This window comes from Butyrivibrio hungatei NK4A153 (genome assembly GCF_000424465.1).
In the GTDB taxonomy this organism is placed as follows: Bacteria; Bacillota; Clostridia; order Lachnospirales; family Lachnospiraceae; genus Butyrivibrio; species Butyrivibrio hungatei_A.
The window spans coordinates 17,394-75,064 of the sequence record NZ_KE384197.1 but is presented as its reverse complement, the minus strand read 5'-3'; the positions used below and the strand labels follow the sequence as shown (position 1 = coordinate 75,064).

The following is a 57,671-nucleotide window of genomic DNA, read 5'->3' as shown; positions in this document are numbered from 1 at the left end:
CCGTTCGTGATTTTTGACGGAGCACTTTGGAAGCAGGTTGATGCGGTATATACATGCTTTTTGATGATCGCGATGTACAAGCTTTTAAAGCAGCAATACAGGGGCTCAATGATCTGGTATTCCGTTGCTTTTGCGTTTAAGCTTCAGGCGATACTTTTCCTTCCTCTTTACCTGATAATTTACATTACAGGCGGATTTAACGGTGCTGAGAATGAGGGAAAAGAGCTTTCTAAAAAGACGTCTTTCAGTATTCTTGAGTTTCTGTGGATTCCGTTTGTCTATCTTGTTGCCGGACTTCCGGAAGTTCTTGCAAAGCACGGACTAAGAGCAACTTATTTCGCTTATCTGGAACAGACGGGGGAGCTTGATTCGGAAGGATACGGAATGGTATCTTATTGCCCCAATATTTATAACTGGGGGTTCGACGATCATTACAAGCTTCTTTCGACGGCGGCTGTAATGGTACTTGCTGCTGTACTTGTTGTTATCGCGTTTTTTTGTTACAGATTCAGGGAAAAGATAGACAGAAATCTTGTTCTTTACCTTGCGATATGGACATCCTGGACTTGCGTGATCCTTCTTCCGGGAATGCATGAGAGATATGATTATGCGATGCTTATCCTTCTTACTCCTTTTGCGATGATGGTGAGAAAGAAGATAATGCCTTTTATGATAGTTGCAAATATATGCTCGTTGATAGTTTACGGAATTACACTGTTTGGGGCGGAAATAATTGATATTGCTTTCATTTCGGTATTTTATGTCGCTTCATATTTGTTTGTTACCGCTGATATCATTGGCCTTTTGAACGGAGGTAATGAGAAAAGTGAAGCTTAAAAAAGCCTTTAATATGGCAATTTGCGCATGTCTTCTTCTCGGTGCGGTGCTGATCCTTGGGTGCAGTTTTTTTACAACAATTTATTACAAGATGCATCAGGAGAATGATAAGCTGTACTTTAAAATGGAAAATATCCCGCTTCTTGTTATATCTGTCGGGCTTAGTCTGTTTATCTTTTACATTCTCAAGAAAAAAGAGATTTTTGCAAAGAACAAAAAGCTTGTGGTAATAGGGCTTGTGTTCTGCGTTTTGTATTGCCTGACGCTGATCTTTTCAATAAAGCCGATGCCGGTCAATGACTCAGATACGTTGGATGAACATATAAACAGCTTTGTAAGAGGTGATTATTCGCAGCTTACGGAAAAAGGCGGCTATCTTTATATCTGGCCTTTCCAGCTGGGATATGTCTTTTTCGGCGAGTTTATGACTAAGATTTTTGGCTCCGGAAATTATCTTGCGTGGGATATTGCGCAGCTGATATCGATTCTTTTTACAATGTATTTTCTGGATAAAATATGCATGGAGTGTTTTGAAGATGCGGAAATATGCGGCATTATGTCGCTTTTATCTATGGGAGCATTGTTTTTTTACAATTATGTGACTTATATTTACGGCGATATTCTCAGCATGGGACCGCAGACGTTGGCGCTGTATCTGATGATCAGGTACATGAAGACCGGAGAGCAGAGATACGGGCTTGGATCGGGCTTGGCCATTGCTATCGGTGTCATGTTGAAAACCAATTGTGAAATTACTGTAATTGCGCTTATAATGATACTGTTTATTAATGGTATCGGATCCAAAGACGATGATGTCAAAGTGAAGCTAAAAAACAGAGTGATCATAGCAATATGTATGCTGATTTTTGTGTTCGGCCAAAAGGCGTATATAAACAATCACTACACGAAGGTTACGGGACTTGAGGAAATACCCAAAGGTAATCCTTCCGTGGCACATATAGCAATGGGACTTCAGGAAGACGGAGGCCTGGAACCCGGGTGGTATAACGGTTATAATTATGCCGTTTTTGGAGAAAATAATTACGATACGGAACTTACGAAGAAAGCGGCTATCGCAAATATCAAAGAGAGGATTGATCTTTTTGCACATCATCCTTTTTATGCCGCAAGATTTTTTACAAGGAAATATATAACCCAGTGGGCCGATCCTGTTTGCATTTCAACGCAAAATCTTGATTATGTGAGCAGACATCATGAAATATCGGCGCTGGGAAATAGTATTGTATTTGGATTTGGAAGTACTGTTTTAGCTTGGATTATGAATGTTTTTATGACGCTCTGTTATTTGGGTGTAGTTGTATATCTTATAGAAGTTCTGAGGAAAAGGCATGTTTCGGATTACGAGATGCTGATGTTACTGTTAATCTTTGGTGGAATGGTTTTCCACGAATTTTGGGAAGGGTCCTCACGCTATGCAATGAGATATTACATTTATCAGCTTCCTTTTGCTGCGTGCGGATTAAAGGTGCTACTTGGACTTATTCATGAACATAAACTCAAAAAAATATGATACTCCGGATGAGAGGAGGGACGGGCTGCTTTCATTTGTCTGGTGCCTTATAACGGGTGCCGTGATAATGACAATATGCTCAAGATCTTCTTTCCTGTATGCTTTTAATATATGGGATGATTCGAACAGTTATTTTACAGTCGGAAAAAGTATGCTGAGCGGTATGGTGCCGTACAGGGATCTTTTCGATCAGAAGGGAATCTTTCAGTACAGCATATATATGTTGGCTTCTCTTATCTCTAGAACAACGTTTCTGGGTGTGTACATAATTGAGATATTGGCATGTACAATGGCTCTCAAAGCGGCATTTAGGATCATGCAGGTGTACTTAAGATCTGTTTCCATGCCATACATCCTAACGCCGGTTGTGGGAATGATCGTATATACATCAAGATGCTTTTACTGGGGCGGAAGTGCTGAGGAGTTTCTTTTCCCGTTTATTATGTGGGGAATGTATATTTCGATAAGGCACTTTAAAGAGAACTATCCGGAACCCATGAGATACAAAAGAGTTCTTGTTGGCGGAATTCTTGCGGGATGCGTTTTTCATATCAAGTTCAATTCACTGGGATTTTTCTTTGCATGGATGGCGATGGTATTCTTTGCGGATATCATAGGGGCTAAGGCTGTAAAAAAAGCTTTTGTCAGCTGCGTTGTATTTCTTGGCGGAATGGCGATCACATTTATACCGGGACTTGTATATTTCGGAATGAATAATGCAATCTTCGACTGGGGACGTGTGTACATCTACGAAAATGTTTTCGGGTATTCGAAAAAACTGTCTTTTGCCGAGAGAATGGCCGTTATCTACGATAAGATGACCGATCATATTTACGATAATAAATTAGTGTATTTGACTATTTTTATCGGTGCGTTATACTTTACTGTGGCTCTTGTATTTTCTTTTATTCCGGAAGACAAATACAAGCTTATAAAAAGAGATATAGTTGTAATTCCGGTCAAAGTTGCGGAATATGTCAACATAGCCATGCTTTTGGGATTCCTTACGCTGATCATTTTCATCGGGGGAGTCAGCATAACATATTACCCGTTTCCAATAAATGGATTTACGGTGTTTGGGGTTACCGCGATAGGATATTTACTTGAAGGGTTGTATCTTAAGCTAAATCGCGACGGCTTCAAAGACGAACTTACCGGGCTTACAAGTGCGGTTATGGTATTGATGCTGCTTGTAGCGGGAATTACTGCGTATAATATCTCACCAAATGTTTCGTATATGAAAATTGCGAAAAATGACCTTTGGCTCTATCATTTCCGTGATCGTGTGCTTTCAAGCGGAATAGAGAATCCGAAGATCATAAATGAGAACGGTTTTGATGCGGGACTCTACACGGTGACGGATACATTGCCCGTATGCTATTACTTCCAGACGCAGACCGTGAATGAAGAGCATATGCAGAAGGTTCTTGAGGAACAAAAAAGGTTCACTCATGAAAAGATTGTTGATTTTGTGATATCTGTCAATAAACCTGCGGAGGGTGTAGATGATTATGATCTTGTTCTGCAGGAAGACTTTATCGATCCATGGGATCCGAATCAGACCGCTACATACTATTTGTATCAGAAAAAAGCTGAGTGATCGGCTGAGTGGTAAGGAGATTTTTTAATGCCTATAAGAGTAAACAGTTTTATGGGAAAATTTGGCTGGTTTGCGAGAAAGCATTTTCCGATGCTTGCAAGTAACGCATACCTTAAATTACAGTTTTTTACAAGAAGTAAGTCTCAGAAGGCTTATTGTGATTACTTCCTTAATTCCAAGGAAGTTCCGATGCCCAATGTTGTAAATATCGAGACTATCAACAGATGTAATTCCACATGTGCGTTTTGCACAGCCAATGTTCATGCGGAGTGCAGACCTCTTGCAAAGATTGACGACGATGTTTATAAGAATATCATCGATCAGCTTGCAGACTGGGGATATAAGGGACATCTTACACTTTACGGAAATAATGAGCCCCTTTTGGATACCAAGATTGTTGAGAGGCACAAGTACGCGAGGGAGAAACTTCCGGACAGCTTTATTTTCATGTCTACCAACGGACTTATCCTTACTATCGATAAGGTAAAAGAGGTTGCACCATATATCAATCAGCTTATCATCAACAACTATTCGATGGAGATGAAGCTTCATAAGAATATTCAGGAACTCTATGATTATGTAAAGGCTCATCCCGATGAGTTTAAGGACCTTGATATCCAGATTCAGATGAGATATCTTCAGGAAGTTCTTACAAACAGAGCGGGAAGTGCGCCCAATAAGAAGGCAACCGAGAAGGTTATTAAGGAGACTTGTCTTCTTCCTTTCACAGATATGTGGATCATGCCAAACGGCAAGATGGGACTTTGCTGCTGCGATAACTTTGAGACTACCGATTTTGGCGATCTTACCAAGATGAGTCTTAAGGAAGCATGGGGAAGTCCTCAGTTCCAGGCAGTAAGAAAGAAGATTGCAGAGGGAAGACAGAACTATCCGTTCTGTAAGCACTGTGACTTTATTGATGCGGGCTTCCGTATGCAGATTGTCAATGCGATTTTAAGAGGTGACCAGGACGCTGCAAACAAGCTCGGCGGTCATGAGAGAATGAAGATCGGCAATAAGAATAACGAGGATGACAACATTAAATGATCGTCGGCGTTGAGGGGAATTTGACAAAATGAAACTCTTGAAAAGGCGTTTTGTTATATTTGCAGTTCTTTTGTTTATTCTGATTATTTCAGTATTTTATTGTGCCATTGGTGAGAACAGCTATATAGGGGTTCATGACAACATGGACCTCTTTATCGCTCAGTTTGCGATGCTGAGAAACACCGGCACTTTTTTTTCGCACGGAGTCAGCGCACCGTTTCTTGGCGGAGTGTCAAGAGATGTGCTTCCGGGTGAAGCTTCTTTGTATACAGTTCTGTATATGATCTTTTCACCTTTTACGGCTTATATAGTGGGATATGTATTAAAGCTTGGCATTGCTGTCTTTTCCTGCGTGCTGTTATTTGTTGATTGCACGATTCTTTCTGGTGAAAAAATAGATTCATTCTTTGAGCGTGCAAGATTTTGTCTGAAAGAAGAATATGCGCCGGAACTAAATCTGGCCGTGGGCGCGGGATTTCTGTACGGAGTCTTAAATCTTTTTCCGGCGTTTGGGATTTCTTTTGCATCAATCCCGCTTATAGTCTATCTTCTCAGAAGAATATACTTGACGGAGAAAAGTGACGATCCTAAGAGGGTTCGGAAGATGGCAGGGTATGTTGTGCTTATTTTCTGCTATCCTTTTGTTTCGTACTTTTCATACTTTGGTTTCTTTATTCTGGGATATCTTTTCATAGCAATAATTTGGATGTGGATTCGGGACAAAAGGCTGAGCTTCGGGCTTATCGCGGGGCTTGTGGCGCTTTCAGTGGGATTCGTGGTCTTCGAATACAGATTATTTGGAATGATGCTTTTTTCCGATGTTACTACTATAAGGGATACGATGGTTCAAAGCTATGTGCAGGTATCTGAAGTGCCTGCGCTTGTGGGAGATGTATTTGTAAACGGCATGATGCATGCGGAGGATTGTCACAAGTATTTCGTGATGCCTGTGTGTCTTTTGTATCTGATCTTTTTGAACGGAAGATATGTTTACAAAAAGAATTTCAGGGGAGTTTTTACGGATGCATATAATCTCTGTGCGTTGATCCTTGTGTTTAACGCGGTTGTTTACGGTATTTATTTTATCAGAGAAGTTGACGATGTTTTTGCGACAGTGGTTCCGCCTTTAAAAGGATTTCAGTTTAACAGAACGGTCTTTTTCAGCCCGTTTATCTGGTGCGCAATGCTGTTTATTATTGCATACAGAATGCGCAAGAAAGAAATTTTTAAGGGCGTTTTGTCATATGCGGTCATTGCGACGGCGGTGGTGTTCGTCATCATTACACCGACAAGATACAATGATCTTAGGGGCACGCTCTATCATATAGTAAAAGAAAATGTCATGGGGAATAAGCTCGACGACCTCAATTACAGAGAGTTTTATTCTGAGGAACTTTTTTCGGATGTGAAAAAAGAGATTGGTTACAAAGAAGGTGAATGGAGCGTTGCTTACGGAATGCATCCCGCCATTCTTGAATATAACGGGATTGCAACGCTTGACGGATATCTGGGCTTTTATCCTCAGAGCTATAAAGAAGAATTTAGAAAAGTAATTGCGCCGGCACTTTCCAAAAATCCGGCTTCGGCAGCCTATTTTGATGAGTGGGGAGCGAGGTGTTATCTCTATTCCGGGACCGATGCGACGATAGTAATGGCAACAAAGAGTATGTATGGCGTTACCGATAACAATATTTATATTGATGCGGGGGAACTTAAGAAACTTGGGTGCAAATATCTCTTTTCACGAATTGATATATCCAATGCGCTTGAAGTAGGTCTTTTTCAGGTCGGTGAGTACAGTGGGCATGGTTCTCCTTATAATATCTATGTTTACGGATTAGAATGAGAGAAGCATTTTCCCGGATAGTGGAAAAGTGGTATGATACAGAAATACACGTATTATTTTGAAAAAAGAGGTTTAAATCATGAACATAATTTTATTATCAGGTGGATCCGGAAAGCGTCTTTGGCCTTTGTCCAACGACATCAGAAGTAAGCAGTTTATCAGAATATTTAAGACTGAAGATGGCGAATATGAATCTATGCTTCAGCGTATGTATAGAGGAATCAGGGAAGTTGACGGTGATGCCAATGTCACCATAGCTACATCTAAGAGTCAGGCGTCAGCTATTAACAATCAGCTGGGTGAGGCGGTGGATCTTTCAATTGAGCCTTGCAGAAGAGATACTTTTCCTGCAATCGCGCTCGCGTGCAGTTTCCTTCATGATGTGAAGGGCGTTGGTGACGATGAGCCTGTTGTAGTGTGCCCTGTAGATCCTTATGTCGATGATACATATTTTAAGGCTCTTTCAGATTTGTCAGATATGGCGGCAAAGGGAGATTACAACCTTAATCTCATGGGAATAGAGCCGACATATCCAAGTGAGAAGTACGGATATATTATTCCGAAGGAAGCCGCTGATGTCAGCGAGGTTCTTGAATTTAAGGAAAAGCCCGATGCTGCTACGGCTAAGGAGTATATTGAAAAAGGTGCTCTTTGGAACGGCGGTGTTTTTGCATTTAAACTTGGATATGTGCTTAACAAGGCGCATGAGCTTATTGATTTTAAGGATTATCAGGACTTTTTTGACAGATATGATAACAGTAATAAGATTAGCTTTGACTATGCGGTTGTTGAAAAAGAGAATAGCATAGGAATGATGAAGTATGCGGGAAGCTGGAAGGATCTTGGAAGCTGGAATACTCTGACAGAGGCTATGCATGAGAATATTGTCGGAAATGCTGTTCTTAACGATAAGTGTGAGAATGTGCATGTATTAAACGATCTTGATGTTCCTATACTTTGCATGGGACTTAAGGATGTTGTGGTATCAGCATCTCCCGACGGAATACTTGTTTCCGACAAGGAACAGTCAAGTTACATCAAACCCTATGTTGAGGAATTTAATCAGCAGATTATGTTTGCCGAGAAGTCATGGGGAAAGTATCAGGTAATGGATGTTGAATCTGAGTCGATGACAATAAAAGTTGTTCTTAATCCAGGTCATTCCATGAACTATCACAGCCATAAGAACAGAGATGAAGTATGGGTTGTTCTCTCCGGTAAGGGCAGAACTGTGGTTGACGGAATGGAGCAGAATATCAAGGCCGGAGACGTTATTACCATGAGTGCAGGATGCAGACATACGGTTTTTGCAGAGACTGAGCTTAAGCTCATTGAGGTACAGCTTGGAAAAGATATTACTGTAGAGGATAAACAAAAATATAACCTTGAATAAATATGATTTAGATGTCAAAAGTCCAACTGTATATAATATGATGTCAAAACAAAAAGATGAGAGATGACACATTGAAGAATTTTCCTTTTATGTTAAAGCCTGCCGCGAAGGATTATCTCTGGGGCGGCCAGAGGCTTAACGATGATTTTGGTAAAAATATAGATATGGATCCCTTGGCGGAGACATGGGAATGCAGTACGCATCCTGACGGACCGAGCGTTGTTTCGGGAGGGGAGTTTGACGGAAAACTCCTTATTGATGTTTTAAAAGAGCGTCCCGAATTTCTTGGAAAGCATTGTGAGGAACTTGGAGAGCTTCCCATACTTATAAAGTTCATTGATGCGAAGTCGAATCTGTCTGTGCAGGTTCATCCAAGTGATGATTATGCAAGGGAGTTTGAGAATGGTCAGCTTGGTAAGACAGAGATGTGGTATGTTCTTGATGCTAGTGCAGGTTCCAAGCTGGTTTACGGACTTAAACATGATTGTAGTAAAGCTGCTATCAGGGAAGCTATAGAAAAGGGAGAACTTGAAAAGTATCTCCGTAATGTTCCGATTAAAAAGAATGATGTTTTCTTTATCGAAGCGGGAACGATACATGCCATAGGCGCGGGGGCGCTTATTGCCGAGATACAGGAAAACAGTAATCTCACTTACAGGCTGTACGATTACGACCGTGTGGATAAGACAGGTAAAAAGCGAGAGCTTCATGTGGATAAGGCACTTGAAGTTTCGAATTTAAAGAACATAGGTGAACCTAGGCAGGCAATGAGGGTGCTTAAGTATAGCCCGGGTGTTGCGAATGAGCTTCTTAGCAGATGTAAGTATTTTGAAGTATACAGGATGCTGATAAATACCGAGAGAAGGCAGAAGGTTACATACAGCTCCGATGAGCTTTCGTTCAGGGTTCTCTTATGCTATGACGGATGCGGAAATATCAGTTATTGCACGGAAGACGGAAGGAAAGAATACATAAATATATATAAGGGAGACTGCGTCTTCGTGCCTGCTGATTCCGTGGAGCTTGTGCTTAACGGAGTTATGGAACTATTGGATGTTAGGTGCTGAGATTTAGTTTTACCAAAAATGATTTAGATTAAATGGTTTTAAATTATAAAGTTCGGAAGGAAATCAATTATATTTTGATTTCCTTCCGAACTTTGCTTATAATATAAATATAATCGATGATTAGTGAACGAAGGGTAATATGATGAAATCATGCAAAGAAATGGCATTAATATGGGGCATATCAGAGCGAAGGGTGACCGAATTTTGCAAAGATGGAAAGATTCCTGGGGCTGAAAAAGTCAGCAAACAGTGGCAAATACCCGATAATGCTCAAAGGCCTACAGATAATCGTATTGTTAGCGGCAGATATGTTAAAAGTGAATCTGCAAAGGAGAAAAAGCCGCTTCCGATAGGTATATCTGATTATATTAGGGCGCAATCTGACTACTATTATGTTGATAAGACGTTGCTTATTAAGGAGTTTTTGGATTGTAAGGCATTAGTTTCTTTATTTACACGCCCAAGGCGTTTTGGCAAGACGTTAAATATGGATATGCTCCGCGTTTTCTTTGAGATATCTTCTGAGGATACAAGTAGATTTTTTGCAGATAAAGCGATATGGAGGTGTGGACCTGAATATAGAGCGCATCAGGGGAAATATCCGGTGATTTTTTTGACGTTTAAGGATGTAAAGTTTGATTCATGGGATGCGACTTTTTCTAAAATTGCAGAGCTTCTTCAAGATGAATTTGGTAGACATTCCGAGCTAAAAAACAGCAATAAGCTTGAAAAATATGAGAAAGATTATTATGAGAAGGTATTGAACGGACAGGCAAGCGAAGTGGAGCTGTCATCTGCTCTTTTGAAACTTTCAAAAATGCTTTCTGAGCATTACGATAAGGCGCCCATTATTATTATTGATGAATATGATACTCCTATACAGGAAGGATATTCCAAAGAGTTTTATGATGAAATTATTGGATTTATGAGGAATTTCTTTTCCGGAGCGTTTAAAGATAACAGGAATTTGTCATATGGTTTCCTGACAGGAATTTTAAGAATATCGCAGGAAAGTATATTCAGTGGTTTAAACAATCTTATGGTTAATTCTGTAATGGATGATGAGTATGACGAATTTTTTGGTTTTACTGAATCTGAAGTTAAGGATATGCTTGAATACTATGGCGTTTCAGACAAGGAAAAAGAATTAAGAGATTGGTATGATGGATATCTTTTTGGAAGTATGGAGATATATAATCCTTGGTCAGTTATAAACTACATTTCCAAAGGCTGCTTACCTCAGGCATATTGGGTTAATACTGGGAAAAATGAAATACTGGATGATGTATTAAGAACTGCTACAGAGGAGGTAATTGAGAAGCTTAATTTGCTACTTATGGGAGAAAAAGTAATCGCGAAGATTGATCAGAGCGTGGTATACAGGTCGCTTACGGAAGATCCTGCAAATATCTATAGTCTGCTGTTGGTTGCGGGTTATTTGAAAGTATTTGGTAAGAAGCTTCAAGGGGATGGAACGTGGCTTTGTGAAGTGGCGATACCGAATCGGGAGATATCAGCGGTATATAAGAGCGAGGTTATGACGCATCTAATGCAGATTGGTGCTATTGGTAGAGCAACAGCCAATAAGATTGCAGAGAGCTTGTATTCTATGGATTTAAAGAAGCTGCAAGAGGGCATAGGCGAGTATATGAAGAAAAGTATTAGCTTTTATGATGCTGGAGCAGAGGGCTTTTATCATGGTATGGTGCTTGGACTTGTTGCTTTGATGGATGATCAGTACAATATAAGATCAAACAGAGAATCAGGTGACGGAAGATATGATATTTGTATGATTCCGAGAACGGATAAATATCCGGGTATAATCATGGAATTAAAATGGGGAAAGGATCTAAGCGATAAGGCACTTAATCAGTTGTCAGAGGAAGCGCTTTGCCAAATAGAGGAAAATGGCTATGCTACAGAAATGTACGAGGAAGGAATTAAGGATATAATAATACTTGGAATAGCATTCTCGGGGAAAAAATGTGTAATTGTCAATAAAAAAGATGTTTATTGAATTCCAGCTGGTTATACACGTGATATTACGAGATAATCAGCTGGAATTGATATAGAAGTATGTTTAGCAGCTGATTATGGACATTTTCCTTCGCTTTAAAATTTCCCCCATCTATGGTATCATTTTTCCTAGTAATTAACTGAAAATACTTATGTTGGGGAGGCATTGATGGCAAGCGTAAGTCTTAAAACTATTATTGATAAAATGAAGCTCACAAACCTGACACCGGAGCTTGATATCAAGAAGATCCGCATTATTCAGCCTGATATTAACAGGCCGGCGTTGCAGCTTGCAGGGTATTATGAACACTTCGAGGCAACCAGACTTCAGGTTATAGGTTTCGTAGAATATACATACATGGAATCTTTTTCTGATAAGGAAAAAGAGAAGATGTACAGAGAACTGCTTTCCTTTGATATACCGGGAGTTGTTTTCTGCAGGGACCTGGCTCCCGATCCTATCTTTTTGAAAATTGCGGTTGAGGAGAAAGTGCCGGTCCTTATGACCAAGAAGTCCACCTCTGTTTTCATGGCGGAGATCATCAGGTGGCTTAATGTTAAACTTGCTCCTTGCATTTCAATCCACGGCGTACTTGTCGATGTTTACGGCGTAGGCGTTTTGATAACGGGTGAGAGCGGAATCGGTAAATCCGAGACAGCGATCGAGCTTATTAAAAGAGGACATCGTCTTGTATCGGATGACGCGGTTGAGCTTAGGCGTGTAAGTGAGGAGACTCTCATAGGAACATCGCCTGATATTACAAGGCATTTTATTGAGATGAGAGGTGTCGGAATCATAGACGTTAAAACGCTTTACGGTGTATCCAGCGTAAGAGAGACACAGACTATCGACCTTGTTATCAAGCTTGAAGAGTGGGACAAGGACAGAGAGTACGACAGATTCGGACTTGAGGAAGAGTACACTGAGTACCTTGGAAACAAGATAGTTTGTCACAGGATTCCAATAAGACCGGGCCGAAATCTTGCGGTAATCTGCGAGTCGGCAGCAGTTAACCACAGACAGAAACAGATGGGCTACAATGCTGCGCAGGAGCTCTACAACAGGGTTCAGAATTCACTTGCAAGAAGACGTTCGGACGACGATGATGACGACGAGGAATAATTGAAGAGGAATAATACAAAAGGAGACTATTAGAGGTAATGGGAAAATATGTATTTGGCGTAGATATCGGAGGAACAACTGCTAAGATCGGACTTCTTACAGAGGAAGGCGAGAAAGTTGAGCTTTGGGAGATACCTACCAGAAAAGAGAACAACGGAAGCAGCATTTTAAGTGATGTTGCAGAGTCTGTTAAGGCTAAGATTGCTGAGAAAAATCTTGCATCCGACGATATAATCGGGATCGGACTTGGTGTTCCCGGTGCTGTAGATGCAGATGGCATGTGTCTTCAGGCCGTAAATCTTGGATGGTCCAAGCTCAATGTGGTAAAAGAGCTCGAATCACTCACGGGATTTAAGGTAAAAGCAGGAAACGACGCCAACGTTGCAGCTCTCGGTGAGCAGTGGAGAGGCGGCGGACAGGGACATCAGAACATGCTCCTTGTTACACTCGGAACAGGTGTAGGCGGCGGAATCATAAACGAAGGCAAGATCTTAACAGGAGCAACAGGTTCAGGCGGAGAGATCGGACACATCCATCTTGTTGATGATGAGCCTGAAGCATGCGGATGCGGCAATCACGGTTGCTTTGAGCAGTATGCAAGTGCTACCGGAGCAGTGAGAGTGTCTAAGAGAATTCTTGCCGAGACAACAGAAGACAGCGTTCTTCGCGGCAAAGATTTCGAGTGCAAGGACGTATTCGACGCAGCCAAGAAAGGTGACAAGGTTGCCGTTAAATGCGCTGAGAAGTACGGTTATTACCTCGGAAAAGGAATCGCGAGTGTTGCTACGGTTGTAAATCCTGAGATAATAGTTATCGGCGGCGGAGTTTCAAAAGCGGGAGAAATGCTCTTTGACCTCTTGATGCCTTCATTTAAAAAGTATGTATTTTCCGGTTGCAGCACAGCACAGTTTGCACTTGCAAAGCTTGGAAATGATGCGGGAGTCTTCGGCGCAGCAAGAATGCTTCTGTATTAAAAGGAGATTTTTTTGAATAACGATTTAGTAAATGCTCTGAGAGAAATTGTCTCAGAAGAAAATATCATATTAAATGAAAACATGAGCAGGCACACTACGTTTAGAACAGGTGGGCCTGCGAGCTTATTTATAAGCCCGAAAGACACTGAGCAGTTATTGAAAGTTGTGGAGCAGCTCAGAGAATCTAATGAAGAGTATTTTATTCTCGGAAACGGAAGCAATCTTCTTGTATCAGATGACGGATATGACGGAGCTGTCGTTTCACTTAAGAACTTTACGGATGTATCGGCAGAAAGTGACACGAGTATCAGGGCAGAGGCCGGCGCGCTTAATTCAGCCATAGCTTCTTTTGCAAGAGACAGGGAACTTGCAGGCTTTGAGTTCGCTGCGGGAATTCCCGGAACTATCGGCGGCGCGATGGTCATGAACGCAGGCGCCTATGACGGCGAGATGAAACAGGTCGTAAAGGAAGTCAAGGCCATATCACCTGAAGGTGAGCTTGTGACGCTTTCATGCGACGACATGGAATTTGGTTACAGGACCAGTTTTATTAAAGGAAAAAAATATATCGTTCTGTCCGTGCTTATTGAACTTACTAAGGGACAGAAGGAAGCAATTATAGAAAAGATGTCCGATCTTGCACAGAGAAGACGTGACAAACAGCCGCTTGAGTATCCCAGTGCCGGATCGACATTTAAGAGACCTGAAGGAAATTTTGCGGGTAAACTTATCCAGGATGCCGGACTTAGGGGCTATACCGTGGGCGGTGCATGTGTATCGGAGAAACATTGCGGATTTGTGATAAATAAAGATTCTGCAACTTCGGCCGATATATACAAAGTAATTGATGACGTAAGGAAGAAGGTATACGAGTCCTATGGAGTGATGCTGGAGCCCGAAGTTATTATGCTTGGAAAATTTTGAGAGGTTTAAACCATGAGATTCGTAGTTGTTACGGGAATGAGCGGCGGTGGTAAATCGACCGCTATACATATGCTTGAGGATGCAGGTTTTTATTGCGTAGACAATCTTCCTGTATTTCTGATAGAGAAGTTTGCTGAGCTTGTCGCAGTGCCGGATAATGGGATCAGCAAAGTCGTACTTGGAATTGACGCAAGAGCGGGCCAGAAGTTTGAAGAGGTTGCGGGAATCATCGACACTCTGAAAGAAAGAGGACTTCCCATTGAAGTTCTTTATATGGACGCAAGCGATGAAGTTCTTATAAAGAGATATAAAGAGACAAGACGTGTTCATCCGATGAATGTCAATGATATCGGAAATCGTATAGAGGACGGAATTGCCAAAGAGAGAGCGGTTCTTACGGAGGTAAAAAAGAGAGCGGATTATGTGATCGATTCTTCCAAGCTCCTCACAAGAGAACTCCGCGAAGAACTTGACCGTATCTTTGTAAGAAACGAAGAGTACAATTCTCTTATGGTGACGGTGCTTTCATTTGGTTTTAAATATGGAATTCCGTCGGACGCAGACCTTGTGTTTGATGTTAGGTTCCTGCCGAACCCTTTTTATATAGATGATCTCAAACATCAGACGGGAAATGACAAGCCGGTTCAGGACTATGTAAAAAGTTTTCCGGAATGTGGGCAGTTCCTGGATAAGCTGACGGATATGCTTGAATTCCTGATTCCCGGATATATCAAAGAAGGTAAGTATCAGCTTGTTGTTGCTATCGGATGTACCGGTGGCCAGCACAGAAGTGTAACAATCGCCAACGAACTGTATAACAGGTTGAAAGCCGGAGACGGTAAGTTTGGAATCAAGCTCTTACACAGAGATGTGAAGCAGGCAAGGTGAGATATGTCTTTTTCATCCGACGTAAAAGAAGAACTTGCAAAACGCATAGGTGCGTCGAGGCATTGCAGGCTTGCGGAGATAGCAGCCATTGTTAACAGCACGGGCTATATTGAGCTGAAAAACGGTAAGCCGATAATGCTTTATTTGCAGCCGGATAATGAGGCTGTAATTAGAAAGTTCTTTACATTAATAAAAAAAGCATTTAATATAGGAACTAGCTTTTTGGAAGAATCCCCCGATATCAAGGTAAATGGGCGTGTTTACAGGCCTGTACTGGGAGAAGGGGAACTTCTTGAATCGTGTCTTAAGGCAATCAGGGTGATTGACGGTGATGGGAACCTCAGACCTTTCGGGGAAGGGGTGAGCCCGCTTATCACAGGAAAATCATGTTGTAAGAGAGCCTTTATTCGCGATTCTTTCTTGTGCATCGGTTCCATAAGCGATCCAAACAAGGGATATCATTTGGAATTTGTCTGTGACTATGAGAATCAGGCACTTAGGTTGCAGGAGATAATAGAGAGCTTTGATATTGAGGCAAGGATAGTCAGACGAAAGAAATATTTTGTTTTATATGTGAAGGAAGGCTCCGGTATTGTTGATCTTCTGAATATAATGGAAGCTCCGATCAGTCTTATGAATCTGGAGAATCTCAGGATTGTAAAAGAGATGAGAAATTCCATCAACAGGAGAGTCAATTGTGAAGTCGCCAATATAACAAAGACTGTTAATGCCGCGACTAAGCAAATAGAGGACATTACATATATCAGAGACTTTTATGGTTTTAATCGCTTGCAGGAGAGCTTGCGGGAGATGGCAGAGGTCAGGCTTGAACACCCTGATGCGACGCTTCTTGAATTGGGCAAGTATCTTGATCCGCCTGTAGGTAAGTCAGGAGTTAATCATCGGCTTAGGAAACTGAGCGAGCTTGCGGATAAGCTGAGATGAGGAGGGAATTATTATGTTGACAAAATCTATCGAGATTAAGTTGCCCAGAGGACTGGAGGCAAGACCTGTTGCTGAGCTTGTTCAGCTCGCAAGTAAGTACGAGAGTACTGTTCATATCGAGGCTCAGTCCAAGAAAGTTAATGCAAAGAGCATTATGGGAATGATGACACTTAGTCTGAACACAGGAGAAGAAGTAACAGTTATCGCAGAAGGAAGCGATGAAGAGTCGGCAGTTGCTGACATGGAGATGTTTCTTCACGGAAACAAGAAGAAATAAAACTCATTAATTAAAAAAAGCCCTTTTTTAAAGGGAGGATGCCGGGTAAGCTTCTCTTACCCGGCACATTATGAAAAAGTTTAATTGGTATTGTCTGTCTCAACTCATCTGACAATATTATAATAACAAGCAGGTATGTCCAAAAGATGATTTGAAGTAACCATTCTTTTAATGAATTGTAAACAAATTATGAACGCTCGCATTTATCGTAATGTGGGCGTTTTATGTATTATAATTATTCTCGGAGGAAAAGTTTGTGCTGAAGAAGGTTGCGTTTGTAATAGATGAAAAAAATCTGAAAAGCAGTGAGGTAACTGAAAGCTTAGAATCCGCAAGAGAATATATAAATCAATGTGGCATCGAAGCGGAGGTGTTCGGGGCACAGGATTTTTTCAAAGATAATAAGACTGATAAAGAAATGCTTGTCGTTGCCGACAGGAAAGAAAATACCGTAAAAGCGACGGAGCTTGGATTCTACGTGGTCGGAGTGGAGCATCCATTAAATAAGAACGAAGAATTTCCGGGAGTGAAATATATTTTTTCCGACATTGACGAAGTCGACTTGGATTCATTCGTGAAGGCTTATCAGAGATACGCGGGTGAGCCCTGGGAAGTGCTCACGACTTCAAGGCTCCTTGTGAGGGAAACGACGCTTGATGATGTGGACGAGTTCTATAAACTGTATAAAGATCCCGAGATGACCAGATATATGGAAGGCCTTTTTGAGAATCCCGAAGATGAAAAGAGATACCAGAAAGATTATATTGAGAAAGTATATGGCCTTATGGGCTTTGGCGTATGGACACTTGTAAGGCGTAAGGATAGCAGGGTTATAGGAAGAGTCGGATACTCCGTAAGGAACGGGTTTGATGATATTGAACTTGGATTTCTTGTCGGAAAAGAGTTCCAGAGGCAGGGCTATGCTTATGAGGCGTGCAAGGCGGTTCTTGACTACGGCAGGGATATCCTTTTGTTTGATAAGGTTCAGACCCTTGTAAAAGCCGAGAATGAGATTTCCATTAATCTGTGCAAGAAACTGGGATTTAAGGTTTTGGATACGGTGTCTGTCGAGGAAGATATATACGGAAGAGAGTATGTCGGCGAGAAGATCGAGCCGGTCGGCGGACCCACCTATGGAGAATACGTGCGGCTGATGCTGAGATTTGGTGCTTAAATTTATTTGTGGCTTTTTTTGACGGCATCCTATACAATAGATTTGTAACAATAGAGATAAAAAATGGATAGGTACGAAGGGTAGAGAGCCCTTAACGAAGAGTGCCTATGGAGGTGAAATGAAAGAATTTTTAGACAGTTTTAAAATGGTGGCAGGGCTAATCGGAGGCCTTGCAATGTTTTTGTATGGGATGAACGTTATGAGCGGAGGTCTTACCAAGGCCGCAGGCGGAAGACTTGAGAGCGTGCTTGCCAAAGTCACCAAACATCCTATTATCGCGTATTTATTCGGTGTCGGTGTAACCGCAATGGTTCAATCATCATCTGCATCTACCGTAATGGTAGTTGGTCTTGTTAATTCAGGAATCGTAACTCTTAAACAGGCAGTAAACGTTATTCTCGGTGCTAACCTTGGTACGACATTTACGGCATGGATTCTTACACTTAATAATCTGAACAGCACAAAGTATTTGTGGCTGGAACTCTTAAAGCCCAGGTCATTCACACCTTTCTTGGCTCTTATAGGTATCGGGCTATATATGTTTTCCAAAAGTGAGAAAAAGAAAAATATCGGAACAATCCTTCTCGGATTTTCTGTTTTGATGTTCGGAATGAGCAGTATGTCTGATGCTGTCGCTCCGCTAAAGGATAATGAAGGATTTAAGAGCCTTCTTATGAAGTTCAGCAATCCTCTTATCGGATTCATGGTCGGAATCTTTTTTACCATGCTCATTCAGAGTTCAGCCGGAACAATCGGTGTGCTTCAGGCGATATCGGGAAGTATACCTGTCTATTTCAACATAGCAATACCTGTTGTTGTAGGCGCTGAGGTTGGTACATGTATCACAGCGATTCTTTCATCGTTTGGCGCAAACAAGAACGGTAAGAGAACAGCTCTTATGCACTTGTATTTCAACTTCATAAAAGCATTACTGTTTATGATAATTTTTTATTCTTTGAATGCTGTGATGAATTTCTCATTTATGCACCGGGAAGTCGGACTTGCGGGAATTCCGGGGATACATACACTTATTAATCTTATTGCAACTCCCCTTATGCTTCCTTTCTCAGGGGTGCTTGTAAATCTCGCACTCAGCTCTATTCCTATAGATGATAAGGAGAAAAAAGAGCAGGAAGAGCAGCAGGGAATCAGAACTTTGGATCCTCTTTTTCTTGCGAACCCTCCTTTTGCGCTTGAACAGGCCAGACTTGCTGCGGTCGAGATGGCAAATATGTCAAAAGATGCCCTTGATAAGGCAGTTTCACTTATTACGGATTACAAAGATGAAGTGGCGCAGGATGTCGATTATCTTGAACGCAAAGTCGATCAGTACGAGGACCAGCTTGGAACTTATCTTATGAAGATAAACAACCATCATCTTGCTCCCGAAGACAGCCATACACTCACAATGCTTCTTCATTGCATCACCGACTATGAGAGAATAAGCGATCATGCTCTCAACATCATGCAGAAAGCTCAGGGTATGGCGGAGAATAAGAGAGAGTTTACCCAGAAGGGTCAGATAGAGATGGATATATTCGCATCAGCGGTAAAAGAGATCGTGGATATGTCTATAAAAGCGTTTGAAACACGTGATGTCGAGATAGCAAAGTCTATAGAGCCTCTCGAGGAAGCGATTGACGGCATTCAGAAAGAGATAAAAAGGCGTCATGTGAGAAGGCTTCGCAAGGGCAAGTGTACCATTGAGCAGGGCTTTGACCTTAGTGATATCGGAACAGATTATGAGCGTATCGCAGATCACTGCAGCAACATCGCCGTAGGCGTTATTGAGGTGCATGATGATGCGTACGATGCACACGAGTATTTGGAAACGCTCAAAGCGGATAAAAGAGAAGGCTTTGAGCAGGCAGTTGATTTCTACGAGAGAAAATATCAGCTTCCTTCTGTTAAGTTTTAATGCAGGAGTGATTATTTATGGAATTTCAGTACTTAGAGAAAAAGGAGCAGGGCGAGTTCATTACCCGCTACGACCTTCATTACAAAACTGTTGATAACAAGGATAAGACATACGAGATAATCAGCAGAAATCCCGATCTCAAGGGATATGACGATATTCACAACAACAAGATCGATGCAGTTGTGCTTATCATGCACGATGAGACTGGGGAAAAGATACTTATAAACAAAGAGTTCAGACTTGCACCGGGCGCATGGGTATACAACTTCCCTGCAGGTCTTATCGATCCCGGTGAAGTACCGGAGGAGAGCGCAAGAAGAGAACTCAAGGAAGAAACAGGACTTGATATAATCAGTATTGACGAGTGGATTGGCGAAAGTTACAGTGCAGTCGGTTTCTCAAATGAAAAGAACCTTTGCTGCGTCGGAAAGGCGGCGGGAACTTTTTCAAAAAGCAGCTCGACATTGGAAGAGATAGTACCCGGCTGGTATACCAAAAAAGAAGTAAGAGAACTGCTTAAGACTCAGCCTTTTGCTGCAAGGACGCAGGCGTATTGCTACTTATGGTCGAAGGAGTAATGAGAGTCGGTATTTGTTTATGAATGATAAGAAAGAGATACAAAAAGGAATATATCAGGGCCGGAGCCAGGCAGAAGAGCTAAAAAGAGGAATCATAGGGCTCAATATCTGTGAGGAGTGCGGTGGACTATGCACTGCGAGTGTCCCTATTATCGAGGGACTTCCTGTAAATGCGCAGGTAAGCCTTATGGAGCATTCTGTTCATGAGACTCTCAAGAAGAACAGTTATCTTTTCAGAGAAGGCGAACCCGTTGATTCCATATGCATAATACGAAAAGGAAGAGTTAAGCTTTGCAGATACGATTCTCTCGGAAGAGAGCAGATCATAACGATTCTTGCAGATCATGACATCATTTGGGAAGGCATGTTTTTGGATGGCAGTATTTATCCTTATTCTGCGGTTTGCCTTACAAATGCTTCTATTTGCCAGATACACAGGGATGATTTCATTAAAGTTGTGGACGATCCTTCGGCTGCTATGAATATCATCATTCTTTTGAGCAAAAAACTCCACGATGCCAATGAGAGAAACATGCTTCTTTCCACAAAAGACCCGATGGCCAGACTGGCGGGCTTTTTGATGTACAGAGTTGACAGGAGTGTGGGCGATGACATAGTATTAAAACTCGATGACATTGCCGCAAGTGTAAATCTTCGAACAGAGACTGTCAGCAGGAAACTCAGGGAGATGGAAAAGAGCGGGCTTATTGAGCGAGTCGGACATGCCAAGATCAGGGTGCTCGACAGAGATGCCCTTAGAGAAATATACATTTATCAGTAAATTTATCTTTTTAAGATATTTTATGAAACGGAGTAATAATGGTTAAAGGTGCAATTCATTCAATAGAAACATTCGGTTCCGTAGATGGACCGGGAATCAGATTTATTGTGTTCCTTAAGGGATGCAAATTAAGATGTAAATACTGTCACAATGCCGATACATGGGATCCAAATTCGGAAGATATGCGTACTCCCGATGAACTTCTTGATTTTGCTGAGAGATACAGAAGTTACTGGGGAGAGGAAGGCGGAATAACTGTAAGTGGCGGAGAGCCGCTTCTTCAGATAGACTTTTTGATCGAACTGTTTAAGAAGGCCAAAGAGCGCGGAATAAACACGTGTATAGATACGGCACTTCAGCCTTTTACGCGTGAGGAGCCTTTCTTTTCCAAATTTGAGGAACTGATGAAGTATACGGATCTTCTGCTTGTTGATATCAAGCACATCGACAGGGATGAGCATATAGAGCTCACGGGGCTTCCGAATGATAATATATTCGATGGATTTAGGTATCTGTCGGATATTTCCAAGCCCATATGGATCCGCCACGTACTCGTGCCCGGAATAACCGATGATGATGAATATCTCAAGAAGACAAGAGAGTTTATAGAGACACTTTCCAATGTGAAAAAAATCGAGGTTCTTCCCTATCATTCAATGGGACAGCATAAGTTTGAGACGCTTGGAATACCGTATAAGCTTGACGGTGTCAAATCTCCTTCAAAAGAGAGAGTTGATAACGCAATGAAAATTTTAAATGGGAAATAATTTCAGGAGAGCAGTTGCAGACAGCGACTGCTCTTTCGGCTTATTTTAATATTAATTTTAATAAAAATGTGAAATTTGATTACAATCAATGTTTGGACATGTAACAGGTGATATCATCAAACTCGAACAATACATATGATAATATTTTAACGAGGAGTACGTAAAATGAACGAAGCATGGCGCGGGTTTAAGGGAACCCATTGGTTGGATGACGTTAACGTAAGAGATTTCATCCAGAACAACTACACACCTTATGATGGAGATGAGAGCTTTTTGGCTGACCCTACAGAAGCTACAGATAAGCTTTGGGGCAAGCTTCAGGAGCTCCAGAAACAGGAACGTGAAAAGGGCGGCGTTCTTGAGTGTGAGACAGAGGTTGTTTCTAGTCTTACAGCATATGGCCCCGGATATATCGATGAGTCTATGAAGGACCTTGAGCAGGTTGTTGGTCTTCAGACAGACAAGCCTCTTAAGAGAGCATTCATGCCTTTCGGCGGAATCAAGATGGCTGAAGAAGCTGCTGAGACATACGGATACAAGGTAAATGAGAAGTTCCACAAGATCTTCACAGAGTATCACAAGACTCACAACCAGGCAGTATTTGATGCTTACACACCTGAGATGAGAGCAGCAAGACACAGCCACATCGTAACAGGTCTTCCTGATACATACGGCCGTGGACGTATCGTAGGCGACTACAGAAGAGTAGCTCTTTACGGTATTGACTACCTCATCAAGAAGAAGATGGATGATTACAACAACTGTGGTGACGGAACAATGCTCGACCACATCATCCGTCAGAGAGAAGAAATCTCTGAGCAGGTTAGAGCTCTTAAGGGAATGAAGGAAATGGCAGCCGTTTACGGATTTGATATTTCTGCTCCCGCTAAGAACGCTAAGGAAGCTGTTCAGTGGCTTTACTTCGGATACCTTGCAGCTATCAAGACTCAGAACGGTGCTGCAATGTCAGTTGGACGTGTTTCAACATTCCTTGATATTTATATTGAAAGAGATATTAAAGAGGGAACTCTTACAGAGAAAGAGGCACAGGAACTTATCGACCACATGACAATGAAGTTCAGAATGGTTAAGTTCGCTCGTATTCCTTCATACAACAACCTCTTCTCAGGTGATCCTGTATGGGCTACACTTGAGGTTGGTGGACTTGGAATGGACGGTCGTCACATGGTTACAAAGAACGACTTCCGTTTCCTTCATACTCTTGAGAACATGGGACCTTCACCTGAGCCTAACCTTACAGTGCTCTACACATCTAAGCTCCCTGAGACATTCAAGAAGTATGCTGCAAAGATTTCAGTTACAACATCTTCAATCCAGTACGAGAACGATGATGTTATGCGTCCTATCTGGGGCGATGACTACAGCATCTGCTGCTGCGTATCTGCTACACAGACAGGTAAAGAGATGCAGTTCTTCGGAGCAAGAGCTAACCTTGCTAAGTGCCTTCTTTACGCTATCAACGGTGGTAAGGATGAGAAGTTCCTTACAAAGGACGGCAAGCACATGCAGGTAGGTCCTGAGATGGCTCCTATCACAGCTGACGTACTTGATTATGATGAAGTTATGCACAAATATGACATCATGATGGATTGGCTTGCAGGACTCTATGTAAACATCCTCAACCTTATCCAGTACATGCATGATAAGTACTACTACGAAGCAGCTGAGATGGCTCTTATCGATACAGATGTAAGACGTACATTCGCTACAGGTATCGCCGGATTCTCACACGTTGTAGATTCACTTTCAGCTATCAAGTATGCTAAGGTTACAACTGTTCGTGATGAGTCAGGTCTTGTTGTTGATTACAAGGTAGAGGGAGACTTCCCCAGATACGGTAACGATGATGAGAGAGCAGACGAGATCGCTGTATGGCTCCTTAAGACATTCATGAAGAAGATCGAGAAGCACCACACATATCGTGATTCTGAGCCTACAACATCTATCCTTACAATCACATCTAACGTTGTTTATGGTAAGGCTACAGGTGCTACACCTGACGGAAGACCTGCATTCGCTTCATTCGCACCTGGAGCATCACCTTCATACGGTGCTGAGAAGACAGGACTTCTTGCTTCACTTAACTCTGTTGCTAAGATTCCTTACGAGTACGCTCTTGACGGAATTTCTAACACACAGACAATGAATCCTAACGCTCTTGGTCACGACGATGAGGAGAGATCAAACAAGCTTGTTAGCGTTCTTGACGGATACTTTGACCAGGGTGCACACCACCTTAACGTTAACGTATTTGGTAAGGAGAAGCTCATCGATGCTATGGAGCATCCTGAGAAGCCTGAGTATGCTAACTTCACTATCCGTGTATCAGGATATGCTGTTAAGTTCATCAACCTTACTAAGGAGCAGCAGCTCGACGTTATCGCACGTACATGCCACGAGGCACTTTGATCTTAGATCGTACGTAATATAACATGTAAATAAATAGGGACGGCTCGAGATAATCGAGTCGTCCTTTTTATATTAATAAAAAAGATCTGAAAGCAATTAAGCTTTCAGGTCTTTTAATTTCTTTTCATCTATCTTGCCTTCTGCAATTGTATTTTTTACCCATAACCTAAGGGCTTCAACAGTCATATCTATATTGTCCAGCTGACGCTGTATTTCGGCGAAATCTTTGAGTTCGTCATCTGTTATGCGCCCATCTGCCGTTATGTCTATTAAACGAGCTTTCTGGTTGTCCAGAGAATTAAGTGCGGATAACATTCCAAGTACAATCTCCGATAATGATGAAATCTTAACCTCGGGAACATTGCCTTTTCCGATCCGGCACTCGTGAGTGCAGTAGTAGTTGCATAACTCAGGCTTCTTATAAGCGACAGCCATATCTGCAACGTCTTCCGGCTGAACGGATGTCTTATCTGTTTCTATTTTTTCAAGGCGGCTGTCACTTATTGTTCCGATAAGTTCGCTTGCCTGAGCTCTGGTCAGGCCGGCCTCTTCACGTGATGTGAAATAGATGTTCTTATTCTCTTTTACTGATTTCTTACCCATATCTCCTCCGGGGCGATGTTTACTGTGATGTCATATTACTATGCCAATAATGCGGTTGCAATGTTCAAGAAAACAAGCAGTGACAATGCATCAACTATTGTGGTAATGAACGGACTTGCCATAACTGCCGGGTCAAAGCCGAAGCGTGATGCAAGCATGGGAAGGAAACAACCTACGAGTTTTGCAATGAGCACAACAACAAAAAGTGTCAGGCAGACAACAAGTGATGTTGCGATCGGAACGCCGTGAGCAAAGACAAGAAGTCTTATAAAGTTAGCAACGGCAAGGGTAAAACCGCAAAGAACCGCAACTCTTATTTCTTTCCATACTATCTTAAATAAGTCTTTGAACTCAATTTCTTTCAGTGACAATCCGCGGATAATTGAAACGCTTGCCTGTGAACCTGCATTTCCGCCTGTATCCATAAGCATCGGGATGTATGCGGTCAGTGCAAATGCTGTCAAAGCTGCTTCATAGTGTGCTATGATTCCGCCTGTAAATGTGGCGCTGACCATAAGGAACAACAGCCATGGAATTCTGTTTCTGTAGGTTTCCAATATGCCTACCTTGGGATAAGGCTTATCGGACGGCACGATAGCAGCCATCTTCTCGATATCCTCGGTAGCCTCTTCTTCCATGATGTCCACAACGTCATCGATGGTGATGATACCGACCATACGTGACTCGTTGTCTACAACGGGCATTGCCGTGAAGCCGTACTTCTGGAAGATTCTTGCTGCTTCTTCCTGGTCGGTCATTGTGTTGATACTGATGACATTGGTGTTCATTATGTCGCCGATGATCTCATCGGGCTTTGTTATAAGAAGGTATCTGAGCGCAACGGTTCCGACAAGTATTTTCTGTCTCGATACAACATAACAGATGTTGATAGTTTCGGAATCTACGCCTTTTTTCCTGATTCTTTCGATAGCGTCGTTGACCGTCATATCTTCACGGAGGTCTACATACTCCACGGTCATAATACTTCCGGCTGAGTCTTCGGGATATCTGAGCAGGTGATTGATATCAGCTCTTGTCTCGGGGCTCGCATTGGCCAGAATACGCTTTACTACACTGGCGGGCATCTCTTCCAAAAGGTCGGTGGCATCATCCGCCATTAAGTTGTCAATAATGTTGGAAGCTTCTCGGTCTGACAGTGAACGAATGATATACTGCTGATCATCCAGTTCCAAGTCGGCAAATACATCCGCAGCCATATCCTTGGGGAGGATTCTGAACATTTTAAGTGAATCCTCATCCTCCATCTCACCCATTGCGGCAGCTATATCAACTGTGTTCATTTCTGAGATGGTCTGGCGGAGCATGGTGTACTGCCTTGCTTCAAGAAGCTCTTTTAGAATCTCAACGATTGTTTTCTCTTCTTGTAATTCCATGATAATCTCCTTTTGCGTATGTGGTTTTTATGGTACTTCGACCAGGAGCAGGATCACTGCCGCATCGATGTGAATCTGACTTCATAAAAACCACCACCTTTCCTTCGGGGATTATCCACTTACGTGAATCGAAACGCTCAAGATAATGAGCATAATTGTTAAAAAATTGCAGTCTGAATGACTGTGAACTATAACGCAAATTAACTTTAACACAAATTGGTTGACTTGTGTATAGAAAGATTTTTGGGAAAAATCGGGTTGTCATGATTGCAAGAATGAGTTATCTTAATAGTGTCAAAAAAGAAGAGGAAGAGTTACTGTTGTGGGGGCGTATATGTAGATTTTGTGGGGGTAAAATGAAAAAGGATTTAATAGGTAAGAAACGTGTGGTTACTGCAATTTTAATGTTTGTCTTTTTTATGGGAATATGTAAGACAGATGTTTATGCGGCAGAAAATAAGGTTCGCGTAGAAGATGGAAATACTGCGGTAAATATGGTGCTTCCCGAATACGGAACATGTTTTATGGGTGGCAAGACTATCTATTCCGATGGAACCGGACGCCTTACGAATGCTTCTGAAGTTTCAAGACTTATGGCCGGAAGTGGATATGACCTTTGGATTTCTGCAAATGAAGGCGAAATGTCGGTAACCGTCGAGAATTTTGATACTAAGGGCAAGGATCTATACAACATGCCTGATGAAGCAATCAAAAAATTTTTTGGAAATCTCGAAGACCAGATCCGTAATTCAATGAAGAATCAGGGAGTAAAGGTAAGTGAGATAAGTACCGACATCGTCAAGAGCAATAAAAGTAAGTACCTTCGTGTAAAAACAGTTGCTGAGCCACCTTATGCCGAGGTGTATCAGTTTTGCACTCTCAAACAGAACAAGATGATAACCATCAAACTTGTTTGTTATAACAAAGTCAGAGACATTAATTCATTCGCGCTTAATCCCAATAGTATAGTACAGAATACGACAATTGAAAAAGTTGTAAAGTAAATATATCTTTTTGCCGATATACATTATATAATTAATGTATAGAAGATCGGAGGTGGTCTTATGGGCAAAAAATGTCTTATTGTAACTATTGTTATGGGCATGTTGCTTATTGTTTTCGGATATGGGAAAACAGAAGATGCCTGCCCCGGATCCGATGCGTCGGATGAAATTGGAATAGACCGAAAACCGGTGATTTATCTTTATCCGGAGGAGGACGCTACAGAGGTTTCTGTAACGCTGGATTATGACGGCAATCTCACCGAGCTTGATCCTATCTTCAACATAGAAAACGGCTGGAAAGTAACAGCCGACAGAGACGGAACGATCACCTATGAAGGAGAAAAGTACGACTATCTCTATTGGGAAGGAGATCCCAATAGCAATTATAACTTTTTCTCAGGTTTTTGCGTAAAGGGAGAAGATACGGAAGCCTTTCTTGAAGATAAGCTTACCGAGATCGGACTTAATGAGGCTGAGAAATCGGAATTTATCGAATACTGGTTGCCTCAGATGGTTGATAATAAGTACAACGTTATCAGTTTCCAGGGAAGTTCCTATACTAAGGGGGCGAAGCTTGATATTGAGCCTAAACCTGATACTTTGATCCGTGTATTTATGGCTTGGTATCCTTCGGATAGATATGTGGGCCTTAATCCTCAGTATCTGGATGAATTCAACAGAGAAGGCTTTACTGTTGTTGAGTGGGGCGGAAACAGAGTAAAATAAGGTTTCTCGTTTTTGCTTGCAACTATTACAATGTTGGTCTAAAATGTTGTGCGTGGTATTGGATAAAATCCGTGCCACGCACAACTTTATTAATGCAGATTTATAATACAGAAATGGAGTAACACTAATGATGCAATCACGTACACATAACTGCGGTGAACTTCGTATCGATAATGTCGGCGAGAGCGTAACTCTTGTCGGATGGCTTGAGAATATGAGAGAAGTCGGAAGCGGACTTGGATTCGTAGTTCTTCGCGACTTCTACGGCACAACACAGATTGTCCTTGAGACTGAGGAAATGGTTAAGACAGCCAAGGCAATCAACAAGGAATCAACAATTTCCGTAAAGGGAGTTGTAAGGGAGAGAAGTTCCAAGAATCCCAAGCAGGAAACCGGAGATATCGAGGTTGTTCCCGAATCAATCGAGATTTTGGGACGCTGCCGTTATAACGAGCTTCCTTTTGAGATCAATCATTCAAGAGAGGCTGACGAGACTGCACGTCTTAAATATCGTTACCTCGACCTTAGAAATCCCGAGGTTAAAAAGAATATTATCTTAAGATGCAATGTAGTTGCAGCGCTCAGAAGCGCTATGACAGAGCACGGCTTCCTTGAGATCACAACACCTATACTTACCGCATCTTCACCTGAGGGTGCAAGAGACTACCTTGTTCCCGCAAGAAAACATCCGGGCAAGTTCTATGCTCTTCCCCAGGCGCCTCAGCAGTTCAAACAGCTCCTTATGACAGCAGGATTTGACCGCTATTTCCAGATCGCACCTTGCTTCCGTGATGAGGATGCAAGAGGAGACAGAAGTCCCGGAGAATTCTATCAGCTTGACATGGAGATGGCATTTGCTTCACAGGAAGATGTATTTGCGGTTATCGAGGATGTACTTCCTCCTATATTTGCTAAATACGGTAATTATGACCGTGCTTCAGGAGCTCCGTTCATGAGAATTCCTTATCTTGAGGCAATGGAGAAATACGGAACAGATAAGCCGGATCTCAGGATCGACCTTACTGTTCAGGATGCTACGGAAGTTCTTGCAGATTGCGGATTCGGACCTTTTGCAACTAAGGCAGAAGATGGCTCTGCAACAGATGTAAGGATCAAGGCTGTAGTTATTTCTGATTTCAAAGAGAGCAGAAAGTTCATCGATAAGACAATCGGAGATGTTGAGGTTCAGTCAGGAAATAAGGCATACTGGTTCAGAATGGATGAAAACAATGAACTTGTCGGCGGAATCGCTAAGTTCGTTGCACCTATCAAGGATAACGTGATTTCGGCGCTCGGAATTAAGCCCGGTGATCTTGTTGTTCTTTCGAGCGGCAAGCTTGGAGCAGCTCAGAAGACAGCAGGTGTTGTTGTTAAGATATTTGGCGCCGCTGTTCCCGGACACATGGACAAAGAGCAGTATACATTCTGCTGGATTGTAGATTTCCCTATGTACGAGATCGGTGAAGAGTCAGGAGAGCTTGAGTTCTGCCACAATCCTTTCTCTATGCCAAGCGGAGGTCTTGAGACACTTCTTAAGGCTGAGAAAGGCGAGATCGATCCTCTTACTATCACGGCGGATCAGTACGATCTTGTATGTAACGGCGTAGAGCTTTCATCGGGAGCTGTTCGTAACCACGATCCCGAGATTATGATAAAAGCATTTGAGATGGTAAGACTTGGCGAAGAAGACGTTAAGGCTAAGTTCCCTGCCATGTACAACGCATTCTGCTACGGAGCACCTCCGCACGCAGGAATTGCACCCGGTGTAGACCGTATGGTAATGCTTCTTGCAGGAGAGGATTCTATCAGAGAAATCATTCCTTTCCCTATGAACAAGAATGCAGCGGACGTTATGATGGGAGCACCCGGATACGTAACAGACAAGCAGCTTGAAGAGCTTCACATCAAGACAACTGCTGTCGAAGAAGAACAGTAAAGAATTCAATATTTTATGAAAAATTAAAGGCAATGTCGCTTAAAAACAGATTATATTATCTGTATTTTAGGCGGCATTTTTTAAATGTTGCGACACTTATATGCGTAAAACAGTAGCTTTTCTAATTTTGGCATAAACCTTGCAAAAGTAGCTTATTGACAGGGATTGGTTGAGAAATGAACGTAAATAGAGTATCATATAAATTAGGTTTGTTTCGACTTTTATAAGAAAAGGAGTGTAGTCAGAATTCAGATGCAAATGAAGCGAATGTCTGAAATACTTGGTCAATTTGCTATGGTCGGTCAGCTGGGGCTTTCTTTGATAATGCCTCTTTTGATGTGTCTGGGGTGCTGCTATCTGTTATGCTCTAAGCTTTCGATAGGGGAGTGGGTCTATATACCAGGTTTTATCATGGGGCTTGGAGGTTCTATTACAACTGCGTACAAGGTGTATCTGCAAGTAATCAATAAAGAAGAAAAAAAGAAGAAAAACAACAACGAAGTGTCTTTCAACAGGCATCATTGATATTTACGGATGGAAAGAGGACAGCGCATGAAATTACAGAAGGCTGTAAAAAAAGAAACAGGAATAATTGCCGCATCGGTAGCGGTAGGCATTATTGTAATGTATCTTGTATTTTTCTGTTTGCACATGGTAGTTCCCGATTGGGCGCCATTTGACATAAAAGTTATCATAGGCGGAATAGGCGGTTATCTGATCGCTGTAGGTAATTTCTTTTGGATGGCGGTATCTGTGCAAAAGGTAGCATCTATTGAGGATGAAGACAGAGCTAGGAAGACTATGGGAGTGAGCTATAGGTATAGAACGATGATCCAGTTTCTCTGGGTTATTCTTTCTATAGTTTTACCGTTCATCAATCCGGTGGCGGGTATAGCGCCCTTATTCGTTCCCAGCATTGTGATTAAATTACGCGGGATTATATCTGCGGGGAAAGGAGGTTGAAGGCGAAGATATGAGTAAAGAATTCTCGGTCGTAGGCCCCAAGGTATACGCGACTATCCGTACGGGTATTCCCGTTCTCGGAGATCTGAAGATTACAGAGACACTTGTAGTCACATGGATCGTAATGCTGATAATTACAGGTTTGTGTATATTCCTTACCAGGGATCTAAGGATGGAGAACATTTCAAAGAGACAGGCATTTGCGGAAATGCTAGTTGAAATGGGTAATAACTTTGTTCGTAATAACACCGGAAGCACAAAATTTGATAAGTTGATTCCATTCGTTTCGGCTCTGTTTGTTACTAGTGTGGTTTCAAACCTTATCAGCCTTACAGGACTGCGAAGTCCGACAGCAGACTTATCTACAGAAGCCGCCTGGGCACTTGTGGTATTTACAATGATTACCGCAACTAAGATCAAGACTAATGGATTTGGCGGATATTTAAAGGGATTTACGACACCTATTGCGGTTATGACCCCGTTCAATATTCTTTCAGAGCTTGCTACGCCGGTTAGTATGGCGTGCCGTCACTTTGGAAATATTCTCTCGGGTGTAGTTATCGATGGTCTTATCTACTGGGCATTGGGATTGGCATCGGCCGCATTACTCGGACTTATTCCGGGAGCGGTAGGAGACTTCCTCTCAAAGATACCGATCTTGGGAGTCGGATTACCGGCTATCACAGGCGTATACTTTGACTGGTTCTCAGGATGTATGCAGGCATTTATTTTCTGTATGCTGACAGTTATGTACATCGCAAATGCAGCAGAAGAAGGCTGACAAAAAAGTAAAAAATACTAAAGAACAAAAAACAATTAAATTGCGTTTTTAGGAGGCAAAAAAATTATGGGTGATTTTCAGGTATTAGCTAAAGGTATAGCACTTGCAGGTTGTGGAATCGGTGCAGGATGTGCACTTATCGCAGGTATCGGACCCGGTATTGGTGAAGGAACTGCGGTTTCTAAGGCTCTTGAAGCAATCGGACGTCAGCCCGAGTGTAAGAGTGATGTAACAAGCACAATGCTTCTTGGTTGTGCCGTTGCAGAGACAACAGGTATTTATGGTTTCGTTACAGGTCTTCTTCTTATTTTCGTAGCACCTGGAATGTTCATGAACTACCTTAATTGATGAAACGAGCTTTCGTAACGAAGGAGAAACAATATGGGAATAAAGGCTCTTTTGGCAGTGACTGCAGAAAACCAGGCACTTGTCACAGTGAACTTCTGGACCCTTATTCTTCAGATCTGTAACCTCTTTATACAGGTATTTTTGATAAAGAAATTTCTTTTTAAACCAATCAACAATATCCTTGAGAAGAGACAGAATCTTGCGGATAAGGCAATAAAAGAAGCCAGAGAAGCCAAGGAAGAAGCAGATTCTCTTAAAGACCAATATGAGAGCAGCCTTACAAAAGCTCATTCCGAAGCTGCACAGATCGTATCTGATGCGCAGAAAGAGGCTCAGACCAAGGCAGATGCTTTGGTGCAGGATGCACAGAAGGAAGCGGCTGATATCAAGGCAAGAGCTGCTGCTGATATTGAGCAGGAGAAGAAGAAAGCTATCAACGAGGCTAAAGATGAAATCGGCGGACTTGCAATGGATATTGCAGGTAAGGTCGTTGAAAAAGAAATAAACGAGAACGATCACAAGAAGCTCATCGAAGACTTTATTAGTAAAGTCGGAGCTTGATCCAAGAAAAGAGGTAATCATGAGTAAAGCTGGAGATCTTTATGGGCAGAGCCTATATGATCTGGCAGCAGAAGTGAACCTTACGGATGAAATACTGGGACAGATGGAGGTGGTTGAAGGACTCTTTAAAGAGAATCCCGATTATATCACACTCCTTTCGGAACCCTCGGTTCCCAAGAAAGAGAGACTGCAGCTTGTCGATGATGCGCTCAAAGACGGCTGTCAGGAGTATCTTCTGAATTTTATCAAGATTCTTATTGAGAAAGGCTTGCTTAGAGAGTTTTCGGCTTGCCGAAAGAGATTCAGAAAGTGCTACAACTCGGACAACGGCATCGCAGATGCTCTTGTTACATCGGCTGTTGCGCTTGATGATTCACAAGTAGCCAAACTCAAGGAGAAGCTTGAGGGAATAAGCGGCAAAAAAGTTTTGCTCAGACAGAAGGTAGATCCCGGAATCCTAGGTGGTGTCCGTGTTGATCTTGAGGGACAGCTTTTTGACGGAACGGTCAAAGGCAGGTTATCCGAACTTAAGAGACGAGTCGACGAGACAATTATATAAACCAAAATTACGTCGGAGGATAATATGGAACTAAAACCAGAAAAAATATCCGAGGTCATTCGAAGCCAGATAAAGAATTATCAGAATGCAATAATCCAAAACGAGACAGGTACAGTTCTTACCGTCGGTGACGGTATCGCCAGAGTAAGCGGCCTTTTGAACTGTATGTCGGGAGAACTTTTGGAGTTTGAGAATGGTACATTCGGAATGGCTCAGAACCTCGAGGAAACAGTAGTATCAGCGGTTTTGTTCGGCGAGGATGTAGGAATCAGCGAAGGACAGACTGTTAAACGTACGGGAAGAGTCGTATCCGTTCCCGTAGGAGATAAAATGATCGGACGTGTTGTTAACGCCATCGGTCAGCCTATTGACGGACAGGGACCTATCGAGACAACAGAGTACAGACCTGTTGAATCACCTGCTCCCGGAATCATTGCAAGACAGCCGGTTAAGGAACCTCTCCAGACCGGTATCAAAGCTATCGATTCAATGATCCCTATCGGTAGAGGTCAGCGTGAGCTTATCATCGGTGACAGACAGACCGGTAAGACAACAATCGCAATTGATACGATCCTTAACCAGAAGGGCAAGGACGTTATCTGTATTTACGTTGCTATCGGACAGAAGCGTTCTACAGTAACGGCACTTGTTGAGGACCTTAAGAAGGGCGGAGCTATGGACTACACAATCGTAGTTGCAGCTACAGCTTCAGAACCCAGTCCTCTTCAGTACATTTCACCTTACACAGGTTGTGCAATGGGTGAGTACTTTATGAACAAAGGAAAGCACGTACTCTGCATCTATGATGACCTTTCAAAGCATGCGGTTGCATATCGTGCACTTTCACTTTTGATCAGAAGACCACCGGGACGTGAAGCTTATCCCGGAGACGTTTTCTACCTTCACTCAAGACTTCTTGAGAGAGCGGCTAAACTCTCTGATGAGAACGGCGGCGGATCGCTTACAGCCCTTCCTATCATTGAGACACAGGCAGGTGACGTATCTGCTTACATTCCTACGAATGTTATCTCCATCACAGATGGACAGATATTCCTTGAGACAGAGCTTTTCCACTCAGGAATCATGCCGGCTGTTAACCCCGGTATCTCGGTATCCCGAGTTGGTGGTAACGCTCAGATCAAGGCTATGAAGAAGGTTGCCGGAACACTTAAGCTCGTATATTCACAGTACCGTGAACTTCAGAGCTTTGCTCAGTTTGGATCGGACCTTGACGAAGATACCAAGGCACGTCTTGCACAGGGTGAACGTATCGTTGAAGTCCTGAAGCAGGATAAGAATCAGCCTGTTCCTGTTGAGAAGCAGGTAGCTATTCTTTATGCCGTTGTAAACAACATTCTTATCAAGGTTGAGGCTTCCGATATCGCGGAGTATGAGGCAGGTCTTTATGACTTCCTTGACAGCGATCCTTCAGGAATTGCTGCAATGAGAGACATTCGCGAGACAGGTAAGCTTGAAGCTGAGACTGAGAATAAACTTAAAGAGTCGCTGAACGCATATACAGATAAGTTTTTGCAGCAGAAGAATGCAAAATAATAGGAGGAATTAAAGATGGCTGGAAATATGAAAGCTGTTAAACTCCGAATAAAGAGCGTTCAGAGCACTATGCAGATCACGAAGGCTATGCAGCTTGTTGCGGCATCCAAACTTCGTAAGGCAAAAGAAAAAGCGGATCAGTCCAAGCCTTATCTCGAGACCACACTTGAGACATTGACGGATATAGCAAACGGCAACACGGATTTCAGATCTCCTTTTACCCAGAGTGGTAAAAATGACAAATGGCTCTATGTAGTCATTGCCGGAGACAGAGGTCTTGCAGGCGGCTATAACTCCAATCTTTTCAAGTTCATGGAAGCTGAGACCAAGGAACGCGACGAGATAACCGTTCTTCCTATAGGAAAAAAATCTGTAGAGTACTTCAAACACAGAAATGTGCCTATCTTTACAGAGGAATATTCCGAGGTTGCCAAAGTTACGATTTCGGACTGCTATCAGATTGCAAAACTGATCTGTGATGCATACAAAAACGGAGAGTACGGACATATTCATCTTTGCTATACGAATTTTGTATCCATGCTCTCTCAGGTGCCTACCGCTTCGTCACTTCTTCCGCTTGAAGATCTTCGTTCGGAAGAAAAGAAATCGGACGGAAAGGCAAGAGACCTTATTTTGTATGAACCTGACAGTGAGACGGTGTTCAATGCCATCGTTCCGGAATATCTGGCGGGCATTTTATACTCAAGTATCAACATATCTTATGCAAGTGAACTTGCAGCCAGAAGAACAGCGATGGAGGCTGCAACGGATAACGCAGAAGAGATGATCGATACATTGAGCTTGTACTACAACAGAGCACGTCAGGCAAGCATCACGCAGGAGATCACAGAGATCGTTGCAGGTGCTACACTATAATTAAAGGAGTTTAACAATGAGTGAAAATCATGTTGGAAAGGTAATACAGGTTACAGGACCTGTACTTGACATTCGCTTTAAAGAAGGCGAACTTCCTGATCTTCACAATGCCATAGAGATTATGATAGAGGATCGTAAGCTTGTAGCAGAGGTTGCTCAGCAGGTAGGCGACGACGTTGTTCGTTGCGTTGCCATGAGTTCAACCGACGGTCTTGTAAGAGGCGTAGATGCTACAGACACAGGAAGCCCTATCACAGTTCCTGTTGGTGAGGAATGTTTGGGAAGAATTTTCAACCTTTTGGGTGATCCCGTAGATAACGGTCCCGATCCGAATGCAAAAGAGAGATGGGCAATTCATCGTCCCGCTCCCGCATACGAGGATCAGGTACCTGCTACAGAGATCTTTGAGACAGGAATCAAGGTCGTTGACCTTATCTGTCCTTACGCAAAAGGTGGTAAGATCGGTCTTTTCGGCGGTGCCGGAGTAGGTAAGACCGTACTTATCATGGAGCTTATCAATAACGTTGCTACCGCACACGGCGGTATTTCCGTATTTACAGGTGTTGGTGAGCGTACCCGTGAAGGAAACGACCTTTACGGCGAAATGAAAGAAAGTGGAGTTCTTGATAAGACCGCACTTGTTTACGGTCAGATGAATGAGCCCCCCGGAGCAAGAATGAGAGTAGGCCTTTCGGGACTTACAATGGCGGAGTATTTCCGTGATGTTAAGAATCAGGATGTGCTTCTTTTCATCGATAATATCTTCCGTTTCACACAGGCCGGTTCAGAGGTTTCAGCGCTTCTCGGACGTATGCCTTCAGCCGTAGGTTACCAGCCTACACTGGCTACAGAAATGGGTGCTCTTCAGGAGCGTATCACATCAACAAAGAAGGGATCAATCACATCAGTTCAGGCTGTATACGTGCCTGCCGATGACTTGACCGACCCCGCTCCTGCTACAACCTTCACACACCTTGATGCTACTACGGTTCTTTCAAGAGATATCGCTTCAAAGGGTATTTACCCGGCGGTTGATCCTCTTGATTCAACAAGCCGTATTCTTTCACCCGATATCGTCGGAAAAGAGCATTACGAAGTTGCAAAGGGCGTTCAGCAGGTTCTTCAGAGATATCGTGAACTTCAGGATATCATTGCCATCATGGGTATGGACGAGCTTTCAGAGGAAGATAAGCTTACTGTTTACAGAGCACGTAAGGTTCAGAACTTCTTGTCACAGAGCTTCTCTGTTGCTGAGCAGTTCACGGGTCTTCCCGGTAAGTATGTTCCTCTTAAGGAGACTATCAGAGGATTCAAGATGATCCTTGACGGTGAGTGCGATGATCTTCCTGAGAGTGCTTTCCTCCTTGTCGGAACTATCGACGAAGTGTTTGAGAAGGCTAAAAAGCAGTAAAGGAGCTGATTATGTCCACTTCATATCATTTACAGGTTGTATCCCTGGATGGTCTTGATTTTGAGGGTGAAGTACAGAAGATAATGCTCCGTACAATAGATGGTGATGTTGAGATCCTTGCTCGCCACACCAATTATTGTACCGCTATCGGAATGGGAACCGCCAAAGTTACCATGGCCGACGGTAGTGAGAGAAAAGCGGCCTGTATCGGTGGAATGATCTCTGTAATGAACGGAGAGGTAAGAGTCCTTCCCACAACTTGGGAGTGGAGCGAAGACATCGATATTGAGCGTGCCAAAGCTGCCAAAGCTAAGGCTGAGGAACTTCTTAAGAACCAACAGCTTGATAAAGAAGCAAGGGTTCGCGCCGAGGCGAAACTGTACAGAGCGCTGGTAAGAATCGGATCCTCGGGACAGGATATCTAAGGAAATACCGAACTAGCAAAAACTGGGAAAATATTAGCATTAAGTACGCGGTAAAATAAGCCTGCGATTAGTATAATCTATCTAACATGAAAGGATGGGGTAATATACTATGGCTAGACTTACTTTACCGCGTTTGTTATCTGACGGGTGTGTTATTCAGAGGAGAAAAAGCATTCATATCTGGGGATGGGACGATGCAGGTTCTGAAGTGACTGCAAGTCTCGCAGGTGAGAGTGTTACAGGGAAGTGCGACGACAAGGGTAGATTCGACGTATATCTTTCTGCGAAGGAGAGCGGCGGACCTTATGAACTTGTTGTTTCTGACGATAAGGGCGAGAGCATTACCGTTAAAGACGTGATGCTTGGAATTGTCTGGCTCTGTACGGGGCAGTCCAATATGGAACTTCCTATCAACAGGGTAAAAGACAAATATCCTGAACTTGTTAACGTTGAAGAAAATAAGAGAATTTCTACTTTTAAGATAGTTGAAGAGACCTGTTTTGACGGCCCCTATGAGGAGCACAATACAGGAAGCTGGAAGCATGTAAGCAAAGATACTATTCTGGATTTTTCAGCTACGGCATACTTTTTTGCAAGTAAGCTCCAGAACATGACGGGACAGCCTGTCGGTCTTATCAATGCAAGCCTTGGCGGATCCAGAGCTTCTTCATGGATGAGCAGAGAGATGCTTGAAGGCTACGATGAGCTCATCGCAGAGACTGATAAGTACAACGATGAAGCTTTCAGAAAAGAGCGCATGGAATATAATGTCGCAAAGGATGAGAAGTGGCTCGGTGAACTTGCGGCTGCCGATGCGGGAATTGAGGGACATTGGGACCTTGAAGATGTTTACGATTCATACTGGGATACAATAACGCTTCCCACAATGTTTACCGGAACACCGCTTGAAGGCCATATCGGTTCTGTGTGGTTTAGAAGAAAATTTGACCTTCCCAATGAACTTGCGGGCAAAAAAGCCAGATTCTTTTTCGGAACAATGGTTGATTCCGACAGAGTATATGTGAACGGACAGCTTATCGGCGAGACAGGCTATCAGTATCCGCCTCGTAAGTACGATGTTCCCGAAGGCCTTACAAGGGAAAAAGACAACGTTATATCAATAAGACTTACCATCGAACTTGGACTTGGACGAGTTACTCCCGGTCCCGGCAAAGAATATAAGATATTTAATGAGGATGCGTCCGTTAATCTTGACGGCGAGTGGAAGTACAGGATCGGTGCAAAGTGCGGTCCCAAGCCTCCGACTGATTTCATCAACTGGAATTCTTCGGGACTCTTTAACGGCATGACTGCTCCTTGTCACAATTTCCCTATTGACGGTGTTATCTGGTATCAGGGCGAGAGTAATGTTCATGAGAAATGGGATTACGCAGACCTTACAGAGAGAATGGTCAAGGGATACAGAGATTTGTGGAAAGAAGAGAATCTTCCTTTTATCGCTGTTCAGCTTCCCAATTTTGTTATCGATCTCGATGAAAAAGAGAATTGGGGAGAGTTCAGACTTATACAGAACAAGATTCTTTCTATCCCTTCAACCGGACTTGCCGTAACAATGGGGCTTGGTGAGGACAACGATCTTCATCCCGTTACAAAGAAGCCTGTCGGTGAGAGACTTGCTCTCTGGGCAGCACATATCAAATATGGTTATAACGGTGAGTATACCGGACCTGTTGCGCTTGCTGCGGCAGCAGAAGGTGACGGAGTTAAGGTTGTGCTTGGACATGCCGATGGATTGTGCGTAGTTGATGCCGATAAAGGCACAGAGATAAAAGACTTCTTCCTTGAAGATGAAGAAGGCAAACTGCACGAAACTGAAGCGGTGCTTGCAGAAAACGCCGTGATATGTAAATGCAAAGACGGAAGCAAAACAAAGTTCAGAAGAGTTCTCTGGTGCTGTGAAAACACATACAGAGGCGGACTTGTATCAAATGTTTCGGGAATACCGATGAGTCCGTTCAAACTCCTGATACATTAAATGATCAAGAAGCCGAGCCTATTTCTTTTTTGTTGGAGCGGCTTCTTTTCCTGTGAGATCCGCACCGGTTCGGTAAAGCTTTCTAAACTCGGTTGGAGAGCACTTGTTTATGTCTTTGAACACTCGGTTGAATGTTGAAAGGCTAAAGAAGCCGGACTGGAGCGCGATATCCATGATAGACATGTTTGTATCGCCGAGAAGCTCCTGAGCCATGAGGATTCTGCGCTTAGTGATGTACTGATAGCAGGAAATACCCATATAGTTTTTGAAAAGCCTTTCAAAATGGAATTTGGAAAAGCCTGCAAGTTCAGCGAGCTGCTCAACCGTGAGGTCGTCAGATCTGTGCGAGTCGATATAGTTTGTAACAGAAACAATCTTGTCGATATTTTTGCGCTGAGGATCTGCGGAATCGGGCACCTGCTTTTTTTCGTTGGGGTGCATGCTTCCAATCTGCGCTAAGATAAGTGTGACAAGAGAGTATACGGATATTTTCAGGAATTCATCGCTTTCACCGTAGAGCCTGTCAATTTCCCAGAAATAGTTCTGAAGCTTGGCGGTCTCGATGGGATGTTCCGTCTGCTTTATGTGAACATAAGGCGGAAGCGTTTTTAGAAGCGGTACGAGCGCGGAAATCTGAGAGTAACCACCGATATCGAAGAGAAGGATAAGTTTTTCTCCTCCGTTAGATTCGGAAATATATTCATGAAGCGTTCCGGGCGCGATCATTATAAGGTCGCCGGGCGCACAGTTAACAATAGTGGATTTGTCATTATGGAACTTTATCCTAAGTGTTCCTGATAAGAGCAAAATAATCTCTACGTCGTTGTGCCAGTGTATAGGATATTTGGCAAGGGTATTGTGATACAGAAGGACGCCTTTAAGTGTGTCGTAGATGATATCTTCTCTCGCCTTTTCATTTATGTCTTGTATCATATGGATAACTCCTAAAAACGGTTTAACAGATACTACGAGATTAATTTTAGCATTTTACTATAAAAAATAGAAGAAAGATTTTTAAAAGGAAAGGTAACATTTTTTATGAAAACACAGAACTGGTCACATATGTGGCTTGGATATCACCCAATATCCAAAGGCAACAAGAATTGGAAGGTCATTTGCGACGATTTTTCCAAGGAAGATCGCGTTGTTAAGAGCGCGATAGGTGAATTTGCAACAGGGATCAAAGGATATTTTGATGCGGACATAACAGAGAATGACGGTGATGTCTACGTTCTTGAGATTGCAAAAGATGCAAATATAGCAGAGGAAGGCTATTTTGTAAAAGGTGAAAAGAGTGGAATCACACTTAAGGCATCTGATGAGAATGGTGTTATCTATGGCGTTTTCGCAATCCTCAGAAAGCTCGGTGCAAGAGTGGCTGTTGAAGATATTTGCGAAGAAGCAGCTCCTTCCAATCCTCTCAGAATGATGAACCACTGGGACAACATGGATGGAAGCATTGAAAGAGGATATTCGGGAGAATCATTCTTTTTTGAGAATGACGAAATGTATATAAATGAGAGAACCGTTGACTATGCACGCTTTATGGCAAGTGTCGGAATAAACGGAATTGTCATCAACAACGTTAACGTTAAAGGGGCGGCTACTTACCTTATTACAGACAGATTTTTTGATAAGGTAAAAGAGCTCGGGGATGTATTTGCAGATTACGGAATAAAGCTTTACCTCTCGATCAATTTCGCGGCTCCTATAGAGCTCGGCGGACTTGAAGTATGCGATCCCCTTGATGAAGATGTTATCGCATGGTGGCAGGCTAAGTCAAAAGAAGTATTTGAAAAGCTTCCCGGATTTGGCGGATATCTCGTAAAGGCAGATTCAGAGGGAAGACCCGGTCCGTTCACATACGGAAGAACACAGGCGGACGGAGCAAACATGCTTGCTGATGCTGTTGCACCTTACGGCGGAATAATCATCTGGAGATGCTTTGTTTACAACTGCACTCAGGACTGGAGAGATTACAAAACTGACAGAGCAAGAGCAGGATATGACTACTTCAAGGACTTTGACGGCGAGTACCACGATAATGTAATCCTTCAGATTAAGAACGGTCCTATGGATTTCCAGATAAGAGAGCCTATTTCTCCTCTTCTTGGCGGACTTACCAAAACAAATCAGCTTCTTGAAGTTCAGATCGCACAGGAGTATACGGGACATCAGATAGATCTTTGCTATCTCATGCCTATGTTCAAGGAAGTTCTTGACTTCCGCACATATTGCAGTGAGAAGAACGATACGGTTGCCGATATCGTAAGCGGAAGAACAATGGGCAATAAGCTTGCCGGAATGGCAGCGGTAATAAATACAGGGAATGATTTCAACTGGACAGGAAACGATCTTGCTGCGGCAAATCTCTACGGTTTCGGAAGACTTGCATATAACACTGAGCTAAGTTCGGAAGAAATCGCAAGAGAGTGGGTTGCGCTTACGTTTGATATGGATAAGGCATCAGAGGATAAGCTTGTTGATATGCTCATGAGATCAAGGGATATCTATGAGAAATACACATCACCTCTCGGAATCGGCTGGATGGTAACTCCTCACGAGCACTACGGCCCAAGTGTTGACGGATATGAGTATTCAAGATGGGGTACATATCACAGAGCCGACCACAAGGGAATCGGTGTTGACAGATCCGATAAGGGAACGGGATATGCGCAGCAGTATTATGAGCCAAACGCATCAGCATATAACGATCCCGAGAAATGTCCCGAAGAGTTGCTTCTTTTCTTCCATCATATTCCGTATACATGGAAGCTTAAGAGCGGAAAGACTCTTATCCAGTACATCTATGATTCTCACTTTGAAGGAGAAGAGGGGGCTGAAAAGCTCGCCGAGGACTGGAATTCACTCAAGGATGTTGTAGATCCCGATGTATTCGCAAGGGTTGCCGAGAGATTTGAGCTTCAGGTTGCCAATGCAAAAGAGTGGAGAGACCAGGTTAACTCTTACTTCTATAGAAAGAGTGATATCGCCGATGAACAGGGCAGAAAAATTTATTGAGTAATAAAATTGCGAAAAAGTTGATGAATACGGAGCTTTTCTGAAATAAAATTTTGAGATGTGTAGCACGATTTCTTTAAATATGCAAAATGGAGTCGTGCTATGCATTTTTTGTGCATAAATATTCGCACACGATATAACAAATATAGCAAGTTTTGCAATAAAAACAACAAGTATGTCAATTGTAAATAACGCTAGAAAAATAGCGGGATGCGGCTGTTTTTTTGTCGCAAATATCGAGATGAAAAAAGCATTATTTGATAGGATTTAGCACAAAATGATAAGTAGAATTATTATACAAGTTGTGCAATTTTTTTATTATTTAGGGAGAGTTTTATGAACAAAATTAAAAGTGACGCGCCGGAGAGTCGTAATCCGGTCAGTATCTATTTTAAGCGTTATTGGCAGTTGTATCTGTTATTGGCGCTTCCTATGCTGTACTTGCTTATTTTTAAGTATATTCCTATGGTTTATATCCAGATTGCTTTTAAGAAGTACAGTATTGTTGAGAGTATTTGGAAACAGAAGATTGCTGCGAATCATGGATTCCAGTATTTCATCCAGGCATTTTCCGACAGCGATTTCCGAAGGGCACTCAGAAATACTTTGGTATTGAATCTTCTCGATCTTGCAATCGGATTCCCGATTCCGATTATCTTTGCACTTCTTCTTAATGAATTGTGCTTTAAGAGATTCAAGAAAGTAGTTCAGACTATTGCGTATATGCCTCACTTTCTTTCATGGGTAATTATCTATGGATTGGCACTTCAGTTGTTCACACCTTCAACAGGTCTTGTAAATATGGTCATCAATAATCTCGGAGGAGAGTCGGTTCCTTTCCTTAATGATCCGGGACATTGGATCTGGACATATATATTCCTGGGCGCATGGCAGAGCTTTGGTTGGAATTCAATCGTTTATCTCGCAGCCATTGCAGGTATCAACAACGAGCTTTACGAGGCTGCATCTGTAGACGGTGCCGGCAGGCTCAGCAAGATCTGGCATATTACTTTGCCCGGAATCAGATCAACTATCGTTTTGCTTCTTATCATGCAGATCGGTAACATTCTTGGCGGAACATTTGACAGACCTTTCGCACTTAGAAATAACCTTGTTATCTCATGGGCAGAGGTTCTTCCTACATATATTTATTCACATGGTATTAAGGGATTGCAGTTCTCTCTTACCACTGCAGTTGGATTCTTCCAGTCTGTTGTGGGAGTAATTTTCCTGCTTCTGGCTAATACAATTTCCAGAAAGCTTGGAGAACGTGGTATTTGGTAAAAGAGAGGAGAACGTAAATGCATAAGCCTAAGCATTATATAAGCGATTATGTCATCGCTGCAATTTGTGTAGTAATAAGTTTGATATGTATCATACCGATGATCAATCTTCTTGCAAGGTCACTGAGTTCAACAGATGCTCTTATCAAGCATGAAGTATATCTTTTCCCTGTTGATATCAATGTCGGTGCATATCAGATGGTTCTTACAGATCCAAAGTATATTAAAGCATTCGTTTGGACTGTAATTCTTACAATTATTTGTACCGTAGTTTCACTGGTTATGACAGCGGCATGCGCATATCCTTTGATCTACTCCGAGCTTAAGGGACGTAACGTGATCAATATCTTTATCACGATCACAATGTTCTTTAACGCAGGAACTATCCCGAACTACCTCCTTATGCAGAGTTTGGGACTTTTGAACAAACCCCTGGTACTTATTCTTCCGGGATGTTTGTCAGTTTATAACATGATCATTATGAGAAGTTTCTTCTATGGAATACCTGAAAGCTTACGTGAGTCTGCACAGATTGACGGTGCATCATTCTTCAAGATACTTTCAAGTATTTATATTCCGCTTTCAAAGCCCGTTATAGCAACACTTGCTCTTTTCTATGCGGTAGGTCGTTGGAACGGATATTCGGATGCTCTTATGTATTTGAGCGGCCCCGGCGGAAGCAAATGGTATCCTTTGCAGCTTCTTTTGTACAACATTCTTAATAATGTAAACAGCGTTGAAGTTGCTACTCAGGAAGGATTCTCTTCACCCGGTCTTTCAGAAGCTCTGAAAGCGGCTATTGTTATGTTCTCAACGGTTCCAATACTGTGTGTATATCCAAGACTTCAGAAGTACTTTATGTCCGGAGTCATGGTCGGCGCAGTAAAAGAATAAACTCATACACAATATAAGGAGGGTTAGTATGAAAAAGAGAGTGGTATCACTTATGCTTGCTGCTATGATGATGGTAGTGGCAGTAGGCTGCGGCAAGGGCGATAAAGCCGGCAGCGCAGCAAACGGAGGCGGTGCAGCTGCAGACGCTTCAGCGCTTGGAGCAGATGGTAAGTTCGCAGAAACTCACCACATTACAGTTGAGGTTTATGACCGTGGAAATGACGGCGGATCCGATCCTGTAAATAACAAGTACACAGATTATATCAAGAAAGGAATGCTCGACAAATACAACGTAGAAGTTGAGTTCGTAGCAGTTCCCCGTTGGACAGAGGTTGAGCAGATCAGTAACCTTCTTGCTGCTAATAATGCACCTGATGTATGTGTTACATATGATATTGCAACAATCGAGACATACGGAAACATGGGTGGTATCGTTGACATGAAGGATGCACTTGAGTCTAACAAGGAAATCCTTCCTAACCTTTGGAAGCATCTTGGTGAAACAAATATTTACTGGGATCAGCATCCTGATACAAAGACAATCTGGGATATTGAGGCTGTAAGAGAGAACCAGAACGATGTTAATACATTCATCAGAGAAGACTGGCTCAAAAAACTTGGCCTTGAAGTTCCTACAACAAAAGAGGAATTTTACAATGTTCTCTGCGCATTCAGAGATAATGCCGACAAGCTCCTCGGAGCAGACGCTTCTAAGTTGATTCCTTACTCAATCAGTTTTGACGCAGGTTACAGAGCAAAGACTCTTAACTATTCATTTGCAGATCCTAACATGACAGATAAGGATTTCTACATTAACAGCTTTGATGACAGAGGATTTACAATTCCCGGAATCAAAGAAGGTGTTAAGCTTCTTAATAAGTGGTACAACGAAGGCCTTATCTGGAAGGATTTCGCTCTTTACGGAGCAGGAGACAAGACAGAGGATGACCTTATCAAAGCAGGTTATGTAGGAGCATTCACACATAACTGGGATTATCCTTTCAGAGACGGTGAGAACTCTATCGATGCAAACATCAAGAAGTTTGGCGGCGAAGATGCTAAGTTCATAGCTATCGATCCTTTCGAGGATAAGAACGGAACACATACAAAGTGGATCTCAGGTCCGGTTGACCGTAAGATTTTCTTCCCTTCAACAAACGATGATATCCTTGCATCACTTCTTTACCTTGATTGGATCAGCACACCTGAGAATATCGAGTATCTCCAGATCGGTGATGAAGGTGTTACACATGAAGTTGGAGAAGGCGGCGAGATTTCAATCATTGCAGCTACAGGAAATGACATTCAGAATTCAGGAATGAACATTGACTACACAATTACAACAAACGGACTTAAGCTTGTAGATCCTGCACTTACAGAGAAGTCACTTGCATACAGCTATGCAGGAATCGATCCTCAGCTTGTAGGAGATGCTGATAAGATCGCAAAGACAGACAACCGTGCAGCAAAGTCATATCACATCGGTGCCATCGATGCAGAGACAGGAATGGGCGATCCTCTTAACCAGAAGAGAGACCAGATCCTCGATCAGTCAATCGTTGCTCCCGTAGCAGAATTTGACAAGATCTTCGATCAGGGTATGCAGGAGTATCTTGCAGCTGGCGGACAGGCTATCATTGATGAAAGAAAAGCTAAATGGGAGTCAATCCACGGCGATAAAGAAAATCTTGACTGATAATCAAACATTTTTAAATAGCAATAACTAATGAAACAGAGACAGGATGCGTGTTACTGCGCAGCCCCGTCTCTGTTTTGTTTTGTAAGAATTGTTATAAGCAAATTTCAAGATAAAAAAAGCACTATATGATAGGAATAGTGTATGGAAGAAAAGTACAATGTTTATACATATTATCGGAAAAATATAAATGTGACTAATAATATATGAGGTGAGTGAATGGATAGAACAGAAGCAAGAAAAAGAGCCAAAGAACTCGTAGCGAAAATGACCGTTGAAGAGAAGGCCGGCCAGCTTCGTTATGATGCCCCCGCGATCGAAAGACTTGGAGTTCCTGCTTATAACTGGTGGAATGAGGCGCTTCACGGCGTTGCACGTGCAGGCACTGCAACAATGTTCCCGCAGGCAATCGGACTTGCGGCAGCATTTGATGAAGAGCTTATGGGCTGCATCGGCGAGATAATTGCCATTGAAGGTCGTGCTAAGTACAATGAACAGTCTAAGCGCGGTGACAGAGATATTTATAAGGGACTTACATTTTGGGCTCCCAACGTAAATATCTTCAGAGATCCCAGATGGGGACGCGGACATGAGACATACGGTGAGGATCCTTTCCTTACAAGTACTCTTGCAGTTCCTTTTATCAAGGGAATGCAGGGTGACGGTGAGTATATGAAGGTTGCTGCATGTGCAAAGCACTTTGCGGTTCACTCAGGTCCCGAGGCAGAGAGACACTATTTCAATGCAAAAGCTTCCGCAAAAGATCTCGAAGAGACATATCTTCCCGCATTTGAAGCTTGCGTAAAAGAAGCAGATGTAGAAGCTGTAATGGGCGCATACAACAGAACAAACGATGAGCCTTGCTGTGCAAATAAACCTCTTATGGTTGATATCTTAAGAGATAAATGGGGATTTCAAGGACATTTCGTTTCCGATTGCTGGGCAGTCAGAGACTTCCATGAGAATCACAAGGTTACGGGAACACCCGAAGAGTCGGTTAAACTTGCTCTTGATCTTGGATGTGACCTTAACTGCGGATGTACATATCAGAAACTTATGAACGCATACAGAGCCGGACTTATTGATGAGGAGACTATCACAACATCTTGTGAGAGACTGTTCACAACAAGATTCCTTCTCGGAATGTTTGATAAGACTGAATATGATGAGATTCCTTACACTGTTGTTGAGTGCAAAGAACATCTTGAAGCAGCACACAAGGCAGCAAAGGAGAGTATTGTACTTCTTAAGAACGATGGTATTCTTCCTCTTGATAAGAGCAAGATCAAGACTATCGGTGTAGTTGGACCGAATGCTGATTCAAGATCTTCACTTATCGGTAACTACCACGGTGTATCATCAAGATACATCACTGTTCTTGAAGGAATTCAGGATAAAGTCGGCGATGATGTGAGAGTTCTTTACTCAGAGGGAAGCCATTTGTGGCAGGCAAATGCCAGCGCACTTTCAGATCCAAACGGTTCGGACAGAATTGCTGAGGCTCAGGCAGTTGCTGATTATTCAGATGTAGTAGTTGTTGTAGTAGGTCTTGATGAGACACTTGAGGGCGAAGAGGGTGATACAGGTAACCAGTTCGCTTCGGGAGATAAGCTCAATCTTAATCTTCCTATGCCTCAGAGACAGCTTATCAGCTCAGTACTTGAGTGTGGCAAGCCTACAATCGTAATAAATATGTCAGGTAGTGCAATTAACCTTAAGAGAGCGGAAGATGATGCCAGCGCAGTTATTCAGGCATGGTATCCCGGAGCACTCGGAGGAAAAGATGTTGCCGATATTCTCTTCGGCGATGTTTCTCCTTCAGGAAAACTTCCTGTTACATTCTATTATTCTTCAGAAGAGCTTCCTGATTTCAGGGATTACTCAATGAAGAACAGAACATACAGATACTTTGAGGGAACACCTCTTTATCCTTTCGGATACGGCCTTACATACGGCGACTGCGTTGTTACAGATATGAACGTTGAGCTTAAGAAGGCATCAAACGGAGAGCTTGAAGGCGCTGAAGTTACAGTTACCGTTTCTAACAACGGCAAAATGGCAACAGACGATGTTGTACAGCTCTACATCAAGGATAAGGAATTCGAGCTTGCAATTCCCAATGCTTGTCTCTGCGGATTCAAGAGAGTACATGTTGAAGCAGGCAGCGAGCAGAAAGTTACAATAGCTGTTGACGCAAAGGCATTCACATCCGTTGATAACGACGGAAACAGAAAGATCTTCTCAAAGAAGTTCGATATCTTTGCAGGAACAATGCAGCCTGACAGCCGTTCAGAAGAGCTTACGGGACACAAGTGCGTTTCTAAAGAAGTAACGATTTAATAAATGATTTATTATACTAAACGTTTGTAAAAGTGTATAATAAAAGGGCAGTTCTTTATGGGGACCGACTCGATAATAAAAAACCGGCAATTTTTTATGAGCGGTTCACCTTTTAAATAAAGAAAAATGAAGGTATCGCGCGAAAGCGCAAAGAAAGGGGATTTCTATGATTAATATACCAGAGGTAAAAATCGGACTGGTTGCAGTTAGCCGTGACTGCTTCCCTGCATCACTTGCAGTAAACAGAAGAAAAGCCGTAATGGAGGCTTACAAAAAGAATTTCAACGATAAGGACGTTTATGAGTGTCCTATCTGTATCATCGAGAGCGAGATCGACATGGTAAATGCTCTTGAGGATATCAAGAAGGCAGGATGTAACGCACTTTGCGTATATCTTGGAAACTTCGGACCTGAAATTTCAGAGACACTTCTTGCTAAGCACTTTGATGGACCTATCATGTTCTGTGCAGCAGCAGAGGAATCACAGAATGATCTTATCGATGGAAGAGGAGATGCTTACTGCGGAATGCTTAACGCAAGCTATAACCTCCACCTTCGTAATGTAAAGGCATATATTCCTGAGTATCCTGTTGGAACAGCAGAAGGATGCGCTAAGATGATCAACGAGTTCGTGCCTATCGCAAGAGCAATCGCAGGACTTCGTGATCTCAAGATCATCAGCTTTGGTCCCAGACCTATGAACTTCCTTGCTTGTAACGCACCTATTCAGCAGATCTACAACCTTGGTGCCGAGATCGAAGAGAACTCAGAGCTTGACCTCTTCGAGAGCTTCAACAAGCACGCAGGCGACAAGAGAATTCCTGATGTTGTTAAGGACATGGAGAAAGATCTTGGCGCAGGTAACAAGAAGCCTGAGATCCTTGAGAAGCTTGCTCAGTATGAGCTTACACTTCTTGACTGGGTTGAGGAGCACAGAGGCTACAAGAAGTATGTAGCTATCGCAGGAAAATGCTGGCCTGCATTCCAGACACAGTTTGGTTTCGTTCCTTGCTATGTAAACTCAAGACTTACAGGACGCGGAATTCCTGTATCATGTGAGGTAGATATCTACGGAGCAATCAGTGAGTTCATCGGAACTTGCGTAAGTAACGATTCAGTTACTCTTCTTGATATCAACAACTCAGTTCCTGAGGATATGTACAACGATAGCATCAAGGGCAAGTTCGATTACAAGCACACAGATACATTCATGGGCTTCCACTGCGGAAATACATGCACAAGCAAGCTTTCAAGCTGCGAGATGAAGTTCCAGAGAATTATGGCTAGAAACCTTCCTGAAGAAGTTACACAGGGAACTCTTGAGGGAGATATCGCACCCGGAAATATCACATTCTTCAGACTTCAGAGCACATCAGACAACCACCTTCGCACATATGTTGCAGAGGGAGAGGTTCTTCCTGTTGCTACTAAGTCATTCGGTGGTATCGGTGTATTCGCTATTCCTGAGATGGGCAGATTCTACAGACACGTACTTATCGAGGGTAACTTCCCTCACCACGGCGCTGTAGCATTCGGTCACTTCGGAAAGGCTCTCTATGAGGTATTTAAGTACATCGGAGCAGAGACAATCGGCTACAACCAGCCTGCATCTCTTCCTTACCCTACAGAGAATCCTTTCGCTTAATCTATAGAGATTGAATAAGAATCGCGCGTAAGCGTATAAAAAATAGAAGCCTTAGCTCTTTTATCGGAGCTAAGGCTTCTTGTTTTTTGATCATTTGTTATTTGGGAATTTTTTTACAATATTATCCTTTGAAGAGAACGTTGTTTACAACACTCTCAAGATATTCCTGTCTTCCGGAAATAGGAAGCTCGGGAGCTTTCATGTTAAGAGCATAGTCTGAGAGTTCCTTAAGATCTACGCTGTTATCACGGATTTTTTTACCGATTCCGGATTCAAAGCTTTGATAACGCTCCTTGATAAAGTCATCAATACGTCCGTCTTCAATAAGCTCTGCAGCCTTGATAAGTCCAAGTGCAAATGTATCCATTCCAAGGATGAATGCATAGAACATATCCTCAAATGTATAGCTGGGACGTCTGTTCTTTGAGTCAAAGTTGAATCCACCTGTGAGTCCGCCGGCTTTAAGCACTTCGTACATAGCCATTGTTGTGTCATATACGTTGCAAGGGAATTCGTCTGTATCCCATCCAAGGAGCGGATCGCCCTGGTTGGCATCAACTGAACCAAGCATACCGTTTATTGCACTGATTCTGAGCTCATGCTGGAATGTGTGCTGAGCAAGTGTTGCATGGTTTGCCTCGATATTCATCTTGAAGTCTTTATCAAGGCCGTACTGACGAAGAAATCCGATTGCTGTAGCAGCGTCGAAATCATACTGATGCTTCATGGGCTCCTTCGGCTTGGGCTCGATATAGAAATCACCCTTAAATCCGATGCTTCTGCCGTAATCAACAGCCATATGCATGAGTTTTGCAATGTTTTCCTGCTCGAATTTAACGTCTGTATTAAGAAGTGTTTCGTAACCTTCACGTCCACCCCAGAATACATAGCCTCTTCCACCGAGTTTTACTGTGATGTCGAGAGCTTTTTTAACCTGAGCTGCTGCAAAGCAGAATACGTCGGCTGAGTTTGTGCTTCCTGCGCCGCACATGAAACGGGGATTACTGAACATGTTGGCTGTTCCCCACAAGCACTTGATGTCTGTGCCTTTCATTTTTTCAAGTATATAATCTGAGATCTCATCAAGACGTCTGTTTGTCTCATTGATGTCATCTGCCTCGGGAACAAGGTCAACATCATGGAAGCAGAAATACTTGATACCAAGCTTTTTCATGAATTCAAAACCTGCATCAACCTTTGCTTTTGCATGCTCCATTGTTCCTTCTTCAGAAGCGCCGAAGGATTTATCGGCAGTTCCCCTTCCGAACATATCAACGCCGTTAGCTCCAAGGTTGTGCCACCAAGCCATGGCAAACGGAAGATGTTCCTCCATTGTCTTGCCCATAATTACTCTTTTGGAATCGTAGTATTTAAATGCAAATTTGTTTTTGCTGTCTTTTCCCTCGAATTTAATTTCGGGAATGTCCTTAAATATTTCGCTCATTTTGTAACCTCCTATAAAAAACATTTTTATACTGTTAGCATACACTAACCAAATAGAATGGTCTAGTTCAGTTAATGCTATTTTATTATCAAAAAATGTTAGATATAGGTAACGGATTTACAATAGCTTCACCAATTCGCAATTTCCCATGAGATTGTCCCAGAAGTCAGAAACGGGAGTATTTTTGATATGTGAGATGATACTGCATCCCAGCGCACCGTGGCAGACTATGAGTACGGACTTGCCTTCTTTATGCAGCGGATAGGCAATCTCGTTTAGAAAAGAGAGTGTTCTCTCAGCAAGGTGCTCAAGGCTTTCCGATCCTCCGACTGAAGTATAACTTTCGGGATCTGTAAATAGTTTACTTATGGGATTTTCCGGATTGTTAAAGTAACCTACAGATCCTTCAAATTCTCCAAAAGACATCTCTTTTAGCCTATCGTCTATCACGATCGGAGTGTCTTTTCCTTCCAAAAATATCTCTGCTGTCTTTTTGGCTCTGATAAGTGGGGAACAATAACAGATGTCAAACTTTATTTCCTTGTATTTATCATGTGCTTTTTGAGCAACTAGGATTCCCTCATCGTTAAGTGGGATATCTACGCTTCCTTGTAATTTTTCGATTTTGTTCCATTCTGTCTTGCCGTGCCGCATTATGTAAAGCATTTTTCTTACCTCGTGTAATAATTGGTAAAACATATTATAGCATAATAAAAGACAATAAAAAGTTAACATTCAAAATTTGACATTTCAGCGTATTTCGGTATAATTCAATTATGATGTAACACAAAAGTTAACAGTTATATATGAAAGCATATAGGAAAGGATGTTAGTATGAAAAAGAGAATGGTAAGTTTTATTGGGGTTATGACAGCAGTTGTGCTTGCTACAGGATGTGGCGGAGCTACAGGCGGAGATTTCGAAGCAGATGAGACTGTAGAGGAAGAGGTTAGCATGGAGCAGGGCGGCCTTACAGAAGACAACAGCATTGTAGACACTGATGTTTCAGCTGATGCAGAAGCTGAAGAACCCGCAGCAGAGTAATATAAAATGATAAATGCATAATATGTATACAATATAGAAAAGGCTGTAGCACAAGTAAGTGTTACAGCCTTTAATAATGGTACGCCAGCCCCCCAAAGCCATCCGCTTGGAGGTGGTTGCTTTTCACCGTGAGGCAATAAGGCGGATTTTCTTGTTGCTGCGTATGTTGATATTCAAGGCATAAAAAGACTTAAGCTTTCATTCTTCGCTCCAAAACTCGCCCATAAATGGGCTCAAACAGTTGGAGCGAGAACAGAATGAAAGCTTAAGTCTTTTTATCGCTCTTGAATATGGCAACATACTTAAATACTGCGAAAACCCGCCTTATTGCCTCACGGTGAAGTTTCTACATTTCTAAACGGATGGCTTTGGGGCAGGGACTATCTACAGAAAGATAAACATTGTGCTACAATATGACAGTGAGTTTGATTTTGAAAGCGTTTCTAATATAAGTGTTATTTTTAGACAAGAATCCTGCGGATCAGGTCAGTTATTTTGAAAAAACGATGTAATTGAGGGTTTTACCATTTTTGATTTACAACATGTTTGGATTGTGTGATAATACTTTTGTAAATATTTGTGAATAATTAAAAATAAATATTCACAAAAGTGATAGATGTGCCCGTGTTTGACACATTTACTATGTAAAAAAATATGTTACAACAACGTATTGGAGGTTATAGTGAGTAGAATCGGGGATTGCAGAAGAAAGATTGAAGAGATCAGAGAAGATATCAGAGCAATGAGGGAGAAACAGACAGTTATCGACGGATATATCAGACAGATTGAGACCCAGAAAGATACACTTGATGGAATAGATTTAAGCAGAGCAGGCGAGTGGATTGGCGTTAACGAGCAGAACGCAGTTAAGGCTAAGAACGTCTGCGTTTTTAGAATGGACGGAGCAAAGGGCGAGTGTACGCGGCTTAGAAGTGCCATAGATAAGATGATAAGAGAAGCCGAGTCTCAGATTTCAGAGCTTGAAGCTGAGATAGAAAGAATTGAAGAAGAGGAAAGACGTGCACGTGAGCGCGAGCGAGAGCGTGAACGTGAACAGTCTCAAAATTAAGGATAACGGGGATGGTAAACAATGAGTGGTAAAGGTGAAAAGATACAGTTGGGGAAACAGGCGGTAGATGCGCTTATTTCAGATATAAAAGATTCTGCAAACGTTCTTGAGATTAAAGATTCTGCATTGGCAAAAGCCGGACTCATCGGCGAAGATGCCTCACTCCACATGATCAAATATATAGCTGAGAGACAGAAAGATCTGACAGCAACATATAAGGATGTTGTAAGTATTGATACTGCAACACTTTTAGATAACAGTACCGGCAAGATAGTTGAAACAGATATTGATATTGCCGCAAAAATAGATAGGGAAGAGGGTTGATACTTATGGAAAACAAATGGATAAACATGGCGGAATTCAATGCTTACATAAGTGACCTTTTTTCTGCTATGGATGAATATGAAGAAAAAGCTGCAGCGCATAAGAGAGCGCAGGACAGCTTTACAGGGGAAGCAAACTGGGAAGGAAAGAGTGCTGACAAGGCAAAACTCCTTGTAGGAACAGTTGAGCAGGCAAAGCTTGATGAAATACTAAGGATTGAAAGGGACTTCAGAGCGCTTCTTACGGATTATGTAAAAGGCTTTAAAGCTGCGGTTGATGAAGCTGATGATGCCAAGATAAGCACGATCGTTCTTGAAGGACTTAACATAGAACTTCACGGCTGTGCTTCTGTTTATAAAACATGGGCAACAAGCATGGAGGTTTTAAAGGATAACATTCACAGCAGGTTTGGAAGAAAGTACGGAAACTGCGATGAATACGACTTCTTTATGGCATCAAATGCTTATGGGAATCTTTGCGGAGACGCATCAAAGGACGGAATGATCCTTGATCTTGTCAACAGGTTCATCAATTTCGATAATCAGCAGGCGGCCAAGATATCATCTGTTAGTTTTCCTTATAGAATAGGCAAGTTAAAACAGGAGATTGAAGATCTTAGAAGCTGCAAGGGGTTACTTGTAAATGGTGACGGCAACATTGAGATGGGCGTTATCGAAAGGCTTGGTGATTTCCTTGAGGACAGCGTAAAAAGAGCACAGGGTTCGGGAAGTTTTGTAGATAAACTCGGTAATAACGTGCTCAGCACTATTGTTAAGTATGATCCTGTAAATATGTGCAGCGGAAACTACATAAACGAACACGTTGACATTGAACTTGGAGGTAAATATCCTCTTTCATTTGCAAGATTCTATAACGCAATGGACAAAAAGGGCGGACGCCTCGGGAAAGGCTGGAAGCATACTTTTGAAAAGCGCATTGTGGAAGAAGACGGAATAATAAAGATAGAAAAGTCTGACGGAAGTAAAGGCGAGTATAAAAAGATTGATGATGTATATGACAAAGACCTTTATTTCGAAACTCAAGGCGAACAGGGACTTCTTGAAAAACTCACAGGCGGCTATGTTATCACTCAGGATGACGGAACATATGAGAGATTTGATGACAGGGGATATCTTGTAGCACTTGGAGATTTCGACGGCGATAATGTATCTTTTACATACGATATCGTTGGAGGCAAGCGCTGTGTTACACATATAAGTACCAAGAACGGAAACACTCTGACATTTGAGTATCTTGAAAAATGTATCTTCAATGAACTTGGGAAAATAAGAGTTACTCTTATGACATCTGTTACCGATCAGGCGGGCAGGTGTGTTTCTTATGCCTATGATGATGACAGGCTCACAGAGATAAAAGAAGCTGACGGAGCAGTAAGGAAGTTTACATACACGGAAGATGGAAAAATCAAGGATGTAATTAATCCAAAAGGAATTACATCTATCACAAATGAGTATGATGAGCAGGGAAGAACAGTAAAGCAGAGTTTTCCTGACAATACTGTGATGACATATGAGTATGACGACGAGAAGAAGATAACGGTTGCTACAGAGCAGAACGGCAATAAGGTTACTTACACGCATGATGATTTCGGAAGGCATATAGAGACAGCCTACTATGACGGCAAGGAAACTTATTCATATAATGGCATGAATCTTAAAACAAGTATTACCGATAAGAACGGCAATACGACCAAAATCGCTTATGATAACAGAGGTCATGTAACGCAGGTTATTGATGCGCTTGGAAACAAGACGAACTATACCTATAATGCAGACGGAAAGCTCCATACCGTAAAAGGACCAAGAGACGACACATACAAATATTTTTATAACAAAAACGGCACGATAAAAGAGATTGCTGCTCCCGGAGGAAATGCCAGCATTTTTGCATACAGTGACGGAAACATAAAAGCAGTCTATGACGATAGAGGAATAGGGCCAAGCTTTACTTACGATGACAGAGGAAACGTTGCTACAGTAACAGATCCTGACGGAGTAAAGACGAGCTATAAGTATGATGAACTTAACCGTGTCGTAGAAACAGTTTCTGCTGACGGCGCTAAGACTACATTTGAGTACGACAACGCCGACAGAATAATAAAGACAACAGATGCCCTCGGAAATACAAGGGAATACAGATATGATAAGTCGGGAAAAGTGACTTCTGTTAAGGAATTTGACGGAACTCTTAAAAGCTATGACATCAATATCATGGGAAAGGTTTCAAAGGTAACCGACGAAGCGGGAAGAAGTACAGAGATAACCTATAATGCAATGGGTAAGCAGGAGCTTGTATTACTTCCAAACGGCGGACAGATAAAGTATGAGTACGATCCTCTTATGAGACTTATTAAAGTCATAGATCCCGAGGGAAGAACAACAGGCTATGATTATGATAAGAACGGAAATGTAACGGCTGAGTATCTTGGCGATATCAGGATAAAGAGCTATGTTTATGATGCTCTTAACAGAGTGACGGAAGAGACAGATGCTCTTGGTCATAAGACAGGCTATACATATGATGAAGCAGGTAACGTTACGGAAGTTACAGATACTCTCGGAAATGTTTCAAAGCGTGAGTATGACCTTTTAAACAGAGTGACAAAGGAAACGGACGCTCTCGGAAATGAAGTATCTTACAAATACACCAAAATGGATCTTATAGATTCGATTACTGATGCAGTGGGAAGAGTGCGTAAGTTCACTTACACAGAAGGAAAAAGACTTACATCAGTAAGCTTCTGCGGTGTAACAGAGCAGGAACTTACCTATGATGAAGCTGGAAGAGTAAAGACAAGAAAATTTGCTGACGGTTATGAGATCAACTATGGTTACGATGCCTTAAGCCGGGTAAATAAAGTAACAGGTTCAGACGGAAGATGTGTTGAATACGAGTATGATGCACTTGGAAGAGTTACAAAGGTAATTGACGGAAGCAGTATAACACTTTACCTTTACACAGCAACAGGACGCCTTAAGTCTGTAATAGATGCTCTTGGAAATGAGACAGCTTATACATACGACAGCCTTGATAACCTTAAAACCATTCACAGAGTTGAAGGAAGAATAAACCTTGAAGAGCAGACTGACGACTACATGCCGACAGTTGGAAAAGACGGTCATGTAACGCTCTATTCATATAACCTTGCAGGTCAGCTTACAAGCGTAACAGATGCTCTTGGTCAAGTTGAAAAATATGAATACGACCAATACGGAAGACTTCTTGCAAAGACTGACAGGGATAACTATAAGACAACTTATAGCTATAACGCTTTGGGAAGTGTTTCAAACGTCGCATATTCAGACGGAAGATCAGTAGCGTTTGCGTACAATGAGCTTAATCAGCTTAATCAGATAAATGACTGGAATGGAAAGACAATTCTTGAGAATGATGTTCTTGGACGTCTTACAAAGGTAACAGACTTTAAGAACAGGACTGTAGCTTATGAGTATGGTGTTACAGGTGAGAAGACTAAGCTCACATATCCTGACGGAAGGGTGGTTTCTTATAACTATGATGATAAGCTTCAGCTAAGGAGCATAATAGGAAACGGAGAAGAAACTACTTATGCTTATGATAATATAGGTCGTCTTTCAAAGAAGACTTTTGCAAATGGCGTAAGTCAGGCGTATACATA

Annotated in this window: 49 protein-coding genes (1 of these 49 only partly in view); 44 read left to right on the top strand and 5 right to left on the bottom strand. The window is 42.3% G+C overall.

Annotated elements, in window-relative coordinates:
* The 20 genes from G628_RS0114340 to pflB all read left to right on the top strand — a co-directional run.
* Positions 1-837, top strand: the 3' portion of a protein-coding gene (locus G628_RS0114340) for a hypothetical protein (protein ID WP_027209415.1). Its footprint begins 408 nt before the window's first position; only the last 837 of its 1,245 coding nucleotides appear in the window; its start codon lies off the left edge, out of view; the stop codon is at positions 835-837.
* A complete protein-coding gene (locus G628_RS0114335; RefSeq protein ID WP_027209414.1) occupies positions 818-2,368 on the top strand; it encodes a glycosyltransferase family 39 protein in 1,551 nt (516 codons plus the stop codon). Before G628_RS0114340 ends, G628_RS0114335 begins: the two co-directional genes overlap by 20 nt.
* A complete protein-coding gene (locus G628_RS0114330) occupies positions 2,343-3,968 on the top strand; it encodes a hypothetical protein (protein ID WP_027209413.1) in 1,626 nt (541 codons plus the stop codon). Before G628_RS0114335 ends, G628_RS0114330 begins: the two co-directional genes overlap by 26 nt.
* Before the next feature lie 27 nt (positions 3,969-3,995).
* Positions 3,996-5,015, top strand: coding sequence for a radical SAM/SPASM domain-containing protein (locus G628_RS0114325; RefSeq protein ID WP_026655815.1), 1,020 nt, complete (start codon positions 3,996-3,998; stop codon positions 5,013-5,015).
* Between the two features lie 28 nt (positions 5,016-5,043).
* A complete protein-coding gene (locus tag G628_RS0114320) occupies positions 5,044-6,861 on the top strand; it encodes a DUF6044 family protein (RefSeq protein ID WP_027209412.1) in 1,818 nt (605 codons plus the stop codon).
* Between the two features lie 79 nt (positions 6,862-6,940).
* Positions 6,941-8,254 (top strand): sugar phosphate nucleotidyltransferase, encoded by a 1,314-nt coding sequence (locus G628_RS0114315; protein ID WP_027209411.1) that lies wholly within the window; start codon positions 6,941-6,943, stop codon positions 8,252-8,254.
* A gap of 89 nt (positions 8,255-8,343) precedes the next feature.
* On the top strand, positions 8,344-9,321 hold the full coding sequence (manA, locus tag G628_RS0114310; RefSeq protein WP_034501032.1) for a mannose-6-phosphate isomerase, class I: 978 nt from the start codon (positions 8,344-8,346) through the stop codon (positions 9,319-9,321).
* Between the two features lie 160 nt (positions 9,322-9,481).
* A complete protein-coding gene (locus G628_RS0114305) occupies positions 9,482-11,338 on the top strand; it encodes an AAA family ATPase (protein WP_330365520.1) in 1,857 nt (618 codons plus the stop codon).
* A gap of 168 nt (positions 11,339-11,506) precedes the next feature.
* On the top strand, positions 11,507-12,460 hold the full coding sequence (hprK, locus tag G628_RS0114300) for an HPr(Ser) kinase/phosphatase (RefSeq protein WP_026656181.1): 954 nt from the start codon (positions 11,507-11,509) through the stop codon (positions 12,458-12,460).
* A 38-nt stretch (positions 12,461-12,498) separates the two neighbouring features.
* Positions 12,499-13,434 (top strand): ROK family glucokinase, encoded by a 936-nt coding sequence (locus tag G628_RS0114295; RefSeq protein WP_027209408.1) that lies wholly within the window; start codon positions 12,499-12,501, stop codon positions 13,432-13,434.
* A gap of 12 nt (positions 13,435-13,446) precedes the next feature.
* Positions 13,447-14,358 (top strand): UDP-N-acetylmuramate dehydrogenase, encoded by a 912-nt coding sequence (gene murB, locus G628_RS0114290; protein WP_027209407.1) that lies wholly within the window; start codon positions 13,447-13,449, stop codon positions 14,356-14,358.
* Between the two features lie 12 nt (positions 14,359-14,370).
* Positions 14,371-15,246, top strand: a complete 876-nt coding sequence (gene rapZ, locus G628_RS0114285; protein ID WP_026656178.1) for an RNase adapter RapZ — start codon at positions 14,371-14,373, stop codon at positions 15,244-15,246.
* A gap of 3 nt (positions 15,247-15,249) precedes the next feature.
* Positions 15,250-16,191, top strand: coding sequence for a DNA-binding protein WhiA (whiA, locus tag G628_RS0114280; RefSeq protein ID WP_026656177.1), 942 nt, complete (start codon positions 15,250-15,252; stop codon positions 16,189-16,191).
* Between the two features lie 13 nt (positions 16,192-16,204).
* Positions 16,205-16,468 (top strand): HPr family phosphocarrier protein, encoded by a 264-nt coding sequence (locus tag G628_RS0114275; RefSeq protein WP_026513510.1) that lies wholly within the window; start codon positions 16,205-16,207, stop codon positions 16,466-16,468.
* A gap of 256 nt (positions 16,469-16,724) precedes the next feature.
* Positions 16,725-17,642, top strand: a complete 918-nt coding sequence (locus G628_RS18315; RefSeq protein WP_051199231.1) for a GNAT family N-acetyltransferase — start codon at positions 16,725-16,727, stop codon at positions 17,640-17,642.
* A 118-nt stretch (positions 17,643-17,760) separates the two neighbouring features.
* Complete coding sequence (locus G628_RS0114265) at positions 17,761-19,560, top strand: Na/Pi cotransporter family protein (RefSeq protein WP_027209406.1); 1,800 nt, start codon at positions 17,761-17,763, stop codon at positions 19,558-19,560.
* Between the two features lie 17 nt (positions 19,561-19,577).
* Positions 19,578-20,138, top strand: a complete 561-nt coding sequence (locus tag G628_RS0114260; RefSeq protein ID WP_026656175.1) for an NUDIX hydrolase — start codon at positions 19,578-19,580, stop codon at positions 20,136-20,138.
* A gap of 19 nt (positions 20,139-20,157) precedes the next feature.
* A complete protein-coding gene (locus G628_RS0114255) occupies positions 20,158-20,919 on the top strand; it encodes a Crp/Fnr family transcriptional regulator (RefSeq protein WP_026656174.1) in 762 nt (253 codons plus the stop codon).
* Positions 20,920-20,957: 38 nt separating this feature from the next.
* A complete protein-coding gene (gene pflA, locus G628_RS0114250) occupies positions 20,958-21,686 on the top strand; it encodes a pyruvate formate-lyase-activating protein (protein ID WP_027209405.1) in 729 nt (242 codons plus the stop codon).
* 165 nt (positions 21,687-21,851) lie between these two features.
* Positions 21,852-24,116: a formate C-acetyltransferase gene (pflB, locus tag G628_RS0114245; RefSeq protein WP_027209404.1), complete on the top strand. Its 2,265-nt coding sequence runs from the start codon at positions 21,852-21,854 to the stop codon at positions 24,114-24,116.
* A 96-nt stretch (positions 24,117-24,212) separates the two neighbouring features.
* Here pflB and G628_RS0114240 read toward each other — a convergent pair whose 3' ends face one another.
* Both G628_RS0114240 and mgtE read right to left on the bottom strand, forming a co-directional pair.
* Complete coding sequence (locus tag G628_RS0114240; RefSeq protein WP_026656170.1) at positions 24,213-24,719, bottom strand: helix-turn-helix domain-containing protein; 507 nt, start codon at positions 24,717-24,719, stop codon at positions 24,213-24,215.
* 38 nt (positions 24,720-24,757) lie between these two features.
* The gene (mgtE, locus tag G628_RS0114235) at positions 24,758-26,113 is read right to left on the bottom strand and encodes a magnesium transporter (protein ID WP_026656169.1); all 1,356 of its coding nucleotides are present in this window, start codon (positions 26,111-26,113) and stop codon (positions 24,758-24,760) included.
* 356 nt (positions 26,114-26,469) lie between these two features.
* Here mgtE and G628_RS0114230 point away from each other — a divergent pair, with 356 nt between their 5' ends.
* The 14 genes from G628_RS0114230 (at position 26,470) to G628_RS17590 (ending at position 39,253) form a co-directional block, all read left to right on the top strand.
* The gene (locus G628_RS0114230; RefSeq protein ID WP_026656168.1) at positions 26,470-27,117 is read left to right on the top strand and encodes a hypothetical protein; all 648 of its coding nucleotides are present in this window, start codon (positions 26,470-26,472) and stop codon (positions 27,115-27,117) included.
* 60 nt (positions 27,118-27,177) lie between these two features.
* A complete protein-coding gene (locus tag G628_RS19215) occupies positions 27,178-27,843 on the top strand; it encodes a hypothetical protein (protein ID WP_034501019.1) in 666 nt (221 codons plus the stop codon).
* A 127-nt stretch (positions 27,844-27,970) separates the two neighbouring features.
* Positions 27,971-29,779: an aspartate--tRNA ligase gene (gene aspS / locus G628_RS0114220; RefSeq protein WP_027209403.1), complete on the top strand. Its 1,809-nt coding sequence runs from the start codon at positions 27,971-27,973 to the stop codon at positions 29,777-29,779.
* 267 nt (positions 29,780-30,046) lie between these two features.
* Positions 30,047-30,304, top strand: a complete 258-nt coding sequence (locus tag G628_RS0114215) for an AtpZ/AtpI family protein (RefSeq protein ID WP_242827237.1) — start codon at positions 30,047-30,049, stop codon at positions 30,302-30,304.
* A gap of 27 nt (positions 30,305-30,331) precedes the next feature.
* Entirely contained in the window at positions 30,332-30,742 is a 411-nt protein-coding gene (locus G628_RS0114210) for a hypothetical protein (protein ID WP_026656165.1), read from the top strand.
* A 10-nt stretch (positions 30,743-30,752) separates the two neighbouring features.
* Positions 30,753-31,523 carry a F0F1 ATP synthase subunit A gene (locus G628_RS0114205; protein WP_027209402.1) on the top strand — a complete coding sequence of 257 codons (771 nt, stop codon included), beginning with the start codon at positions 30,753-30,755 and terminating at the stop codon, positions 31,521-31,523.
* A 66-nt stretch (positions 31,524-31,589) separates the two neighbouring features.
* Positions 31,590-31,871 (top strand): ATP synthase F0 subunit C, encoded by a 282-nt coding sequence (gene atpE, locus G628_RS0114200; protein ID WP_026656162.1) that lies wholly within the window; start codon positions 31,590-31,592, stop codon positions 31,869-31,871.
* Positions 31,872-31,904: 33 nt separating this feature from the next.
* Entirely contained in the window at positions 31,905-32,432 is a 528-nt protein-coding gene (atpF, locus tag G628_RS0114195; protein ID WP_034462099.1) for a F0F1 ATP synthase subunit B, read from the top strand.
* Positions 32,433-32,451: 19 nt separating this feature from the next.
* Positions 32,452-32,991 (top strand): ATP synthase F1 subunit delta, encoded by a 540-nt coding sequence (gene atpH, locus G628_RS0114190; protein WP_026668427.1) that lies wholly within the window; start codon positions 32,452-32,454, stop codon positions 32,989-32,991.
* 24 nt (positions 32,992-33,015) lie between these two features.
* Positions 33,016-34,545 (top strand): F0F1 ATP synthase subunit alpha, encoded by a 1,530-nt coding sequence (atpA, locus tag G628_RS0114185; RefSeq protein WP_026656159.1) that lies wholly within the window; start codon positions 33,016-33,018, stop codon positions 34,543-34,545.
* A gap of 15 nt (positions 34,546-34,560) precedes the next feature.
* The gene (gene atpG, locus G628_RS0114180) at positions 34,561-35,421 is read left to right on the top strand and encodes an ATP synthase F1 subunit gamma (protein WP_026656158.1); all 861 of its coding nucleotides are present in this window, start codon (positions 34,561-34,563) and stop codon (positions 35,419-35,421) included.
* A 16-nt stretch (positions 35,422-35,437) separates the two neighbouring features.
* Positions 35,438-36,832, top strand: a complete 1,395-nt coding sequence (atpD, locus tag G628_RS0114175; RefSeq protein WP_026668428.1) for a F0F1 ATP synthase subunit beta — start codon at positions 35,438-35,440, stop codon at positions 36,830-36,832.
* Between the two features lie 11 nt (positions 36,833-36,843).
* On the top strand, positions 36,844-37,257 hold the full coding sequence (atpC, locus tag G628_RS0114170; protein WP_026656155.1) for an ATP synthase F1 subunit epsilon: 414 nt from the start codon (positions 36,844-36,846) through the stop codon (positions 37,255-37,257).
* Between the two features lie 109 nt (positions 37,258-37,366).
* The gene (locus G628_RS17590; protein WP_051199230.1) at positions 37,367-39,253 is read left to right on the top strand and encodes a sialate O-acetylesterase; all 1,887 of its coding nucleotides are present in this window, start codon (positions 37,367-37,369) and stop codon (positions 39,251-39,253) included.
* Positions 39,254-39,271: 18 nt separating this feature from the next.
* Here the strand turns inward: G628_RS17590 and G628_RS0114160 are convergent, their stop codons facing one another.
* Positions 39,272-40,186, bottom strand: a complete 915-nt coding sequence (locus tag G628_RS0114160) for an AraC family transcriptional regulator (RefSeq protein ID WP_026668429.1) — start codon at positions 40,184-40,186, stop codon at positions 39,272-39,274.
* A 105-nt stretch (positions 40,187-40,291) separates the two neighbouring features.
* Here G628_RS0114160 and G628_RS0114155 point away from each other — a divergent pair, with 105 nt between their 5' ends.
* From G628_RS0114155 to G628_RS0114130, 6 genes are all read left to right on the top strand, one after another.
* Complete coding sequence (locus tag G628_RS0114155) at positions 40,292-42,274, top strand: alpha-glucuronidase (protein WP_027209401.1); 1,983 nt, start codon at positions 40,292-40,294, stop codon at positions 42,272-42,274.
* 336 nt (positions 42,275-42,610) lie between these two features.
* Positions 42,611-43,558 (top strand): ABC transporter permease, encoded by a 948-nt coding sequence (locus tag G628_RS0114150; protein WP_026656154.1) that lies wholly within the window; start codon positions 42,611-42,613, stop codon positions 43,556-43,558.
* A 17-nt stretch (positions 43,559-43,575) separates the two neighbouring features.
* Positions 43,576-44,451, top strand: coding sequence for a carbohydrate ABC transporter permease (locus G628_RS0114145; protein ID WP_034462098.1), 876 nt, complete (start codon positions 43,576-43,578; stop codon positions 44,449-44,451).
* A gap of 28 nt (positions 44,452-44,479) precedes the next feature.
* Positions 44,480-46,147 carry an extracellular solute-binding protein gene (locus G628_RS0114140; RefSeq protein ID WP_026656152.1) on the top strand — a complete coding sequence of 556 codons (1,668 nt, stop codon included), beginning with the start codon at positions 44,480-44,482 and terminating at the stop codon, positions 46,145-46,147.
* A gap of 219 nt (positions 46,148-46,366) precedes the next feature.
* Positions 46,367-48,487, top strand: a complete 2,121-nt coding sequence (locus G628_RS0114135) for a glycoside hydrolase family 3 C-terminal domain-containing protein (RefSeq protein WP_026656151.1) — start codon at positions 46,367-46,369, stop codon at positions 48,485-48,487.
* A 166-nt stretch (positions 48,488-48,653) separates the two neighbouring features.
* On the top strand, positions 48,654-50,132 hold the full coding sequence (locus tag G628_RS0114130) for an L-fucose/L-arabinose isomerase family protein (RefSeq protein WP_026668433.1): 1,479 nt from the start codon (positions 48,654-48,656) through the stop codon (positions 50,130-50,132).
* Positions 50,133-50,253: 121 nt separating this feature from the next.
* Here G628_RS0114130 and xylA read toward each other — a convergent pair whose 3' ends face one another.
* Together xylA and G628_RS0114120 are read right to left on the bottom strand one after the other, a co-directional pair.
* Positions 50,254-51,576 (bottom strand): xylose isomerase, encoded by a 1,323-nt coding sequence (gene xylA / locus G628_RS0114125; protein WP_027209400.1) that lies wholly within the window; start codon positions 51,574-51,576, stop codon positions 50,254-50,256.
* Positions 51,577-51,693: 117 nt separating this feature from the next.
* Entirely contained in the window at positions 51,694-52,242 is a 549-nt protein-coding gene (locus G628_RS0114120; RefSeq protein WP_027209399.1) for a histidine phosphatase family protein, read from the bottom strand.
* A gap of 168 nt (positions 52,243-52,410) precedes the next feature.
* Between G628_RS0114120 and G628_RS0114115 the strand changes: the two genes are divergently transcribed.
* The 4 genes from G628_RS0114115 to G628_RS17585 form a co-directional block, all read left to right on the top strand.
* The gene (locus G628_RS0114115; protein WP_027209398.1) at positions 52,411-52,620 is read left to right on the top strand and encodes a hypothetical protein; all 210 of its coding nucleotides are present in this window, start codon (positions 52,411-52,413) and stop codon (positions 52,618-52,620) included.
* A 682-nt stretch (positions 52,621-53,302) separates the two neighbouring features.
* Positions 53,303-53,689, top strand: a complete 387-nt coding sequence (locus G628_RS0114110; RefSeq protein WP_027209397.1) for a DUF5082 domain-containing protein — start codon at positions 53,303-53,305, stop codon at positions 53,687-53,689.
* A 21-nt stretch (positions 53,690-53,710) separates the two neighbouring features.
* A complete protein-coding gene (locus G628_RS0114105; protein WP_026654099.1) occupies positions 53,711-54,013 on the top strand; it encodes a hypothetical protein in 303 nt (100 codons plus the stop codon).
* A 5-nt stretch (positions 54,014-54,018) separates the two neighbouring features.
* A partial coding sequence (locus G628_RS17585; protein ID WP_034501016.1) for a DUF6531 domain-containing protein occupies positions 54,019-57,671 on the top strand: 3,653 nt, incomplete at its 3' end.

Bases quoted from the DNA above. Each gene is read 5' to 3' on its own strand.
- G628_RS0114130 (WP_026668433.1), top strand. From the start codon at position 48,654: ATGATTAATATACCAGAGGTAAAAATCGGACTGGTTGCAGTTAGCCGT.
- G628_RS0114210 (WP_026656165.1), top strand. From the start codon at position 30,332: ATGAAATTACAGAAGGCTGTAAAAAAAGAAACAGGAATAATTGCCGCA.
- pflB (WP_027209404.1), top strand. From the start codon at position 21,852: ATGAACGAAGCATGGCGCGGGTTTAAGGGAACCCATTGGTTGGATGAC.
- hprK (WP_026656181.1), top strand. From the start codon at position 11,507: ATGGCAAGCGTAAGTCTTAAAACTATTATTGATAAAATGAAGCTCACA.
- G628_RS0114155 (WP_027209401.1), top strand. From the start codon at position 40,292: ATGAAAACACAGAACTGGTCACATATGTGGCTTGGATATCACCCAATA.
- G628_RS0114105 (WP_026654099.1), top strand. From the start codon at position 53,711: ATGAGTGGTAAAGGTGAAAAGATACAGTTGGGGAAACAGGCGGTAGAT.
- atpH (WP_026668427.1), top strand. From the start codon at position 32,452: ATGAGTAAAGCTGGAGATCTTTATGGGCAGAGCCTATATGATCTGGCA.
- G628_RS0114145 (WP_034462098.1), top strand. From the start codon at position 43,576: ATGCATAAGCCTAAGCATTATATAAGCGATTATGTCATCGCTGCAATT.
- G628_RS0114240 (WP_026656170.1), bottom strand. From the start codon at position 24,719: ATGGGTAAGAAATCAGTAAAAGAGAATAAGAACATCTATTTCACATCA.
- G628_RS0114315 (WP_027209411.1), top strand. From the start codon at position 6,941: ATGAACATAATTTTATTATCAGGTGGATCCGGAAAGCGTCTTTGGCCT.
- pflA (WP_027209405.1), top strand. From the start codon at position 20,958: ATGGTTAAAGGTGCAATTCATTCAATAGAAACATTCGGTTCCGTAGAT.
- G628_RS0114320 (WP_027209412.1), top strand. From the start codon at position 5,044: ATGAAACTCTTGAAAAGGCGTTTTGTTATATTTGCAGTTCTTTTGTTT.
- G628_RS0114255 (WP_026656174.1), top strand. From the start codon at position 20,158: ATGAATGATAAGAAAGAGATACAAAAAGGAATATATCAGGGCCGGAGC.
- mgtE (WP_026656169.1), bottom strand. From the start codon at position 26,113: ATGGAATTACAAGAAGAGAAAACAATCGTTGAGATTCTAAAAGAGCTT.
- atpC (WP_026656155.1), top strand. From the start codon at position 36,844: ATGTCCACTTCATATCATTTACAGGTTGTATCCCTGGATGGTCTTGAT.
- G628_RS0114335 (WP_027209414.1), top strand. From the start codon at position 818: ATGAGAAAAGTGAAGCTTAAAAAAGCCTTTAATATGGCAATTTGCGCA.
- G628_RS0114260 (WP_026656175.1), top strand. From the start codon at position 19,578: ATGGAATTTCAGTACTTAGAGAAAAAGGAGCAGGGCGAGTTCATTACC.
- xylA (WP_027209400.1), bottom strand. From the start codon at position 51,576: ATGAGCGAAATATTTAAGGACATTCCCGAAATTAAATTCGAGGGAAAA.
- aspS (WP_027209403.1), top strand. From the start codon at position 27,971: ATGATGCAATCACGTACACATAACTGCGGTGAACTTCGTATCGATAAT.
- G628_RS0114140 (WP_026656152.1), top strand. From the start codon at position 44,480: ATGAAAAAGAGAGTGGTATCACTTATGCTTGCTGCTATGATGATGGTA.
- G628_RS0114150 (WP_026656154.1), top strand. From the start codon at position 42,611: ATGAACAAAATTAAAAGTGACGCGCCGGAGAGTCGTAATCCGGTCAGT.
- G628_RS0114230 (WP_026656168.1), top strand. From the start codon at position 26,470: ATGAAAAAGGATTTAATAGGTAAGAAACGTGTGGTTACTGCAATTTTA.
- whiA (WP_026656177.1), top strand. From the start codon at position 15,250: ATGTCTTTTTCATCCGACGTAAAAGAAGAACTTGCAAAACGCATAGGT.
- G628_RS0114325 (WP_026655815.1), top strand. From the start codon at position 3,996: ATGCCTATAAGAGTAAACAGTTTTATGGGAAAATTTGGCTGGTTTGCG.
- G628_RS0114160 (WP_026668429.1), bottom strand. From the start codon at position 40,186: ATGATACAAGACATAAATGAAAAGGCGAGAGAAGATATCATCTACGAC.
- G628_RS0114330 (WP_027209413.1), top strand. From the start codon at position 2,343: ATGAACATAAACTCAAAAAAATATGATACTCCGGATGAGAGGAGGGAC.
- G628_RS19215 (WP_034501019.1), top strand. From the start codon at position 27,178: ATGGGCAAAAAATGTCTTATTGTAACTATTGTTATGGGCATGTTGCTT.
- G628_RS0114135 (WP_026656151.1), top strand. From the start codon at position 46,367: ATGGATAGAACAGAAGCAAGAAAAAGAGCCAAAGAACTCGTAGCGAAA.
- G628_RS0114265 (WP_027209406.1), top strand. From the start codon at position 17,761: ATGAAAGAATTTTTAGACAGTTTTAAAATGGTGGCAGGGCTAATCGGA.
- rapZ (WP_026656178.1), top strand. From the start codon at position 14,371: ATGAGATTCGTAGTTGTTACGGGAATGAGCGGCGGTGGTAAATCGACC.
- atpE (WP_026656162.1), top strand. From the start codon at position 31,590: ATGGGTGATTTTCAGGTATTAGCTAAAGGTATAGCACTTGCAGGTTGT.
- atpF (WP_034462099.1), top strand. From the start codon at position 31,905: ATGGGAATAAAGGCTCTTTTGGCAGTGACTGCAGAAAACCAGGCACTT.
- G628_RS0114295 (WP_027209408.1), top strand. From the start codon at position 12,499: ATGGGAAAATATGTATTTGGCGTAGATATCGGAGGAACAACTGCTAAG.
- atpA (WP_026656159.1), top strand. From the start codon at position 33,016: ATGGAACTAAAACCAGAAAAAATATCCGAGGTCATTCGAAGCCAGATA.
- G628_RS17590 (WP_051199230.1), top strand. From the start codon at position 37,367: ATGGCTAGACTTACTTTACCGCGTTTGTTATCTGACGGGTGTGTTATT.
- G628_RS0114215 (WP_242827237.1), top strand. From the start codon at position 30,047: ATGTCTGAAATACTTGGTCAATTTGCTATGGTCGGTCAGCTGGGGCTT.
- manA (WP_034501032.1), top strand. From the start codon at position 8,344: ATGTTAAAGCCTGCCGCGAAGGATTATCTCTGGGGCGGCCAGAGGCTT.
- G628_RS0114275 (WP_026513510.1), top strand. From the start codon at position 16,205: ATGTTGACAAAATCTATCGAGATTAAGTTGCCCAGAGGACTGGAGGCA.
- atpG (WP_026656158.1), top strand. From the start codon at position 34,561: ATGGCTGGAAATATGAAAGCTGTTAAACTCCGAATAAAGAGCGTTCAG.
- G628_RS0114205 (WP_027209402.1), top strand. From the start codon at position 30,753: ATGAGTAAAGAATTCTCGGTCGTAGGCCCCAAGGTATACGCGACTATC.
- G628_RS0114115 (WP_027209398.1), top strand. From the start codon at position 52,411: ATGAAAAAGAGAATGGTAAGTTTTATTGGGGTTATGACAGCAGTTGTG.
- G628_RS0114120 (WP_027209399.1), bottom strand. From the start codon at position 52,242: ATGCTTTACATAATGCGGCACGGCAAGACAGAATGGAACAAAATCGAA.
- G628_RS0114305 (WP_330365520.1), top strand. From the start codon at position 9,482: ATGGCATTAATATGGGGCATATCAGAGCGAAGGGTGACCGAATTTTGC.
- atpD (WP_026668428.1), top strand. From the start codon at position 35,438: ATGAGTGAAAATCATGTTGGAAAGGTAATACAGGTTACAGGACCTGTA.